Source organism: Streptomyces sp. NPDC018045 (assembly GCF_044327445.1).
GTDB lineage: Bacteria > Actinomycetota > Actinomycetes > Streptomycetales > Streptomycetaceae > Streptomyces.
The window spans coordinates 1-57,671 of sequence record NZ_JBIRFL010000016.1 but is presented as its reverse complement, the minus strand read 5'-3'; the positions used below and the strand labels follow the sequence as shown (position 1 = coordinate 57,671).

The 57,671-nt window shown below is 73.8% G+C and carries 45 protein-coding genes and 1 pseudogene; 31 read left to right on the top strand and 15 right to left on the bottom strand.

The features are described 5' to 3' along the window. The first annotated feature begins 1 nt into the window (after window position 1). Window positions 2-496 (top strand): sec-independent translocase, encoded by a 495-nt coding sequence (locus ACH4EB_RS27470; RefSeq protein WP_398350494.1) that lies wholly within the window; start codon window positions 2-4, stop codon window positions 494-496. Window positions 497-623: 127 nt separating this feature from the next. Next, window positions 624-1,340 (top strand): hypothetical protein, encoded by a 717-nt coding sequence (locus ACH4EB_RS27465; RefSeq protein ID WP_398350493.1) that lies wholly within the window; start codon window positions 624-626, stop codon window positions 1,338-1,340. A gap of 119 nt (window positions 1,341-1,459) precedes the next feature. Here the strand turns inward: ACH4EB_RS27465 and ACH4EB_RS27460 are convergent, their stop codons facing one another. From ACH4EB_RS27460 to ACH4EB_RS27450, 3 genes are all read right to left on the bottom strand, one after another. After that, window positions 1,460-2,620, bottom strand: coding sequence for an Mrp/NBP35 family ATP-binding protein (locus ACH4EB_RS27460; protein WP_398350492.1), 1,161 nt, complete (start codon window positions 2,618-2,620; stop codon window positions 1,460-1,462). Between the two features lie 166 nt (window positions 2,621-2,786). Next, entirely contained in the window at window positions 2,787-3,377 is a 591-nt protein-coding gene (locus ACH4EB_RS27455) for a DUF1003 domain-containing protein (protein ID WP_398350491.1), read from the bottom strand. Beyond that, window positions 3,367-4,665: a magnesium transporter MgtE N-terminal domain-containing protein gene (locus tag ACH4EB_RS27450; protein WP_398350489.1), complete on the bottom strand. Its 1,299-nt coding sequence runs from the start codon at window positions 4,663-4,665 to the stop codon at window positions 3,367-3,369. Before ACH4EB_RS27450 ends, ACH4EB_RS27455 begins: the two co-directional genes overlap by 11 nt. A gap of 380 nt (window positions 4,666-5,045) precedes the next feature. Between ACH4EB_RS27450 and ACH4EB_RS27445 the strand changes: the two genes are divergently transcribed. Further along, window positions 5,046-5,738 (top strand): hypothetical protein, encoded by a 693-nt coding sequence (locus ACH4EB_RS27445; protein WP_398350586.1) that lies wholly within the window; start codon window positions 5,046-5,048, stop codon window positions 5,736-5,738. Between the two features lie 57 nt (window positions 5,739-5,795). On the opposite strand, the gene ACH4EB_RS27440 is transcribed toward ACH4EB_RS27445, so the two are convergent. Further along, a complete protein-coding gene (locus ACH4EB_RS27440) occupies window positions 5,796-6,419 on the bottom strand; it encodes a hypothetical protein (protein ID WP_398350487.1) in 624 nt (207 codons plus the stop codon). Between the two features lie 47 nt (window positions 6,420-6,466). Next, window positions 6,467-7,603, bottom strand: coding sequence for a magnesium and cobalt transport protein CorA (locus ACH4EB_RS27435; RefSeq protein WP_398350486.1), 1,137 nt, complete (start codon window positions 7,601-7,603; stop codon window positions 6,467-6,469). Window positions 7,604-8,112: 509 nt separating this feature from the next. On the opposite strand from ACH4EB_RS27435, the gene ACH4EB_RS27430 reads away from it, so the two are divergent. Beyond that, complete coding sequence (locus tag ACH4EB_RS27430) at window positions 8,113-8,709, top strand: suppressor of fused domain protein (protein ID WP_398350485.1); 597 nt, start codon at window positions 8,113-8,115, stop codon at window positions 8,707-8,709. A 109-nt stretch (window positions 8,710-8,818) separates the two neighbouring features. Here ACH4EB_RS27430 and ACH4EB_RS27425 read toward each other — a convergent pair. Beyond that, window positions 8,819-9,549, bottom strand: a pseudogene (locus ACH4EB_RS27425) (MFS transporter); the annotation flags it as partial. Between the two features lie 126 nt (window positions 9,550-9,675). On the opposite strand from ACH4EB_RS27425, the gene ACH4EB_RS27420 reads away from it, so the two are divergent. The 3 genes from ACH4EB_RS27420 to ACH4EB_RS27410 all read left to right on the top strand — a co-directional run bounded on the left by ACH4EB_RS27420 (window position 9,676) and on the right by ACH4EB_RS27410 (window position 12,250). Further along, window positions 9,676-10,314: a DUF6758 family protein gene (locus ACH4EB_RS27420; RefSeq protein WP_398350483.1), complete on the top strand. Its 639-nt coding sequence runs from the start codon at window positions 9,676-9,678 to the stop codon at window positions 10,312-10,314. A gap of 226 nt (window positions 10,315-10,540) precedes the next feature. Then, entirely contained in the window at window positions 10,541-11,395 is an 855-nt protein-coding gene (locus ACH4EB_RS27415; protein ID WP_398350482.1) for a PHP domain-containing protein, read from the top strand. A 249-nt stretch (window positions 11,396-11,644) separates the two neighbouring features. Then, complete coding sequence (locus tag ACH4EB_RS27410; protein WP_073758457.1) at window positions 11,645-12,250, top strand: MarC family protein; 606 nt, start codon at window positions 11,645-11,647, stop codon at window positions 12,248-12,250. Window positions 12,251-12,371: 121 nt separating this feature from the next. On the opposite strand, the gene ACH4EB_RS27405 is transcribed toward ACH4EB_RS27410, so the two are convergent. Continuing rightward, window positions 12,372-12,524, bottom strand: coding sequence for a hypothetical protein (locus tag ACH4EB_RS27405; RefSeq protein WP_199810363.1), 153 nt, complete (start codon window positions 12,522-12,524; stop codon window positions 12,372-12,374). Window positions 12,525-12,735: 211 nt separating this feature from the next. Here ACH4EB_RS27405 and ACH4EB_RS27400 point away from each other — a divergent pair, with 211 nt between their 5' ends. Then, entirely contained in the window at window positions 12,736-13,683 is a 948-nt protein-coding gene (locus ACH4EB_RS27400) for an NYN domain-containing protein (protein ID WP_398350481.1), read from the top strand. A gap of 159 nt (window positions 13,684-13,842) precedes the next feature. Here ACH4EB_RS27400 and ACH4EB_RS27395 read toward each other — a convergent pair whose 3' ends face one another. Next, window positions 13,843-14,700 (bottom strand): alpha/beta fold hydrolase, encoded by an 858-nt coding sequence (locus tag ACH4EB_RS27395; protein ID WP_398350479.1) that lies wholly within the window; start codon window positions 14,698-14,700, stop codon window positions 13,843-13,845. A gap of 101 nt (window positions 14,701-14,801) precedes the next feature. Next, window positions 14,802-17,171, bottom strand: a complete 2,370-nt coding sequence (locus ACH4EB_RS27390) for a DEAD/DEAH box helicase (RefSeq protein ID WP_398350478.1) — start codon at window positions 17,169-17,171, stop codon at window positions 14,802-14,804. Between the two features lie 465 nt (window positions 17,172-17,636). Here ACH4EB_RS27390 and ACH4EB_RS27385 point away from each other — a divergent pair, with 465 nt between their 5' ends. Next, the gene (locus ACH4EB_RS27385; RefSeq protein ID WP_365835945.1) at window positions 17,637-18,392 is read left to right on the top strand and encodes a ferritin-like fold-containing protein; all 756 of its coding nucleotides are present in this window, start codon (window positions 17,637-17,639) and stop codon (window positions 18,390-18,392) included. Between the two features lie 202 nt (window positions 18,393-18,594). On the opposite strand, the gene ACH4EB_RS27380 is transcribed toward ACH4EB_RS27385, so the two are convergent. The 4 genes from ACH4EB_RS27380 to ACH4EB_RS27365 all read right to left on the bottom strand — a co-directional run bounded on the left by ACH4EB_RS27380 (window position 18,595) and on the right by ACH4EB_RS27365 (window position 20,561). Then, complete coding sequence (locus ACH4EB_RS27380; RefSeq protein WP_398350477.1) at window positions 18,595-18,867, bottom strand: hypothetical protein; 273 nt, start codon at window positions 18,865-18,867, stop codon at window positions 18,595-18,597. Window positions 18,868-19,070: 203 nt separating this feature from the next. Continuing rightward, window positions 19,071-19,298 carry a DUF3107 domain-containing protein gene (locus ACH4EB_RS27375; protein ID WP_385226481.1) on the bottom strand — a complete coding sequence of 76 codons (228 nt, stop codon included), beginning with the start codon at window positions 19,296-19,298 and terminating at the stop codon, window positions 19,071-19,073. 245 nt (window positions 19,299-19,543) lie between these two features. Next, window positions 19,544-20,185 carry a TetR/AcrR family transcriptional regulator gene (locus ACH4EB_RS27370; protein ID WP_365835949.1) on the bottom strand — a complete coding sequence of 214 codons (642 nt, stop codon included), beginning with the start codon at window positions 20,183-20,185 and terminating at the stop codon, window positions 19,544-19,546. Window positions 20,186-20,333: 148 nt separating this feature from the next. Next, window positions 20,334-20,561: a hypothetical protein gene (locus tag ACH4EB_RS27365; protein ID WP_398350475.1), complete on the bottom strand. Its 228-nt coding sequence runs from the start codon at window positions 20,559-20,561 to the stop codon at window positions 20,334-20,336. A 173-nt stretch (window positions 20,562-20,734) separates the two neighbouring features. On the opposite strand from ACH4EB_RS27365, the gene ACH4EB_RS27360 reads away from it, so the two are divergent. The 12 genes from ACH4EB_RS27360 (at window position 20,735) to moeZ (ending at window position 36,954) form a co-directional block, all read left to right on the top strand. Then, window positions 20,735-21,793: an alpha/beta fold hydrolase gene (locus tag ACH4EB_RS27360; protein ID WP_398350474.1), complete on the top strand. Its 1,059-nt coding sequence runs from the start codon at window positions 20,735-20,737 to the stop codon at window positions 21,791-21,793. 577 nt (window positions 21,794-22,370) lie between these two features. After that, the gene (locus ACH4EB_RS27355) at window positions 22,371-23,828 is read left to right on the top strand and encodes a DUF3152 domain-containing protein (protein WP_398350473.1); all 1,458 of its coding nucleotides are present in this window, start codon (window positions 22,371-22,373) and stop codon (window positions 23,826-23,828) included. Between the two features lie 311 nt (window positions 23,829-24,139). Beyond that, window positions 24,140-24,235, top strand: a complete 96-nt coding sequence (locus tag ACH4EB_RS27350) for an Ms4533A family Cys-rich leader peptide (RefSeq protein ID WP_398350472.1) — start codon at window positions 24,140-24,142, stop codon at window positions 24,233-24,235. Between the two features lie 206 nt (window positions 24,236-24,441). Continuing rightward, window positions 24,442-26,178 (top strand): ABC transporter substrate-binding protein, encoded by a 1,737-nt coding sequence (locus ACH4EB_RS27345; RefSeq protein ID WP_398350470.1) that lies wholly within the window; start codon window positions 24,442-24,444, stop codon window positions 26,176-26,178. 56 nt (window positions 26,179-26,234) lie between these two features. Further along, window positions 26,235-27,332, top strand: a complete 1,098-nt coding sequence (locus ACH4EB_RS27340; protein ID WP_398350469.1) for an ABC transporter permease — start codon at window positions 26,235-26,237, stop codon at window positions 27,330-27,332. Continuing rightward, window positions 27,329-28,318: an ABC transporter permease gene (locus tag ACH4EB_RS27335; protein ID WP_398350468.1), complete on the top strand. Its 990-nt coding sequence runs from the start codon at window positions 27,329-27,331 to the stop codon at window positions 28,316-28,318. The genes ACH4EB_RS27340 and ACH4EB_RS27335 overlap by 4 nt, the downstream gene beginning before the upstream one ends. Continuing rightward, window positions 28,315-30,093 carry a dipeptide ABC transporter ATP-binding protein gene (locus ACH4EB_RS27330; protein ID WP_398350467.1) on the top strand — a complete coding sequence of 593 codons (1,779 nt, stop codon included), beginning with the start codon at window positions 28,315-28,317 and terminating at the stop codon, window positions 30,091-30,093. Before ACH4EB_RS27335 ends, ACH4EB_RS27330 begins: the two co-directional genes overlap by 4 nt. Before the next feature lie 190 nt (window positions 30,094-30,283). Continuing rightward, the gene (locus ACH4EB_RS27325) at window positions 30,284-32,236 is read left to right on the top strand and encodes a glycosyltransferase (protein WP_398350466.1); all 1,953 of its coding nucleotides are present in this window, start codon (window positions 30,284-30,286) and stop codon (window positions 32,234-32,236) included. Next, on the top strand, window positions 32,233-33,582 hold the full coding sequence (locus ACH4EB_RS27320; protein WP_398350465.1) for a hypothetical protein: 1,350 nt from the start codon (window positions 32,233-32,235) through the stop codon (window positions 33,580-33,582). Before ACH4EB_RS27325 ends, ACH4EB_RS27320 begins: the two co-directional genes overlap by 4 nt. Before the next feature lie 322 nt (window positions 33,583-33,904). Next, window positions 33,905-34,882 (top strand): NAD-dependent epimerase/dehydratase family protein, encoded by a 978-nt coding sequence (locus tag ACH4EB_RS27315; RefSeq protein ID WP_398350464.1) that lies wholly within the window; start codon window positions 33,905-33,907, stop codon window positions 34,880-34,882. Beyond that, window positions 34,870-35,676: a spherulation-specific family 4 protein gene (locus tag ACH4EB_RS27310; protein WP_398350463.1), complete on the top strand. Its 807-nt coding sequence runs from the start codon at window positions 34,870-34,872 to the stop codon at window positions 35,674-35,676. The genes ACH4EB_RS27315 and ACH4EB_RS27310 overlap by 13 nt, the downstream gene beginning before the upstream one ends. Before the next feature lie 99 nt (window positions 35,677-35,775). Further along, complete coding sequence (moeZ, locus tag ACH4EB_RS27305) at window positions 35,776-36,954, top strand: adenylyltransferase/sulfurtransferase MoeZ (protein ID WP_398350461.1); 1,179 nt, start codon at window positions 35,776-35,778, stop codon at window positions 36,952-36,954. 88 nt (window positions 36,955-37,042) lie between these two features. Here the strand turns inward: moeZ and ACH4EB_RS27300 are convergent, their stop codons facing one another. Continuing rightward, a complete protein-coding gene (locus ACH4EB_RS27300; RefSeq protein ID WP_398350585.1) occupies window positions 37,043-39,574 on the bottom strand; it encodes a lysylphosphatidylglycerol synthase domain-containing protein in 2,532 nt (843 codons plus the stop codon). An 803-nt stretch (window positions 39,575-40,377) separates the two neighbouring features. Between ACH4EB_RS27300 and ACH4EB_RS27295 the strand changes: the two genes are divergently transcribed. The 6 genes from ACH4EB_RS27295 (at window position 40,378) to ACH4EB_RS27270 (ending at window position 53,453) form a co-directional block, all read left to right on the top strand. After that, the gene (locus tag ACH4EB_RS27295) at window positions 40,378-40,863 is read left to right on the top strand and encodes an MGMT family protein (RefSeq protein ID WP_398350460.1); all 486 of its coding nucleotides are present in this window, start codon (window positions 40,378-40,380) and stop codon (window positions 40,861-40,863) included. Between the two features lie 780 nt (window positions 40,864-41,643). Then, complete coding sequence (locus ACH4EB_RS27290; RefSeq protein WP_398350584.1) at window positions 41,644-45,240, top strand: UvrD-helicase domain-containing protein; 3,597 nt, start codon at window positions 41,644-41,646, stop codon at window positions 45,238-45,240. A gap of 276 nt (window positions 45,241-45,516) precedes the next feature. Continuing rightward, window positions 45,517-49,422, top strand: a complete 3,906-nt coding sequence (locus ACH4EB_RS27285) for a UvrD-helicase domain-containing protein (RefSeq protein ID WP_398350458.1) — start codon at window positions 45,517-45,519, stop codon at window positions 49,420-49,422. 78 nt (window positions 49,423-49,500) lie between these two features. Continuing rightward, window positions 49,501-50,901: a dipeptidase gene (locus tag ACH4EB_RS27280; RefSeq protein ID WP_398350456.1), complete on the top strand. Its 1,401-nt coding sequence runs from the start codon at window positions 49,501-49,503 to the stop codon at window positions 50,899-50,901. A 397-nt stretch (window positions 50,902-51,298) separates the two neighbouring features. Further along, a complete protein-coding gene (nudC, locus tag ACH4EB_RS27275) occupies window positions 51,299-52,234 on the top strand; it encodes an NAD(+) diphosphatase (RefSeq protein ID WP_398350454.1) in 936 nt (311 codons plus the stop codon). Between the two features lie 499 nt (window positions 52,235-52,733). Further along, entirely contained in the window at window positions 52,734-53,453 is a 720-nt protein-coding gene (locus tag ACH4EB_RS27270) for an XRE family transcriptional regulator (RefSeq protein WP_398350452.1), read from the top strand. A 100-nt stretch (window positions 53,454-53,553) separates the two neighbouring features. Here the strand turns inward: ACH4EB_RS27270 and ACH4EB_RS27265 are convergent, their stop codons facing one another. Next, window positions 53,554-53,796 (bottom strand): mycoredoxin, encoded by a 243-nt coding sequence (locus tag ACH4EB_RS27265; RefSeq protein ID WP_030640890.1) that lies wholly within the window; start codon window positions 53,794-53,796, stop codon window positions 53,554-53,556. A 196-nt stretch (window positions 53,797-53,992) separates the two neighbouring features. Between ACH4EB_RS27265 and ACH4EB_RS27260 the strand changes: the two genes are divergently transcribed. The 4 genes from ACH4EB_RS27260 to ACH4EB_RS27245 all read left to right on the top strand — a co-directional run bounded on the left by ACH4EB_RS27260 (window position 53,993) and on the right by ACH4EB_RS27245 (window position 57,541). Then, a complete protein-coding gene (locus ACH4EB_RS27260) occupies window positions 53,993-56,266 on the top strand; it encodes an ATP-dependent DNA helicase UvrD2 (protein ID WP_398350450.1) in 2,274 nt (757 codons plus the stop codon). Window positions 56,267-56,408: 142 nt separating this feature from the next. Further along, on the top strand, window positions 56,409-56,741 hold the full coding sequence (locus tag ACH4EB_RS27255; protein ID WP_398350449.1) for a hypothetical protein: 333 nt from the start codon (window positions 56,409-56,411) through the stop codon (window positions 56,739-56,741). Between the two features lie 120 nt (window positions 56,742-56,861). Then, a complete protein-coding gene (locus tag ACH4EB_RS27250; RefSeq protein ID WP_003984433.1) occupies window positions 56,862-57,215 on the top strand; it encodes a WhiB family transcriptional regulator in 354 nt (117 codons plus the stop codon). Further along, the gene (locus ACH4EB_RS27245; RefSeq protein ID WP_398350448.1) at window positions 57,212-57,541 is read left to right on the top strand and encodes a hypothetical protein; all 330 of its coding nucleotides are present in this window, start codon (window positions 57,212-57,214) and stop codon (window positions 57,539-57,541) included. Before ACH4EB_RS27250 ends, ACH4EB_RS27245 begins: the two co-directional genes overlap by 4 nt. Window positions 57,542-57,671: the final 130 nt, after the last annotated feature.

Here is a 57,671-nt window from a genome sequence, read left to right as displayed (position 1 = left end):
GGTGTTCTTCGACATAGGACCCCTAGAGCTGATCGCGCTCGTGATCCTTGCGGTATTGATCTTCGGGCCGGACAAGTTGCCCAAGGTGATCTCCGATGTCATGGGATTCGTGCGCAAGGTGCGGGCGTTCTCGGACAACGCCAAGGAGGACATCCGCAGCGAGCTGGGGCCGGAGTTCAAGGACTTCGAGTTCGAGGACCTCAAGCCGCGCAACTTCGTGCGCAAGCACGTGATGGAGAACGACCAGTACGGCCTCCAGGAGATCCGTAACGGCTTCGACCTGAAGAAGGAGATGGCCGAGGTCACGGACGCCGTGCACGGCGTCGACGGCGCCTCCTCCGCCGACCGGGGGTCCGCGTCCCGGGTGAGCTTCACCAAGGAGTCCCCGGACGCCGCGGCGGGCTCCGGCGGCGGTTCCGCCGCGCCGGACATGTTCACGAAGGGCGCGCGGCCGGCACCGAACGAGCGCCCGCCGTTCGATCCCGATGCCACCTGACTCGTCTTATGCAAGCCTTATGCCCGCTGGTGCCGAGCGGGTTGACTATGCTCCCCGTGTCCGGGGTGAGGTCGCCTGAGGGGGGCGGGCCGCCCACGACGCAGGGCAAATAGGAGGCTCCGCGCAGATGGAGACGACGGGTCGGGCAGGAGTTCAGGCGGTCACCGCCGGCACCGGGCGGAAGGTCGACGGGTATCTGTCGGCCGCGTTCCCGTGGTACGGACTCGACGACGCGTTCACCGGTCCCCGCTGGCTGCTGCAGGTCGGCGCGGCCGCGGACGGCACGGTCGAGCACGGCGCGACCGGCCACGGCCAGGAGCCCACCATAAAGGTGGAGAGCACACCGGACTCGGAGCGGTTCGCGGTCGTGGTGACCGTCGCCAGCCGGCCCGTGCGGCGCAGCGCGGACGGCACGGGGGTCCTGGACGCCACGTCCACGTCCACGGCGGCCTGGCTCGCCGGATCGGGCCTGCTCTCCCGCACCTGGCCGACGCAGATGGACCGCACGCTCCGCCAGGACTGGCTCGACCAGCAGACGATGCTCGCCTGGGAGCTGGCGGACGACCTCGGTGGCGAGGGCTGGAGCGCGCTGACGCTGCCGGTGGACGGCGTACCGACGCCGTTCCGCTACCGCGAGTCGGAGTACGGCTGGGTGCTGGCCGGGTCGGCGGGCGACGGCCCCGAGGGCGTGCACATCGGGGCGTACGGGCGCGGGATGAGCGCGTACGGGCTGGGCTTCGCGGTGGTCAAGGACATCGCCGTGTACGCGGGCGGCGACAGCGGCCCGCAGCCCGGCGACGGCCGGGCGGACGACGTGCCCGCGGAAGGCGTGGCGGCGGACTGAGCGGACCGGCCGCGCACCGCCCCGGCACGGCGCGCGCGGACCGTACGACGACGCGGGGGCGGACCCGACGGGCCCGCCCCGCGTGTGCTCCGGCCGCCGTTCCGGGCCGCCGGGCCGCCTCAGAACTTGTTGCGCGGGGTGATCCCCAGCGACATGCCCGACAGGCCGCGCTGGCGGCCGCCCAGCTTGCCCGCGATGGCGCGGATCGCCGCGCCGGCGGGGGACTCCGGATCGGTCAGCACCACCGGCTTGCCCTCGTCACCGCCCTCGCGCAGCCGTACGTCGATCGGGATGGCGCCCAGCACCGGCACCTGCGTACCGGTGGTCTTCGTCAGGCCCTCGGCGACCCGCTCGCCGCCGCCGGAGCCGAACACGTCCACCATCTCGTCGCAGTGCGGGCAGGGCAGCCCGGACATGTTCTCCACCACGCCGACGATCTTCTGGTGGGTCTGTACGGCGATGGAGCCGGCCCGCTCGGCGACCTCCGCCGCGGCCTGCTGCGGCGTGGTGACGACCAGGATCTCCGCGTTCGGGACGAGCTGCGCCACCGAGATGGCGATGTCGCCGGTGCCCGGGGGCAGGTCGAGCAGCAGGACGTCCAGGTCGCCCCAGTACACGTCGGCCAGGAACTGCTGGAGCGCGCGGTGCAGCATCGGCCCGCGCCACACCACCGGGGCGTTGCCCGGGGTGAACATGCCGATGGAGATCACCTTCACGCCGTTGGCCGACGGCGGCATGATCATGTTCTCGACCTGGGTGGGACGGCCGTCCGCGCCCAGCATCCGGGGCACCGAGTGGCCGTAGATGTCGGCGTCCACCACGCCGACCTTCAGACCGTCGGCCGCCATCGCCGCGGCCAGGTTGACCGTCACCGACGACTTGCCGACGCCGCCCTTGCCGGAGGCGACCGCGTAGACCCGGGTCAGCGAGCCCGGCTTGGCGAACGGCACCTCGCGCTCGGCGGTGCCGCCGCGCAGCGACGACGCCAGCTCCTTGCGCTGCTCGTCGCTCATTACGTCCAGCTCGACCGAGACGCCGGTGACGCCCTCGACACGGCCCACGGCCTCGCGCACGTTCGAGGTGATCGTCTCGCGCATCGGGCAGCCGGCGACCGTCAGGTAGACCGCCACCGCCACCGTGCCGTCCGCCGCGATCTCCACCGATTTGACCATGCCCAGTTCGGTGATGGGGCGGTGGATCTCGGGGTCGTTCACCGTGGCGAGCGCGGCGTGGACCGCGTCCTCGCTCGGCGCTGCGCCTTGGGGCGTGTCGGTAGCCATACCGAAATACTACGGCCGTGCGCGGCGCGCCCTGAAGGGGCGGTGGCCGGGCGACGGGTGGGCACCACGGCCGCGCGCAGTGCGCCCTGAAGGGGCGGCGGGCGGGGCCCGCGCGGCGCCGGTGGCCGCCTCCGGAAAGGTCGGCGGCCGGCCGCGTCCGCCGGGGCTACTCCCGGCGGCGGACCTCCTGCTCGCTCTCCGCGTCCACCATCTGACGCAGCTCCAGCTCCTTCATCATGTCCTGGAGTTCGGAGCGGATCCAGTCACGGGTGGCCACCTCGCCCAGACCCAGCCGCAGCGCCGCCACCTCCCGGGTCAGGTACTCGGTGTCGGCGATGGCGCGCTCGTTCTCCTTGCGGTCCTGCTCCCGGGTGACCCGGTCCCGGTCGTCCTGCCGGTTCTGCGCCAACAGGATCAGCGGTGCCGCGTAGGACGCCTGGAGCGAGAGCATCAGGGTCAGGAAGATGAACGGGTAGTGGTCGAAGCGCAGGTGGCCGGGTGCGGCGACGTTCCAGATGATCCACACCACGATGATCACCGTCATCCAGACGATGAACCGGCCGGTGCCCAGGAAGCGGGCGATCTTCTCCGACAGCCGCCCGAACGCCTCCGGGTCGTACTCGGGCAGCAGGCTCCGGCGGGGCGCGCGCGGCTGGTCCAGGCGCACCCGGGAGCGCCCGCCGCCCGGCCCGGACCCCGGCGCCGCGCTCAGCGCCCGCGCACGCTCCTTGACACCGTCCCGTTCCTCAGCGCCCATCGTCCGGTTCTCCCTCCCGGTCCGCCGCCGCGCCCGGCGGTCCGTGCATCTCCGCCTCACGCCAGTCGTCGGGCAGCAGGTGGTCCAGTACGTCGTCGACGGTCACCGCGCCCAGCAGGGAGCCGCTCTCGTCCACGACCGGCGCCGCCACCATGTTGTAGGTCGCCAGATAGCTGGTCACCTCGTTCAGCGGGGTGCCCGGCGGCAGCGGCGGCAGGTCGGTGTCCGCCACGGAGCTGACGAGCGTGAACGGCGGGTCGCGCAGCAGCCGCTGGAAGTGCACCAGTCCCAGGTACTTGCCGGTCGGCGTCTCGTCCGGCGGCCGGCACACGTACACCTGCGCCGCCAGCGCCGGCGACAGGTCCGGGTCGCGCACCCGGGCCAACGCGACCGCGATCGTCGCGTCCGGCCGCAGCACGATCGGCTCGGTCGTCATCAGGCCGCCCGCGGTGCGCTCCTCGTACGCCATCAGCCGCCGTACGTCCGCCGCGTCGTCCGGCCGCATCAGAGCGAGCAACCGTTCCTTCTCCTCCTCCGGCAGCTCGGAGAGCAGATCGGCGGCGTCGTCCGGGTCCATCGCCTCCAGGACGTCGGCGGCCCGCTCCTCCTGGAGCTTGCCCATGATCTCGACCCGGTCGTCCTCCGGCAGCTCCTCCAGGACGTCCGCCAGCCGGTCGTCGTCCAGCGCGGCGGCCACCTCGCCGCGCCGCTTCGGCGTCAGGTGGTGCAGCGCGCTGGCCAGATCCGCCGGGCGGAGCTGCTCGAAGGTCGCGAGCAGGTTCTCCGCGCCCTGCCCGTGCTCCTCCAGCGAGAACCCGGTCACCGCCGACCAGTCCACGGTCAGCGCCTCTCCCTTGCGGCGCAGCGCCCCGCCCTTCCCCTTCCGTACGAAGACCTTGTCGATCTCCCAGTCGCGGCGGGCCGGAAGCTGGCTGATGCCGATGTCCAGGACGGTGGCCTCCTCGCCCGTCTCGACCAGGCTCACCCGGCGGTCCAGCAGCTCGCCGAGGACCAGGGTCTCCGACGCGCGCTGCTCGAAGCGCCGCATGTTCACCACGCCGGTGGTGATGACCTGGCCGGACTCCACGCCCGTCACCCGGGTCATCGGCAGGAAGATCCGGCGGCGGCTGACGACCTCGACGACCAGGCCCAGCAGCCGCGGCGGCCGGCCGCCCACCCGCAACATCGCGACCAGGTCGCGGACCCGGCCGACCTGGTCGCCGTTGGGGTCGAAGACGGCGATGCCCGCGAGGTGGGAGACGAACACCCGAGGGGTGACCACCGCCATGCCGAGTGCCTCCGCTTCCGTTCCGCTGCGCCGTAGCGGGCCGCCGCGTCACCACGCGGCCGCGCCCCTCTTCCCTGGCGTTACGTGTTGCCGCTTCTCCGCAGGTAAAGCCCCTCGAACGGGCTTGATCCGAAATCAGGCTAACGTGCACCACCCGGTGTCGCCCCGGCGGGAAGGGCCGTACGGTGTCCACCGCGCACTCCGCCGTACGGCGTGCCCGGCCCGGGTACGCTGCCGTACTGCCGTCGAGGTCATCCGCATCAGGAGGCAGAACCGTCGTGACCGCTTTCCCCTCGGCAGGCCCCGCCGGCGCCTGCTTCCGCCGCCCGGCCGTCCCCCACCGCAGTCGCGGGGCGGCGCTGACGGCGGCGGTGTGCGCGGTGCTCGCCGGGGCGCTGGCGGGGTGCGCGTCGAAGGACCCGGACGCCGGGACCAACGGGGTCGGCAAGCTGCCCGCCGACAAGATCCAGGCCAAGGCGCAGACGGCCGCCCGCGGCGCCGGAACGGTACGGCTCTCCGGCCACCTCGTCAGCCAGGGCCGCACCTACAAGCTGGACATGCGGCTCGGGCCCGAGGGCGCCCGGGGCGAACTCGCCACCAAGGCGGCGACCTTCCAGTTGCTGCGGGTCGGCGGCGCGCTCTACCTCAAGGCGGACGCCGGTTTCTGGGCCCGCGAGAAGAGCGCCAACCCCTCGACGAACGACGAGACGGCCGTCTCCAAGCTCGTCGGCAAGTACGTGAAGGTGCCGGCCTCGGACCCCGTCTACCGGCGCTTCAGCGGCTTCACGGACAAGGGCGTGCTGCTCAGCAGCCTCCTCGGGCTGCACGGCACACTCGCCACCGGCGACCGCGGCACCCTCGACGGCACCCGCACCATCCGGATCGCCGCGGGACAGGGCGCGGGCGGCACCCTCGACGTCTCCCTGGAGGGCAAGCCCTACCCGCTCCGGCTGCGCCGCGCGGGCGGCGCGGGCGAGGTACGGCTCACCGACTGGGAAAAGCCGGTGGAGATCCAGGCACCGGCGGACAGTCAGATCATCGACTACGGCAAGCAGATCACGCTCGGCGACTAGGACGCGCCGAGCGGGGGCGTGCGGGGCGCGGGTCCACGCCCGCCCGGGACGAGGCCCCTACGCCTTCTGCTTCTTCCCCTTGCTGCCCTTGCTGCCCTTGCTGCCCTTGCTCCCGTTCTTCCCGTTCTTCCCGCGAAGGAGCTTGGGGAGGGCCGCCGGGATCGGCAGCCGTGTGGTGGCCGGGGTGGGGAGAGGACGGGCGGCCTGGGACGAGGTGTCGAAGTCCGTACGGGCCGACGCGTCCGTGACCGGCTCCAGCCGCAGGACGCGGCACTCGCGCGCCCAGCGCCGCGGCATCGTCTCCGCGTCCGGCGCGTTGAGCCGCTTGCCCTTGAGGTCCTCCACGGCCGCCTGCCATGCCTCGCCGTCCGGCGTCAGCTCGCCGACCCGGGCCTGCCAGCTCACCAGCCGGCCGCCCTTGTCCTTGCTGCGCAGGGTGACGGTCGCGGTGCCGCCGTCCACCAGGCCGAGGTCGTGCAGCGGCTGCTCGTCGGCCGGGTCGGCCGCCCGGTCCGTGCCGCGGGGGCCCGCGCCGACCACGCACGCGGCGCCGTCGTGCCAGACGTGCCACAGGGCCCGTGCCGGGCCGGTGGCGCCCCGTACCCAGATGAGGCCGGACTTCTTCGTGGCCTCTTCGATGAGCGCGCGGTCCAGCAGTTCCTGCGACACGGTCTCCGTCATGGGATCAGCCTAATGGGCGGCGGGCGGGGCGCCCGGCCCGTACGGCGTCACAGCCAGCCGTTGCGTTTGAAGCCGCGGTGGATGCCGAAGCAGATGCCGACCGTGACGAGCAGGACGAGCGGGTAGCCGTACTTCCACTTCAGTTCGGGCATGTACTCGAAGTTCATCCCGTAGATCCCGGCGATCATCGTCGGAACGGCGAAGATCGCCGCCCACGAGGTGATCTTGCGCATGTCCTCGTTCTGGGCCACCGTCGCCTGCGCCAGGTTGGCCTGGAGGATCGAGTTGAGCAGGTCGTCGAAGGAGAGCACCTGCTCGTTGACCCGCGCCAGGTGGTCGGCCACGTCCCGGAAGTACTTCTGGATGTCGGAGTCGACCAGCCGCATCGGCCGCTCGCTCAGCAGTTGCATCGGCCGCAGCAGCGGCGACACGGCCCGCTTGAACTCCAGCACCTCACGCTTGAGTTGGTAGATCCGCCCGGCGTCGCCGCCCTTCGCCGAGCCCTTGGCGGCGCTCGCGCCCGGGCCGTCCGAGCCGGAGCTGAAGACGTCGATCTCCACCTCGTCGATGTCGTCCTGCATCGCGCCGGCCACCGCGATGTAGCCGTCCACGACCTGGTCGGCGATGGCGTGCAGCACGGCGGACGGGCCCTTGCCGAGCAGCTCGGGGTCGTCCTGGAGGCGGTGGCGCAGGGCGCGCAGCGAGCCCTGGCCGCCGTGCCGCACGGTCACGATGAAGTCCCGGCCGGTGAAACACATCACCTCGCCGGTCTCGACCACCTCGCTGGTGGCGGTCAGCTCCGCGTGCTCGACGTAGTGGACCGTCTTGAAGACGGTGAACAGGGTGTCGTCGTAGCGCTCCAGCTTGGGCCGCTGGTGGGCGTGGACCGCGTCCTCGACGGCCAGCGGGTGCAGCCCGAACTCCCGCGCGATCTCCGCGAATTCCGCCTCGGTGGGCTCGTGCAGCCCGATCCAGGCGAAACCCCCGTCGCTGCGGACGCCCGCCATCGCCTGGGACGGCGTGACATGGTCGCTGGCGCGCCGACCGTCGCGGTAGACACCGCAGTCCACGATGGCGCTGTTGGTGTGGGCCGCCTTGCCGAGGTCGGTCTCGTACTTGTACGGGGAGTCCTCGCGCCGCCGGGCGGGGCGGACGGCGGCACGCAGGTCGCGGATCATCGACATGGGCAGGCTCCTTCACGGGCCGGCCGCCAGCCGCGGGCGCGCGGCGTAACGCTGCCCGGAACGTGGACGTACGCGTCGGCGCTTGTCATACGTCCGCAAAGCGGGCGGCGCTCCGTGCGCAGGTCTGACGGCAGTTCGCAGAAAACACGGAAACGAGAGTCGAAGGCGCTCTTCCGTCATCTACTTCCGGCGCGAAGGCACTTCACGGGTTTCACCGCGAGCGGCAGGGGTACGGAAGCCCCTGGATCAAGAAAGCCGCTGGGCGCGCTGGGGGATGACAGGAGAACTGTCGGTACTGCACGGTCGACTTGGATCCACCGCAGCCCCACCTCCTCCGGCCGGTCCCCGCTGGGGGACGAACGTCATTCCCTGACCAGACGGCAAGGCTATCAGCCGTCGGAACGGATCCCGCGCGCCTTTGCCCGTTCCATACGCACCGTCGCCGCATGCGGCCGGGCGGCCCGCCGGGCGACCGCGGCCGGGCCCGGGCCCGGGCCTATGCTCGCGGCATGTCTGACGTTCTTGAGCTGGTCGAAGCCCGCCTGCGCACGACCCTGGGCGAGCCGGACGCGCGCGCCGCCGTCACCTTCCTCGGGACCGACCGGATCGAGGTGCTGCGCTTCACCGGCGGCGGCCCGGACGGCGACCTGGTGCGCTACGTCACCCTCGGAATGTCGGACCGGCCGATGACCGACCCCACGGCGGTGCTGGCCGACCCGCTGCGCGGCCCGCGCGCCGAACTGGTGCTGTCGGTCAAGGCGGGCCGCGCCGATGTCGACAAGGTGCTCAGGCCGCTCGCCGTCCTCGCCGCGTCCCCGCAGGTCGAGGGCGTGGTCGTGGCGCCGGGGGCGTCGCTGGACGTGGGGGAGCCGCTGTGGCCGGGCGCGCCGTTCACCTCCGTACTGGTCGCGGAGTCCGGCGGCCTGGTGGCGGACCTGGAGCTGGACGAGCCGCTGGACCCGGTCCGCTTCCTGCCGCTGCTGCCGATGACGCCCAACGAGGCCGCCTGGAAGCGGGTGCACGGCGCCGAGGCGCTCCAGGAGCGGTGGCTGAAGGGCGGGACGGATCTGCGCGATCCGCTGCGTACGGGCGTGGCGCTGTCGTAGGGCGCGCGGCGGTACGGTACGCCGCCCGCCCCGCCGGGGCAGGTGGGCGGCGCGCCGTACCGCCGCCGGCAGGACGTCAGTTGGCGAAGGCCGAGACGGCGTCCTCGGAGAACGCGGAGGCGGCGGCGGAGGTCAGGCCGCCGTGGCCGAGGGCCTTGACCGGGTCCCGCACGGACGTCTTGCGGGCCGGCCGGGGCTGCTCCTTGAGGAACACGATGATGGCGAGGAAGCCGACGGCCATCAGGACGGCGGTGCCGAAGAAGGGGTAGCGCCACTTCAGGTCGCCGAGGACCGCGTCGAGCGGCGGCCCGCGGGCCGTGCCGAGGCCGAGCGCCGACTCGTACAGCAGGATCGCCGCGGCGCTTCCCACCCGTTGCCCGCCACCGCCCCGAGCCGAATCGCTTCGCGATGCCCCTGTCGGATGCGCCGCGCCCACGATGACGGCGAGCGAGGTGGAGACGACGGCGCGTTGCCCAGCTCCCGGCCGGCCCGGAAGCCGACCAGCTCGCCCACCGACGAGGACGTGCCGGACAGGGCCGCGAAGACCACCACGAGCGCCGGCCCGGCGAGCGGCGACCTACGGCCGCCGATCCGGCTGGAGACGAAGCCGGTGACCGGCATCGCGACCGCGGTGATCAGGAAGTACGAGGTGAACAGCAGGGAGGCCTGGCTGGTGGAGGCGTTCAGCCCGTTGGCGATCGAGGGGAGGATCGGGTCGACGAGGCCGATGCCCATGAAGACGACGACTCTGTTCCTGGCGCGGTCCGGCGCGGTGCGCCGCGGTGCGACGCGGTCCGGCGCGTCCGGCGCGTCCGCTGAAACGTTGCTGTTTACACGCAATTAGTCAGGCGCCCTAAAGAGTGCCAGATGCAACTACCTGCCCGGGGCCCCGGATGTCCCGGCCCGGGGCGCCGGATGGGTGATCGTCCTTGACGCGGCGCCCGGCCGGGAGGACCGTGGGGCTCTATGAGGGGCGAACCCAGTTGCCCGAAGTGCGGTGGCCGGGTGCGGGCGCCCGGTCTCTTTGCCGACTCCTGGCAGTGCGGCGTGCACGGCACGGTGCATCCTCTGCAACCGGTCGTCCCGCCCAGCGTCGAAGCGCTGGCCGTGGCCGTACGCCGCGCCCGGGTGCCGGTATGGATGCCGTGGCCGCTGCCCGTCGGCTGGCTGTTCACGGGCGTGGCCTGCGCGGGCGACGACCGCAGCGGCGGGCGCGCCACCGCGGTGGCCTGCTCCGGTCCCGGACCGCTCGGCGGTCCCGGCGAGCTGCTCCTGATCGCGGAGGAGCTGGGCGTCGGCCTGGGCGCGCGCTACGCGGGCATCGACGGCCCCGACCCCGGCCCGCACATGTGCGTGAACAAACCGGCCCACGTGAAGGTCCTGGCGGCCGGGCGCCCGACCCCGCTCTGGCACGTCGAAGGAGCCCCCGAGGACCGCGCGGTCTTCGCCGGGGAGGCGCGCGGACTGTGGCTGTGGGCGGTGGTCTGGCCCGCCGAGTCGGGCCTGCTGCTGTACGACGAGCTGGTGCTCACCGACCTGCGGGACGCGGGCGCCGAGGTCGACCTGCTGCCGTGCGGGGCGCTGTCGCCGCGGCTGCTGACGTGAGAGGCGGCGGCCGGGAGCCGGTCGGGTCCTGGCGGATCGTGAGGCCAGGCCGGGCCGGACGGCTCGGGAGCCGGTCGGTGCCGGATGAAGGGGCCGGTGGGCGGTCGGCTGTGGGCGGTCGGCTGTGACGGAGCCCGCGCGGGCGTGTGTTCGAGGGGGTGGCGGGCGGCCGGTATCCTTCTGACGTCCCCCTGGCCCGCCCCGCAGCAGTCTGGAGTTCAGCGTCGTGCGCATCGATCTGCACACCCACTCCACTGCTTCCGATGGTACGGACACCCCCGCTGAGCTGGTGCGCAATGCCGCTGCCTGGGGGCTGGACGTCGTCGCGCTGACCGACCACGACTCCGTGGGCGGCCATGCCGAGGCCAGGGCCGCGCTGCCCGAGGGGCTCACGCTGGTCACCGGCGCCGAGCTGTCCTGCCGTGTCGGCGGCGTGAGCATGCACATGCTGGCGTACCTCTTCGACCCCGACGAGCCCGAGCTGGCCCGCGAACGGGAACTGGTCCGCGATGACCGGGTGCCGCGGGCCCGGGGCATGGTGGCCAGGCTCCAGGAGCTGGGGGTCCCGGTCACCTGGGAGCAGGTGGCGCGGATCGCCGGGGACGGCGCGGTGGGACGGCCGCACGTCGCCGCCGCGATGGTGGAGCTGGGCGTCGTCGAGACGGTGTCCGACGCCTTCACGCCGCAGTGGCTCGCCAACGACGGCCGGGCCTACGTCGACAAGCACGAACTGGACCCGTTCGACGCGGTCCGTCTGGTCAAGGCCGCGGGCGGGGTGACCGTCTTCGCGCACCCGCTGGCGGTCAAGCGCGGGCGGACCGTCCCCGAGAGCGTCATCGCCGAGCTGGCGGCGGCGGGGCTGGACGGCGTCGAGGTGGACCACATGGACCACGACGACGCCGCGCGGGCCCGGCTGCGCGGCCTCGCCGCCGACCTCGGCCTGCTGACCACCGGCTCCAGCGACTACCACGGCAGCCGCAAGACCGTCGCGCTCGGCGAGTACACCACCGACCCGGAGATATACGGCGAGATCGTGCGCCGCGCGACCGGCGCCTTCCCTGTTCCCGGCGCGGGCGGCTGACCCGTACCGCGCTCCGGCCGGCGGGCAGGTCCCCGTTCCGGCCGGGTGGGCACGACCGTGCTCCGGCCGGCGGGCGTTCGTCCCGCCGCACCCGGCCCGGGCCACTGCCGCCCGCTCACGCGCCCGCGCGCGTACGGCTGCGCGCTCTGCCTCGCACTCCCCTCCGCCTTCTCCTCTCACGTACCACCGCTCCATCGCATCCCTTACGTCCCACCGCTCGCTCGTACCACCTCCCGCAAGGCCATCACTGTGTTCGACTTCGCTGTCTTCAGTACGCTCTTCGTCACCCTGTTCGTGATCATGGATCCGCCCGGGATCATCCCGATCTTCCTCGCCCTCAGCTCCGGCCGCCCGGCCAAGGTGCAGCGGAAGATGGCCTGGCAGGCGGCCACCGTCGCGTTCTGCGTCATCGCCGTCTTCGGTCTCTTCGGTGAGCAGATCCTCGGCCGGCTGCACATCACCCCGCCCGCGCTGATGATCGCGGGCGGGCTGCTGCTCCTGCTCGTCGCGCTCAGCCTGCTGACCGGCAAGTCGGAGCAGCCGACGCAGACCAAGGACGTCAACGTGGCGCTGGTGCCCCTGGGGATGCCGCTGCTGGCGGGGCCGGGCGCGATCGTCTCGGTGATCCTCGCGGTGCAGCACGCGGACGGGATCAGCGGCGAGCTGTCGGTGTGGGCGGCGATCGCCGCCATCCATGTGGTGCTCTACCTCGTGATGCGCTTCTCGCTGGTCATCATCCGGGTGATCAAGGACGGCGGCGTGGTGCTGGTGACCCGGCTGGCCGGAATGATGCTCTCCGCGCTCGCGGTGCAGCAGATCATCAACGGCGTCATGCAGGTGGTGCGCGGCGGCTGACGGACCGGGGCCCGTACGGGGCCCGGACGCGCGAAGCGCCCCGCGCGAGTGATTCGTGCGGGGCGCTCCGTGCGCCGGACACGCCGCGTGCGTCACGCGGGCATGAGTGACGCGGTGTGAGTCATCGGGCGGCGGTGTCGGCTGGGCGGATGTAGATGCGCTGGCCGACTGCGGCGGCCTGCTGCACGATCCGGTTGACGGAGGCGGCGTCCACGACGGTGCTGTCCACGGCGGCGCCGTCGACATCGTCCAGGCGCATGATTTCGAAGCGCATAACGGCTTCTCCCTTCGTCTGATCCTCCTGCGGAGAACTTTGCTGTTGTATGGGGACTCGCGGGGCGTCGGTGCCCGGCGTTCCCAGGGGGTACAACGACATGCTCCCTGCAATCATTCCCTACGCTAAAGAAATTTTTCGGTGGTCTAAGTACTGATGGGGAGAGGGAGCGGTTGTGCGCGCTGAGTGACCGGCCGGACAATGGGCCCGTATGAACGACGACGCCCGGCTCTCCGGCCCCTCACCCGACCTCGCCGCGGTGCTCGCGGGTATCGAGCGCACCAACGAGCTGCTCACCCGGGTGCTCGCCGAGGTCGCCACGACCCCGGCCACCCACGCGGCCTTCGTCGACGCGGGCTATGTGTACGCGGCCGCCGGCCGGCTGGTCGCCGGGACCGAGGACCGCAGGGCCTTCGAGCTGGACGCCGAGGGCCTCATCGAGGCGTTCATCGACAAGGCCCGCATGATCTTCCCGGACAGCCGGCTGCTGCGCGTCTACTGGTACGACGGCGCCCGGCGCCGCATCCACACCCTGGAGCAGCAGCGCGTCGCCGAGCTCCCGGACGTCAAGGTGCGGCTCGGCAACCTGAACGCCAACAACCAGCAGAAGGGCGTGGACTCGCTGATCCGCTCCGACCTGGAGTCGCTGGCCCGGCACCGCGCGATCAGCGACGCGGTCCTCATCGGCGGCGACGAGGACCTGGTCTCGGCGGTGGAGGCCGCGCAGGGGTACGGCGCCCGGGTCCACCTGTGGGGCATCGAGGCGGTCGACGGGCGCAACCAGGCCGAGCCGCTGTTGTGGGAGGTCGACAGCCAGCGCACCTTCGACCTGGAGTTCTGCAAGCCGTACGTGACCCGGCGGATGGTCGCTCACGACCACGGGGAGCCGGCGGCCGACGGCTCCGGCAGCGGCGGCACACCGCCCGCGCGCGACGAGGTGCGCTTCGTCGGTGCCCGGGTCGCCGCGCGCTGGCTGGGCGAGCGCGGTGCCCCCTGGGTCACCGAGCTGCTGCCCGGCCACCCGTATCTGCCGGGCGCGGTCGATCAGGAACTGCTGACGGCCGCCGAGGGACTGCTGCACCACTCGCTGCGCGGCCATGCGGACCTGCGGCGGGCGCTGCGGGACGGCTTCTGGGAGCACGTACGGGCGCATTGTTAGCGGCCGGGGCGCGCGAGGCCGGGTGGGCGCCGGGCCGGCGGTCGGGGTGTGAGTGGCCGTGTGGGTGCGGGATGGCTTTCGGGTGCGTGAATGGCCTTGCGGGCGCGCGGGTGGCTTTCCGGGCGTACGGGAAGGGGCGCGCCGGGGCGTGCGCCCCGCTCAGTGGGTGCTGTGCCAGAACTCCGCGAGGGCTGCCGCCGTCTCGGCCGGCCGCTCCGCGTTGGGCGAGTGCTCCGCGCCCTCGACGACCGTGCGCCGGGCCCTCAGCCGCTCGGCCATCGTGTCCATCTCCGGCACCGGCCAGGCGTAGTCGACGACGCCCGACACGACGTGTTTGGGCAGCGGTACGGCGGCCAGTTCCGCCACCCGGTCCGGCTCCGCCAGCATCTGCCGCCCGGTGGCGGTCAACTGCTGCGGGACGGTGTTCATCCACCGCCGGTGGAGGAACGTGCCGACCTCCGGCGGGGTGGCCGCGTCCTCGGCCTCCGGCGGGTCGAGCTCGCGCATGGCCAGCCACACCGCCTGCATGTCCAGCGTTGCGAGGGCGTCGATGAGCATCCGTACCCGGGTCTGCTGGGCCGCTCGGATGGCGGCCGGGCCCGAACTCACCACGGTCAGGGACCGGAAGGGCGCGGGGTCGCGCAGGACGGCGGCGCGGGTGAGGAGACCGCCGAGGGAGTGCCCCAGAAGGTGCACCGGACCGGCGTCCAGGGCGCGCGCCTGAGCGAGTATGTCCTGCGCCAACTCGCCCTGGGTGTACGCGGATTCGTCGTGCGGGCCGGGGGACTCGTGCTGGCCGCGGCCGTCCACGGCCAGTACGCGGAACCCCGCGGCGGCCAGCGGCTCCAGGAGGGCGATGAAGTCCTCCTTGCTGCCGGTGAAGCCCGGTACGAGCAGCGCGGTCCCGGCCGGTGTCCCGTCGGGCCGGGCGTCGTGGACGGCGAACTCGCCGCGCTCGGTGACGAGTCGGCGCGCGCGGGCGCACGAGGGCAAGGTGAGGGTCGGCGGCTTGCTCATGGGACGAGGCTATCCGGGGCGCGGGACACCGACGCGCGCGGGCGCACACGCCGACGGCCCGGCCCCGCGTGCGCGGGAACCGGGCCGTCGTGCGGTCGGGATCAGCCCTCGGCCGGGGCTTCCGCCGTGGCCTTCTTGGCGGCCGTCTTGCGGGTGCGGCGCGGCTTGGCGGCCGCCTCGTCCGCGACCGGCTCCGCGCCTTCCGCAGCGGCCTCCGGCGCCTTGGTGGCGGCGGTCTTGCGGGTGCGGCGGGGCTTGGCCGGGGCCTCGTCGGCCGCGGGCATGGTGGCCTCGGCGGTGTCGACTGCGGCTTCGGCCTTCTTGGCGGCGGTCTTGCGGGTGCGGCGGGGCTTGGCCGGGGCCTCGTCGGCCGCGGGCATGGTGCCCTCGGCGGTGTCGACTGCGGCTTCGGCCTTCTTGGCAGCCGTCTTGCGGGTGCGGCGCGGCTTGGTGGCCGCCTCGTCCGCGACGGCCTCGGCGCCCTCTGCCTCCACGGCGGCCTCCGGCGCCTTGGTGGCGGCGGTCTTGCGGGTGCGGCGGGGCTTGGCCGGGGCCTCGTCGGCCGCCGTCTCGGTGGCCTCGGCGGTGTCGACCGCGGCCTCCGCCTTCTTGGTGGCGGCGGTCTTGCGGGTACGGCGGGGCTTGGCCGGGGCCTCGTCCGCGACCGGCTCCGCGCTCTCGACCGTCTCCACGACGGCCTCCGCCGCGGGCTTGGTGCCGCGCGTACGGCGACGGGACTTCGCGGGCGCCTCGGCCTCGGTGGCCTCGGTGGCCTCGGTGACAACCGGTGCCTCCGCGGCGACCGGCGTCGCGGCGGTGGCCTGCGCCGGGACCTTGACGGTCTCGGTGGGGCCCTCGGCCGTGTCCACGGCGGTGATCGCGGCCGTCCGGGCCGTCTCCGCCTTGCCGGCGGTGCCCGAGCCACCCCGCGTACGGCGGCGGCGCGGCTTGGAGGGAGCCGCGGTGGCGTCGGCGGCCTGCGCGGCCTCGGATGCCCCGGCGGCCGGCGCCGCCTCGTCACGGGACCCGTCACGGGCCGGTGTCACGGCGGCCGGCGCGTTGCCGGAGCCGCCGCGCGTACGGCGACGGCGGCGCGGCTGGCGCGGCCCGTCCGTGGTGGCGTCGCCGCCCTCGGACGTACCCGACGCCTCGGGGGCGCCCGCATCGTCCACCGGCGCGCCGTTCCGCGTGCGCCGGCGCTGGCGCGGCGTACGGCTGCGGGCCGGGCGCTCCTCCTCGACGGCGGGCGCGCCCCGGCGCGGACCGCGGCCGCGGCCGCCCGTCTCGCCCAGGTCCTCGACCTCTTCCGCCGCCAGCCCGGCACGCTTGCGCTCCGCGCGCGGCAGGACACCGGTCGTGCCCTTGGGGATCTCCAGCAGCTCGTAGAGGTGCGCGGAGGTGGAGTACGTCTCCTCCGGCTCGTCGAACGGCAGGTCCAGCGCCTTGTTGATCAGCTTCCAGCGCGGGATGTCGTCCCAGTCGACCAGCGTGATCGCGATGCCCTTGGCGCCCGCGCGGCCGGTCCGGCCGATCCGGTGCAGGTAGGTCTTCTCGTCCTCGGGGGACTGGTAGTTGATGACATGCGTCACACCCTCGACGTCGATGCCGCGGGCGGCGACGTCGGTGCAGACCAGCACGTCGACCTTGCCGTTGCGGAACGCGCGCAGCGCCTGCTCGCGCGCGCCCTGGCCGAGGTCGCCGTGGACCGCGCCGGAGGCGAAGCCGCGGCGCGCGAGCTGGTCGGCGATGTCGGCCGCGGTCCGCTTCGTACGGCAGAAGACCATCGCCAGGCCGCGGCCGTTCGCCTGGAGGATGCGGGCGACCATCTCCGGCTTGTCCATCGAGTGGGCGCGGAAGATGTGCTGCGTGGTGTTGGCGACGGTCTGGCCCTCGTCGTCCGGCGCGGCGGCGCGGATGTGCGTGGGCTGCGACATGTAGCGGCGGGCCAGGCCGATGACCGCGCCCGGCATGGTCGCGGAGAACAGCATGGTCTGGCGGCGGGCCGGCAGCATGTTGATGATGCGCTCGACGTCGGGCAGGAAGCCGAGGTCCAGCATCTCGTCGGCCTCGTCCAGGACGAGCGCCTTGACGTGCGAGAGGTTCAGCTTCTTCTGGCCCGCCAGGTCCAGCAGGCGGCCCGGGGTGCCGACGATCACGTCGACGCCCTTCTTGAGGGCCTCGACCTGCGGCTCGTACGCACGGCCGCCGTAGATCGACAGCACCCGCACGTTACGGACCTTGCCGGCGGTCAGCAGGTCGTTGGTGACCTGCTGGCACAGCTCGCGGGTGGGAACCACCACGAGGGCCTGCGGGGCCTCCGTCAACTGCTCGGGCTTGGCCCGGCCCGCCTCGACGTCCGCGGGGACGGTGACGCGCTCCAGCAGGGGGAGACCGAAACCCAGGGTCTTGCCGGTGCCGGTCTTGGCCTGGCCGATGACGTCGGAGCCCGACAGGGCCACCGGGAGCGTCATCTCCTGGATGGGGAAGGGGGACGTGATGCCGACGGCCTCAAGGGCTTCGGCGGTCTCGGGGAGGATCCCGAGGTCTCGGAACGTAGACAGAATCTTGCCTCTTCTGTGAGACGCGGTACGAGGCGGCCAAGGGGGTCGTACCGCGCCCTTGTACGGTTTCGTACGGGCCGACCTGAAGATCGGCCGGACGGGCGCGGGACCACTGCCTTCGCTCAAGCACTCGAACCGCGAGCGGTATCCCTCCCGCCGTGCGTACGTCTCGTACGCGCCGCGAAAGAGGGCGGTCGGGTTGGAGCCGATCGGGCCACCGACCGGGCATCCGCATGCGTGGAACAACCCACCGATACTCGGCGGGCGCATTACCACCATACCCCGGATGGCCACACGTGTGTCCGGGCAATCGTTCGGTCGGGTGGGACGGGAGTGGCTGACCAGCCACTTCCCCCGGTTGCGCAGCGGGCTATTGTGCGCTTCATGGAGACGCCTGACAACGCAGCGCACACCGCCGACGACGATCGAGAACACACCGGGATCGCCGCCCAGGACTGGGCCGCGGCCTCCGCGGAACCGCAGTACCGGGCCGCGGTGATCGACCTGCTGGGCGCCCTCGCCTACGGCGAGCTGTCCGCCTTCGAGCGCCTCGCGGAGGACGCGAAGCTGGCGCCGACGATGGACGACAAGGCGGAGCTGGCCAAGATGGCGTCGGCCGAATTCCATCACTTCGAGCGGCTTCGCGACCGGCTCGCGCAGATCGAGGCCGAGCCGAACGAGGCGATGGAGCCGTTCGCTGCGGCACTGGACGAGTTCCACCGGCAGACCGCGCCGTCGGACTGGCTGGAGGGCCTGGTCAAGGCGTACGTCGGCGACTCGATCGCCAGTGACTTCTACCGTGAGGTGGCGGCCCGGCTGGACTCCGACACCCGGGGCCTGGTCCTCGGGGTCCTCGACGACACCGGGCACGCGACGTTCGCCGTCGAGAAGGTACGGGCCGCGATCGAGGCCGATCCCCGGGTCGGCGGACGGCTCGCGCTGTGGGCGCGGCGGCTGATGGGCGAGGCGCTGTCCCAGGCGCAGCGGGTGGTGGCCGACCGGGACTCGCTGTCCACGATGCTGGTGGGCGGCGTCGCCGACGGGTTCGACCTCGCGGAGGTCGGGCGGATGTTCTCGCGGATCACCGAGGCGCACACGAAGCGGATGGCCGCGCTGGGCCTGGCCGCTTGACGGCCACGGGGTGGCCGCCGGGCGGGCGGGGGTTCGCGCCTGCTCGCCCGGCTCATCCGGCCGCTGCCGTCCATCCGGCCGGTGCGGCCCACTGCGGTTCCGTCGCTACGCCGCCCACTGCGGCTCCGCCCTCCGCCGGCCACCCCGGCTCCGTCGCTCCACAGGCCGCCGCCGGGAGGCGCCCCCGGGCGGGCTCGGCCTCCTACCGCGCCACGCCCCGCGCCGGCACCAGACGGCGGCCCGGCCGGACCAGCAGCGACAGCATCGCCGCGCTGAGGCCGACCGCCGCCAGCAGTGTCTGGACGGGGTGCCCCGGGCCCAGGATGGAGTGGGCGAGGAAGGCACCGAGGAGGGCCGCCGCGGGGCCCGTCGCCAGGGTCAGGGAGCGTGAGGAGAACCGGTCCGGCAGCCGGTGCGTGGCGGCCAGCGCGATGGCGAGCCCGACGATCACGGAGCCGAGAGCTTCCCAGACCATGGTTTATCCCTCCCGCGGTTACGACCGGTTGGACGACACAAATCGGTCGTAGGCGGTCGTACCCAGGGGCAATGCGCGGCAACCCTCGTCGGCGCCCGGAGTCGGCGAGGCGGCGGATCACACGAGCGGCGGCCCGGAGACATCGTCTCCGGGCCGCCGCTTCCTGACGGGTGCGCACGGGCCCGCCGAGGGCCCGCGGCCGGCTACAGCGTGCCGAAACCGACCTTGCGAGCGGTCTGCTCGCCGATCTCGACATAGGCCAGCCGGTCCGCCGGGACCAGGACCTTGCGGCCGTGATCGTCCACGAGGCTCAGCAATTGCGACTTGCCGCCCAGTGCGTCCGCCACCGCTCGCTCGACGTCCTCGGCGGTCTGCCCGCTCTCCAGAACGATCTCGCGGGGCGCGTGCTGCACGCCGATCTTGACCTCCACGGCTTTGTCCCTCCGACGGTCTCGGTGCCCCCCGGCGAGGCCACGGGGCAGGTGCGCGGCAATCCGCGCCGTACGCAGCACACATTAGCCCGGTGAGCGGACGGACAGGACGCCGCGGAGCACGCCCGCAGCGAACAGCGGTGGGACGCGGGTGCACGGGAGCGCCGGGCGGGGGCCCGGCGGGCGCACCGCCGCGCGGCCCGCCCGACCGGCTCCCGGTCCGGCGCACCGCCCGGCCGTACGGGTCACTGACCCTCGGCGCCGTGCAGCGGGAAGCCCGCGATGCCCTTCCAGGCCAGCGAGGTCAGCAGTTGTACGGCCGTCTCGCGCGGCACCGTGCTCTCCGAGGAGAGCCAGTAGCGCGCCACGACCTGCGAGACGCCGCCCAGCCCGACGGCCAGCAGCATCGACTCGTCCTTGGACAGGCCGGTGTCCTCCGCGATCACCTCACTGATCGCCTCGGCGCACTCCAGGGAGACCTTGTCCACCCGCTCGCGCACGGCGGGCTCGTTGGTCAGGTCGGACTCGAAGACCAGCCGGAAGGCGCCGCCCGGGTCCTCGACGTACGCGAAGTAGGCGTCCATCGTCGCGGCGACGCGCTGCTTGTTGTCGGTCGTCGAGGCGAGCGCGGTGCGCACCGACTGGAGCAGGGCCTCGCAGTGCTGGTCCAGCAGGGCGAGGTAGAGGTCGAGCTTGCCCGGGAAGTGCTGGTAGAGCACGGGCTTGCTGACGCCGGCGCGCTCGGCGATGTCGTCCATCGCGGCCGCGTGGTAGCCCTGCGCGACGAAGACCTCCTGGGCCGCGCCCAGGAGCTGGTTGCGCCGGGCTCGGCGTGGCAGGCGCGTGCCCCTCGGGCGTGCCGCCTCGGTCTGCTCGATGGCGCTCACGCTGCCTCCCAGGTGTCGTTCCGTCCGCGGCGTACGCACAGCGGTGCGCCGCGCCCGCCATCGTACTTTTGGGTAACCCGGCTGTGCGTGGTCGCGGGCGAGAAAATCTGCCGCCGAACGCTGTGGGAAGCCGACATATGGCCCCAGGTCATCGGTAATCGTCTTCGTCGAGATCCACGACGCGGGCCTGTTCGGCGACGTCCGCCTCGTTCGCGGCGGACGGATCGATGCCGGTCAGCGGCTGGTCGTGGTGCGGCGCGACGTCCGCGTGCTGCTCCGCGGCATCGGCCTCGGGCGCCTCGACGTCGAATTCGGAGGCGTCCGCCGCTTCCTCGAAGTCCTCGAAGGTGTCCGGGTCGGTCGGGTCGACGGGCATGGTGGCTCCCTTTCTCTCACGTACTTCGGAGGCCAGGGCGAGCGTCCGCACGCGAGCGCTCATCACACGGGTGCCCTTCCTGCCCGAGCCTAAGAGAGCGGGTTCCGAAATGCGATGTGGTGTGTGAGCGCGAACACACGATCGGCGGCGTGATCGTCTCGTAACATCGACGCATGTCTTCGAGGGATTCGACGGATTCGACGGAGTCGACCGGGACGCCGGACGCCCGCGCCGTTCTTCCGGTGCCCCCGGCGGGCCGTCCCTCGCGGGTCGGCCCGGGGGAGACGGTGCGTTCGGTGAGCCTGCCGGGCCTGACGCTGAGCGTGCGGGGGGTGCCGGGCACCCGGGCCGGGCTGCCGCCCGCGCTGTACGTCCACGGCCTCGGCGGCTCGTCCCAGAACTGGTCCGCGTTGATGCCGCTGCTCGCCGACCGGGTCGAGGGCGAGGCGCTGGACCTTCCCGGATTCGGTGATTCCCCGCCGCCCGACGACGGCGACTACTCGGTCTCCGCGCAGGCGCGGGCGGTCATCCGCCACCTGGACGCGAGCGGCCGCGGCCCCGCGCACCTGTTCGGGAACTCGATGGGCGGCGCGGTGGCCACGCGGGTGGCGGCGGCGCGCCCGGACCTGGTGCGGACGCTGACGCTGATCTCGCCCGCGCTGCCGGAGCTGCGGCCGCAGCTCTCCGCGGTGCCGACCGGGCTGCTGGCCGTGCCGGGCGTGACCCGGCTGTTCAGCAGGCTGACGCGGGACTGGACGCCGGAGCGGCGCACCCGCGAGGTGCTGGCCCTGTGTTACGGCGATCCCGCCCTGGTGACCCCGGACGGCTTCACCGCCGCGGCGGAGGAGTACGCGCGGCGCCTCGAACTCCCGTACTTCTGGGAGGTCATGACCCGCTCGGCGCGCGGCATCGTCAACGCGTACACCCTCGGCGGGCAGCACAACCTGTGGCGGCAGGCGCAGCGGGTGCTCGCGCCCACGCTTCTCGTCTACGGTGGGCGCGACCGCCTGGTCTCCTTCCGTATGGCACGCCGGGCGGCCGCCGCCTTCCGCGGCTCCCGGCTGCTGACGCTGCCGGAGGCGGGGCACGTGGCGATGATGGAGTATCCGGAAACGGTGGCGCGGGCCTTCCGCGAACTGTGGGACGACGAGGCGGCCGCGCGGGACGCGGCCGGTGCGGGCGGGAGCGCCGGCGCGGGAGAGCCCGCCGTCGGTGACGCGTCCTGGACGTGAGTAGGAGCTGACAGGCCGAGTGGGACGTCACAGCCGCCGGAGCCCGGCCGCAACCGCCGGTGACACCTCCGGAATAGGTGAGGTGGGTGAGGCGAACGGGCTCGGCGCGGCAGGTGGCGCCGGACCGGACCCCCGGCCGGGCACGGGCCGCAGGCGCCGCCGTACGGAACCCGCGCCGCCGGACGGCGGGGAGGCCGCCGGGCCGGGCGGCACGGACGCGGGCAGCCCGGATTCGGGTGACTCCGAGGCGGGCGGCGCCGAGGGAGCGCCCCGGAACGCGACCGCGTACGGGACGCTCCGGCAGCGCACGCCGGGGCACGAACAGCGGCACACGCCCGGATACGAGCCCGCGCAGGGCGCAGTCAGGTACGGCACCGGCCGCCGTACGCCCGAGCGCGGACCGGCGCAGGGCGCACCGTGGCAGACACCCGCGCAACGCGCGCCGCAGAACGCATCAGCCCGCCCCACGCCCACGCGAGACTCCCCCCAGGGCCCACCCCCTCAGAACTCGCCTGCCCAGGGCCCGTCTCCTCAGGGTCCGCCCGCCCAGAGCCCGCCCGCTCAGGGCCCGCCCCGGGTGCCGCGCCCGCGCGACGGCAGCCCGGCCGACCGGCGTCCGGACGGTGGCCCATCCACCGAGCATCCCGACGGCAGCCCGGCCGACGGACGTCCTGACGGCCACCCGGCCGACAGGCGCCCCGACGGCGGCCCGGTCACCGGCCGCCCGGATGACGGACCGACCCCCGGGCGCCCCCACGGCCGCCCGCAGCCGGCGCCGTCCACTCCGGCGCACGGGTTCACCCCGTTCGCGGAGGACGGCGAAGGCGCGAGCAGGCCCGCCCCCGGGGCGGACGCCCCCGACCGGAGCGGTCCGGGCCGGGCGGACGGCGGCCCGCCCGGGGCCGCGAGCGGGCCCGTCCGGGCCCCGACCTCCACCGGTACGGGATCGGCCGCGTCGCCGTTCCTCCCGCAGGGCAGCGTTCCGACGCCACGTCAGGAGTACATCGACGCCTTCCGGGCGCCCGCCGGAGAGGACCGCCCCGGCGGACCCGAGGGCGCGGACGACGACGTCTTCGCGGCCGGGGCCCCGGAACGCGGGCCGCACGGGCCGGGGCGCGACACCGGCCGGTCGGTGGTCTTCCCCAGGGAGGGCGACGGCGCGGCCGACGAGTCGGCAAACGCTCCGGAAAACAGCGAACTCGGCGCCCAGGGGCCCCAGTTCAGCTCCCGCGGGAAGGGCGGCAAGGGTCGTACGTTCACCGGCGTGGCCGCGGCGGCCGTGACGACCGTACTCGCGGTCGTGGTGGCCGGGCAGGTCGCCGAGCAGCAGGACGACGGCAAGGCGCGGGCGCTGGGCGGGAAGGAGCGGGTGGCCGGTTCCGACGCCGCCTCGCGCTCGAACGCACGCCCGACGCAGCAGGCGGCCCCCGCCACGTACGACGAGAAGATGGCGAAGGCCTATCCGCTGGACGAGAAGCTGGCGGCCTCGGGGCGGTTCAAGCCGGCCGGCGGGGACGCCAAGGCGCCCGGCCACGGCAGGGTGTGGCGCTACCGGGTCGACGTGGAGGAGGGCATGGGCCTCGACGGCGAGCTGTTCGCCGACGCGGTGCACAAGACCCTCAACGACGGGCGGAGCTGGGCGCACGGCGGGCGGCGCACCTTCGAGCGGGTGGGCTCCGGCGACGCCGACTTCGTGATCACACTGGCGAGCCCCGGGACGACGGCCAAGTGGTGTGCCAGGTCCGGGCTCGACACGACCGAGGACAATGTGTCGTGCGACTCGGCGGCGACCGAGCGGGTCATGATCAACGCGTACCGGTGGGCGCAGGGCGCCGAGACCTACGGGCCGGACAAGATGCACGCGTACCGGCAGATGCTCATCAACCACGAGGTGGGCCACCGGCTCGGGCACAACCACGAGAGCTGCGGGCGGCAGGGCGCCCTGGCGCCGGTGATGATGCAGCAGACCAAGTTCCTGACGACGGACGGCGCGACCTGCCGGCCCAACGCCTGGCCGTTCCCGGAAGGGCACTGAGGCCGGCGCCCGGAGGGCCTTGGCCCGGGGTGCCGGGGGCTTGACCCGCGAGCTCGGCCTGGGGCCTTGGCCCGGAGGCCCGGAGGATACCGGCCCGGGGCCCGGGCCCCGGGCCCGGGGCTCTTCCGAGGGGCCGACCCGGGGACGGCTGAAGGGGAGTGGCCGAAGGGCGCTGCCCCAGTGTGCCGAGCCCGGCGCGCCGCGCCGGGCGGGTCCGCCCCCCCAGTCCGTATGTCCGGTATACGGGACGGCGCATCTCCCATCGCGGGACGCCTTTGCCACCGGACGGACATTCGGGAAATCTTCCTCCCATGCCGCGCCCTGCCAACGCCTTCGAACACGCCGCTTTCGAGCTGGCGCTGATCGGCGTGTCCGTGCAGTCCGTGGCCGACATCCACTGTCGCTGAGGTCCGTCCCCGGCCGCGCGGAAGCGCGCCGCGACGGCCCGCGTGCCCGGGGCCGTGAGACGCGGCTACGTGACCCGGGCCGGGGTGTCCCCCGCGTCACCACGTACCTCACCCGAACGTGTCCGCAGGGGCGGCCCCGCGCCTCACGCGCCCCTGCTGCCGCCGCCTTCCGCGGGTACGTCCCCCTGTGAAAGGCACCCACCGACATGGCCGAGCCGTCCCGCCCCCGTTCCCTTCCGCCCGCCCGCCGCGCGGCCGCCGTCGCGGTGGCCGTCGCGCTGGCCGCCGGGGCCACCGCCTGCGGCCCCAAGGACACCGCGGCGGGTGACGGCGCGGGCGCCGCGCCCGCCAAGGGCGGCACGCTCACCGTCCTGAACTCCCAGCCGCAGACCAACTTCGACCCGGCACGCCTGTACACCTCCGGCGGCGGCAAGGTACCGACCCTGGTCTTCCGTACGCTGACCACCCGCAACCGGGAGAACGGCGCGGCCGGCGCGAAGGCCGTACCGGATCTCGCCACCGACACCGGACGCCCCAGCGAGAACGCCACGGTGTGGACGTACACGCTCAAGGACGGTCTGAAGTTCGAGGACGGTTCGCCGATCACCAGCGCCGACGTCAAGTACGGCATCGAGCGGTCCTTCGCCGCCGAACTCTCCGGTGGGGCACCGCATCTGCGGGACTGGCTGGTGGGCGGCGAAAGCTACCAGGGGCCGTACAAGGACAAGAGCAAGGACGGTCTCACGTCCATCGAGACCCCGGACGAGAAGACCATCGTCTTCCACCTGAAGAAGCCCGAGGGCGAATTCCCGCTGCTCGCCACGCAGACACAGTTCGCCCCGGTGCCGAAGGCCAAGGACACCGGCACGAAATACGAGGAGCACCCGGTCTCCTCGGGTCCGTACAAGGTCGTCAAGAACACCGGTGACGGCGAACACCTCGTCCTGGAACGCAATCCGCACTGGTCCGAGAAGACCGATTCCGAACGGCACGCCTATCCCGACACCATCGATGTGAAATCCGGCCTGGATTCCGCGGTCATCAACCAGCGGCTGGCCACCGGCGCCGGTCCGGACGCCGCCGCGGTGACCACCGACACCAACCTCGGCCCGGCCGAACTCGCGCGGATCAGCGGCGACCAGGAACTCGGGAAGCGGGTCGGCACCGGCCACTTCGGCTACACCAATTACCTCGCCTTCAACCCGAAGGTGAAGCCTTTCGACGACCCGAAGGTGCGCCAGGCCATCGCCTACGCCGTCAACCGGCAGAGCGTCGTGAACGCCGCGGGCGGCTCCGCGCTCGCCGAACCGGCCACCACGTTCCTCCCGAACGGCGAGACCTTCGGTCACACCCCGTACGACCACTTCCCGGCGGGCCGCACCGGAAATCCGGCCAAGGCGAGGGAACTGCTCAAGGAAGCCGGTCACGAGAACGGGCTGACCATCACCCTCACGCACTCCACCGCCAAGAACTTCGCGACCAGCCCGGACATCGCCGCCGCCGTGCAGGAAGCCCTGAAGAAGGCCGGGATAACCGTCAAGCTCCAGGGCCTGGAGAACAACGACTACGAGGAGAAGGTGCACAGCGTCGACGACGCCCCCGGCCTGTTCATCGGCGGCTGGGGGGCGGACTGGCCGTCCGGCGGCCCGTTCCTCGCGCCCGTCTTCGACGGCCGGCAGACCGTCCGGGACGCCTCCAACTTCAACCACGCGCAGCTCGACGACCCGGCGGTCAACCACGAGATCGACGAGATCAACAAGCTGACCGACCTGAAGGCGGCGGCGGAACGGTGGGGCGCGCTGGACAAGAAGATCGGCGAGCGGGCCCTGTCCGTGCCGCTCTTCCACCCCGTCTACAAGCACCTGTACGGCAAGGACGTCAAGAACGTCGTCATCAGCGACTGGGACGGCGTGCTGGACATCTCCCAGGTGGCGGTCAAGTGACGCCCACCGACGTGACTTCCCGTCAGGCCGGAGCCGGGGCCTCGGAAGCCGAGTTGGTGCCCCTTCGGAAAGGCGCGGTCCGGCGGCGGCTGCGGCAGCGGCCCGCCGCCGTGACATCCGCGGTCGTCCTGCTCGCCCTCGTCCTGCTTGCCCTCGGCGCACCGCTGCTGGCGGCGCTGGAGGGCCAGGACCCGACCACGTACCACGACGACCTGATCGACTCCGCGCGCGGCGGCGTACCGCTCGGCTCGTACGGCGGGATCAGCGCCGACCACTGGCTGGGCGTCGAACCCGGCACCGGCCGGGACATGTTCGCCCGGCTGCTGTACGGGGCCCGGGTCTCCCTGCTGATCGCGCTCGGTGCCACGGCCGTACAGGTGCTCATCGGTGTGGTGGCCGGCCTCGCGGCCGGGCTGGGCAACCGGCTCGCGGACCAGGTGCTCTCCCGGTTCACCGAGGTGCTGACCGCGCTGCCGATGCTCGTCATCGCGATCTCGCTGACCGCGATCGTGCCCGCCGACTTCCCCCGCCCGCTGCTGCTGGTGCTGGTCATCGGCCTGCTCGGCTGGTTCGGCACCTCGCGGATCGTGCGCGCACGGACGCTGGCCCTGAAAAAGCTGGACCATGTCGCGGCGGCCCGGCTCGGTGGTGCGGGGCCGCTGCGCGTGGCTCGGCGCGAGCTGCTGCCGTCGCTCGCCGCGCCGGTGATCACGTACGCGGCGGTCCTGGTGCCCGGCAACATCGTCGCCGAGGCGTCGCTGTCCTTCCTCGGCATCGGCGTCCGGCCGCCCACCGCGTCCTGGGGGCAGATGCTGTCGACCGCGACCACGTGGTTCCGGGCCGACCCGGTGTACGTCCTGCTCCCGGCGGGCTTCCTGCTGGTCACCGTGCTCGCGTTCACCGTGCTGGGCGACGCGGTCCGTACGGCGCTGGACCCGCGCGAGCGGTCCCGGCTGCGGGTCGGCACCCGGGCGGGCCGTAAGCGTCGCAAGGGCAGTACGGACCGGTCGGCGGGCGCCACCCGCGAAAAACCCGAGAAGCGACAGGAAGACGAGAAGCGCGAGAAGCGCGAGAAGCGCGAGAAGCGCGAGAACCGCGAGAACCGCGAGAACCGCGAGAACCGCGAGAACCGCGAGAAGGAGGCCGTCGTATGACCGGCTACGCACTGCGCCGGCTCGGCGGTGCGCTCCTCGTCCTCTTCCTGCTGACCGTCGCCGTCTACGCGCTCTTCTACGTCGCTCCGGGCGACCCCGCCAAACTGGCCTGCGGGCCGCGCTGCAACCCCGGACAGATCCAGCAGGTACGCGAACGGCTGGAGCTGGACGCGCCGGTCCTGACGCAGTACCTGCACTTCCTCCAAGGGCTGGTGGCCGGCCGTGACTTCTCCTCCGGCACCGGAGTACTGCACTGCGACGCGCCCTGCCTCGGCCTCTCGTACCAGAACGGCTCGCTCGTCACGGAGCTGCTCGCCGACCGGCTGCCGGTCACCGCGTCGCTCGCCCTCGGCTCGATGGTGCTGTGGCTGCTGCTCGGGGTCGGCACCGGTCTGCTGTCCGCGCTGCGCCGCGGCGGCACGACGGAACGCGTCCTGACCGGCCTGACCCTCGCCGGCACGGCCACCCCGGTCTTCATCACCGGACTGCTGCTGCTGGTGGTGTTCTGCGCGTACCTCCAGTGGCTGCCTTTCCCCTCCTACGTCCCGCTGTCCGAGGACCCGGAACAGTGGGCCTGGAACCTGCTGCTGCCCTGGACGGCGCTGGCGCTGCTGGAATCCGCCAAGTACGCCCGGCTGACCCGCTCCTCGACGCTGGAGACGCTGGCCGAGGACCACATCCGCACCTTCCGCGCGTACGGCGTGCGGGAACGTTCCGTCGTGACGCGGCACGCGCTGCGCGGCGCGCTGCCGCCGGTCATCGCGCTCACCGCGCTCGACCTCGGGACGATGTTCGGCGGCGCGATGCTCACCGAGGCGCTCTTCGGGCTGCCCGGCATCGGCCAGCTCCTGGTCCACTCGGTGCGCGTCGTCGACCTGCCCGTGGTCGTCGGTGTCGTGCTGGGCACCGGCGCCGCCGTCATCGTCGCCAACGTCGTGGCGGACGTCCTCTACGCACTTGCCGACCGAAGGGTGGCCCTGACATGACCTCCGAGGAAGTCGAGGACACGACCGGAGCGGCACCCGGCGTTCCGGAGCCGGACCAGCCGCGGCCGGGCCGTCCGGAGCCGGGCCGTCCGGAGCCGGACCTGCTGGTGGACGTCCGCGACCTGTCGGTCGCCTTTCCCGCCGGGGGAGACGCCGACGGGGAAGGCGTACGAGGGGGAGGCCCGGCCGCCGTGCAGGCCGTGGACCGCCTCTCCTTCTCGCTGGCCGCCGGCCGGGCCCTGGGCATCGTCGGCGAGTCCGGATCCGGCAAGTCCACCGTCGCGGCGGCCCTGCTGGACCTGCACCGGGGGACCGGGGCACAGGTGAGCGGCACGGTACGGGTCGCCGGTACGGACGTACGGGCGGCGGACGAGCGGGAACTGCGGCGGCTGCGCGGCGGCCGGGCCGCCATGGTGTTCCAGGACCCACTGTCCTCGCTCGACCCGTACTACGCGATCGGCGACCAGATCGCCGAGGTGTACCGGGTGCACCGGCCGGACGTCTCCCGGCGCGCCGCCCGCGCCCGCGCCGTCGAGGTGCTGGAGCGCGTGGGCATCGCGGACGCCCCCCGGCGCGCCCGCTCGCGGCCCCACGAGTTCAGCGGGGGCATGCGCCAGCGCGCGTTGCTCGCGATGGCGCTCGCCTGCGAACCGCGCCTGCTGATCGCCGACGAGCCCACCACCGCGCTGGACGTCACGGTTCAGGCGCAGATCCTCGACCTGCTGCACGGGCTGCGGACGGAGACCGGCATGGGGCTGCTCCTGGTCACCCATGACCTGGGGGTGGTCGCGGGCAGTGTGGACGACGTGCTCGTGATGCGCGGGGGCCGGGCGGTGGAGCACGGCACGGTCGGCGAGGTCCTGCTCGCGCCGCGCGAGCCGTACACGAGGGAGCTGCTGGCGGCGGTGCCACGGGTGGACGCGAAGCCGGCCGCGCGTACCCGGCGCGGCCCCCGTGCCGAGGACGACGGCGCGCTGCTCGAAGCGGTCGGGCTGCGCCGGGAGTTCGGCGGGCGCCGGCACCGTACGGTCGCGGTCGACGAGGTCTCGCTGACCGTACGGGAAGGCGAGACCGTCGGCCTCGTGGGGGAGTCGGGCAGCGGCAAGACGACCCTCGGGCGGATGCTCGTACGCCTGCTGGACCCGACCGCGGGAACGCTGCGCTACCGGGGGCGCGACATCGGCACCCTCGGCGACCGGCAGCTCCGCCCCTTCCGCAGCGAATTGCAGATGGTCTTCCAGGACCCGGTCTCCTCGCTCAACCCGCGGCGCAGCATCGGCGAATCGGTCGCCGATCCGCTGCGCGCGGCCGGCGACCGGGACGACGCCCGCGTGGTGCGCCGGGCGTGCGAACTGCTGGAGCGGGTCGGCCTGGACCCGGCGTGGTACCACCGGTACCCGCACGAGTTCAGCGGCGGGCAGCGGCAGCGCGTCGGCATCGCGCGGGCGCTCGCCCCCAACCCCCGGCTGCTGGTCTGCGACGAACCGGTCTCGGCGCTGGACGTCACCACGCAGGCGCAGGTCGTCGAACTCCTCGGCGAACTGCGGCGGGAGCTGGGCCTCGCGCTGGTCTTCATCGCGCACGACCTGGCGGTGGTAAGGGCGGTCAGCGACCGGGTCGCGGTGCTGCGCGGCGGGCGGATCGTGGAGGAGGGCACCACCGACGAGGTGTACGAATGCCCCCGGCATCCGTACACGAGGGGCCTGCTGGCGGCGGTGCCCGTGCTCGACCCGGAGGGAGCGGCCGGGCGGCGGGCGCTACGTGCCATGGCGTGACGGTCACATAGCGCGTCAGAACGCCTACCGGGGTGGAAAGTTACGCCTCTTCACCCCTTCCGGTGGCGCGACGGACAACCGTCCGTCGTGTCACCGGGATCTCTGCGTAGCTTCTTCCTGCAGGTAGCGGCGGGCCTCCCGGGGCGGCCGCCGTCGTTGGACGCCGATCAGGAAGAAGGGGGGTGCGCTCGTGCGCATTGGTCTGCTCACCGAGGGTGGCGACCCGGACGCGTCCGGTGAGACGCGTTCGTGGCGCGACCGGCTCGTGCGCGGCCTCTCCGGCCTCCCCGGCCACGAGTTCGCGGTCTACACCCTCGACCGCGGCTCCGAGGGCGGCGCGCGGGACGGTGCCGGGCGGCCGGACGCCGGCCCGGAGACGTACGCGGCAGGCGGCCGCGAGGGCGCGCCGGGCCGCGCCCCGGTGGTGCGGTCCGCGCCGTTGTACGGGGAGCTTCCCGGCGCACTGCGGTGGCGGCCCCAGGGGCGGCGCGGCGGGGCGGGCGGGCGGCGTGCGCGGCGCCGGTTCGCGGAGTGCTTCGGCGATCTCGCGGCGGGGTTCACCGCGGCGGAGCCGTCCGGCGCACGGGCCCCCGCCGCCGCGTCGGCAGCGGCCGGTGACGGGGGGCGCGACGGCTTGGCGGACCGTTTCGCCGCCGGGCTCTACGGCCTTGCGCAACTGGCCCGCGAGCATGGCGGCCTGCCCGAACTCCTCCGCTCCGAACCGGCCGTACGGATCCTGGAGAGCGTCTGCCGCGCGCCCGGCGCGCCGCGCGCCGCGCACGGAGCCCGTGTGGGCGACCTGCTCGCCGTGACCGAGGAACTGGAGCGCGCCCTGCGCCCCCTCTCCCTGGACTGGTACGGCGGCACCGCGCGCCCCACCGGACGGGGGCTCGCCGCGGTCGACCTCTGTCACGCCACGGCCGGCGGCACCGTCGCCCTCCCCGGCCTGCTGGCCAAACGCTTCTTCGGTACCCCTCTCCTCCTGACCGAGTATGGTGCGCGCCTGCGCGAGCAGTACCTCGCGCGCTCCGCGGCAGGGTCGAGCGCTCCCGTACGCGCCCTGCTGGGCGCCTTCGAGACCGCGCTGGCCACCGAGACGTACACCCGGGCCGCGCTCGTCACCCCGGGCGATGTCCACACCCGGCGCTGGCAGGAGCGCTGCGGCGCGGACCGGGGGCGCCTGCGCACGGTGTACGCGGGCCTGGACGCGACCGGCTTCACCGCCGTCCCGGACGTGGCGGCCGCCCACTCCGCGACGCTGGTGTGGACCGGCACCGTGGAACCTGCCAAGGACCTCGTCTCGCTGCTGCACGCCTTCGCCCGCGTACACCGGGCCGAACCGGACGCCACCCTCCGCGTCGTCGGCGCCCCGGGCCCCCGCCCGGAGGATGCCGTCTACCTGGCGCAGTGCCGGGCGATGGCCGCCCAGCTCTTCCCCGACGAGGCCGCGGACGCGCTGAGCGCCGGTGACAACCCGGTCTCCTTCGAGGAGTCCGGCGGACCCGGCATGCCGTGTCCGAGGGACGTCTACGCGGCCGGTTCGGTGGTGGTCCTCTCCAGTGCGTCGGAGGGTTTCCCGCGCTCCCTCGTGGAGGCGATGCTCAGCGGCCGCGCCACGGTCTCCACCGACACCGGCGCGGTCTGCGAGGTCATCGGTGGTACGGGCCTGGTCGTGCCGCCGCGCAACCCGCGCGCGCTGGCCGACGCGTGCCTGGCGCTGCTGCGCGACCCCGGCAGGCGCGCCCGGCTGGGCGCCGCCGCGCGCGCCCGCGCACTCGAACTGTTCACGGTGGAGCAGAACATCGCGGCATTTCGTGGCATCTACCTGGAGCTGATGTCCCGTACACCGGCTCGCCCGGCCGCCGGCACCGGGCCGGACGGCGGCGCGCCCCGCCTGTTCACCCGGCCCGCGGAGTCCCACGTACCGGGCCGCTGGGCCGTGGTGCGCGGCGCCGCACAGGCCGCACCGCCGACGGGCCGAGCGCCGAGCTGGGCGGAACCGGCCCCGAGCGGGGACGGCGCACGGCGCACGCCTCCACCGGCCGCCGGACCCGCACGCCCCCCGGCCGCGCACAGCGCGCACCCCCCGGCTGCCGCTCGGGCGGGAGCCGGTGCCGACCGCCGGAGAGGAGCGCGAGCGTGACGACAGCCGACATCGACACCGGCACGGGCACCGGCCCCGGCGCGGACACCGGCCCCGGCACCCGCCCCGGCGCGGAACCGAAAGCGGGACCGGCCCCGCAGCCCACCACCGGCCCTGCCCCCACCGCCCCGTTTCCCACCACCCCACCCCCCCTCCCCGCACGCGACACGACCGCCCGGCCGTCCTCCCGGCGCGGCCCCGCCGACCCTGTGAAGTCGCTGATGCACCAGCACCGGACGCTGTGCGAACGGGCCGTCGACCCGATGGAGATCGCCGCCGGGCTGGAGGCGCACGGCGTCACCGACCGTACGGCCGCCCGCTTCCGGCACCGCGACGTCTTCTCCCTGGCCGAGGAGCTGTACGCCCGGGTGCCCCGCGCCGACGCCCCGCCGCCCACCCCACCCGCGACCAGCCCTGCCCGGCAGGGGAGGGGTGTCCGTGCGCTGCTGCACCTGCTGCCCGGCGCGGTGTGTGCCGCGACCGTGGCCGCCGTCCTCACTGCCGGTCACGTACCTACACCGCTGCCGGGAACGGTGGTTGATGACCCGTCACCCGCCGTCGCCCAGGCGGCTGTGGCGGCGGCCGGGACGGGGCTGTCCCTCCTCGCCCTGCGCCTGTGCGTCCGCCACGGCCCGCTGCGCGCGCGGTACCCGTCCGCACGCGTCACCGGGCTGTGGACGTGCTGGCTGGCCGGGTACGCGCTGTGCGGTGACTGGCTGCTGCGCCAGTCCCTGGCGGGCGGGCCCGATGTCCCGTACGAGGGGCCGCGGTTGGCCGGCGCCGCCGCCCTGGCCTTGACGTGTGCCGTCCTGCCCGCCGCCTGGTGTGCGCACTGGTTCGCGGGCCGCGCGCGTCGCCGACTGGAGGCCAGCCGGACCTTGACCGAATTCTCCTCCGGCGTACGGCCGTTGCTGCTGACCGCCACGGCCATACAGGTCGCGGCGCTGCTCGCTCTGTCGGCCACCGCGAACACGGTCGGCGGCGACGGGGGAGCGGGACCGGTGGCCGCCACCACGGCCCTCGGTACCCTGCTCTTCCTGGCGCGGCTGGCCGCCCGGCACGGCTTCCCGTCCGCTGCCGCGGTGGGCCCGGCCGCCGCCGTCACCCTGGAAGCCGCGGCCCTGGCCTGTGTAACGGCCGCCCGGCTGCCGGGCCTGGAAGCGCTGGGCAGGCCGGTCGAGGCCGCCGTCACCCACCTCGGCCCGTCCGTCGTACCGGCCGTGGCCTGCGCGCTGCCCGCCCTCGGCCTGCTGCTGTACGCGCTGCGCGTCCTCACCGGCGCGTCGGCACACCCCTCCGCCCCCGCCGCGGCTCCCGCCGCCGTACCGGAGGCGGACCGGCCGTGACCCCGCACACGTCGCCACCCGCGATACGTACGCCGCTTCTTCCGGCACGCACGCCATCACTCCCGGCGCGCTCCCTCGCCCGCGCACACGCCCGCACCCCCGGCTGCCGCGCGGGCCTGCGCAGTGCCGGCGCCCCCGCGGCGCCGGCCGTCCGCTTCCGGTCGTCCGCCACCATCCGCGCGGCGTACACCGCCACCGCCCGGCCCCCGCGGCGGTGGCCGTCGCCGCCGGCGCCGGACCACGTCCCCAACCCACCGCAAGAGGAGAACGACATCATGAACGTCCACCCCACCGAAGCACACCGGGACCGGGGGGGCGCGCGATGAGGGTGCTGCTCATCGGTGCCAACGGGTACCTCGGCCGTTACGTCGCCGACCGGCTGCTCGCCGACCCGGCCGTCCAACTCACCGCCCTCGGGCGGGGCGACGACGCGGACGTCCGCTTCGACCTGGCGTCCGGCAGTCCGGGCGCGCTCACCCGCTTCCTGGACGCCGTCCACCCCGGCGTGGTGGTCAACTGCTCGGGCACGACCCGCGGCGGCGCCCGCGACCTGACCCGGCACAACACCGTCGCGGTCGCCACGGTCTGCGAGTCGCTGCGGCGCAGCAGTTGTGGCGCCCGGCTCGTGCACCTGGGCTGCGCGTCCGAGTACGGGCCGTCGCAGCCCGGCTCCTCGACCGCCGAGGACGCCGTGCCGCGGCCCGGCGGTCCGTACGGCGTCAGCAAGCTGGCCGCCACCGAACTCGTCCTCGGCTCCGGCCTGGACGCCGTCGTCCTGCGGGTCTTCTCCCCGGTCGGTCCGGGCACCCCGGCCGGCTCACCGCTCGGTCGGCTCGCCGAGGCGATGCGGCGCGCGATGCAGTCCGGGGACAACGAGCTGAAGCTGGGCGGCCTGGGCGTGCAGCGTGACTTCGTGGACGTACGGGACGTGGCGCGGGCCGTGCACGCCGCCTCGCTCTCCGCCGCGCAGGGCGTGGTCAACATCGGCACGGGGCACGCCGTACGGCTGCGTGAGGCGGCCGCCCTGCTCGCCCGGGTCGCCGGGTTCGGCGGCTCGCTCCACGAACTGGACACCGCGCCCGGCTACTCCGCCGGTGGCCCCGCCGCCGCCCGGCTCGCCATTCCGGGGCCGACCTCTGAACACGGGGCCGTCCCTCCCGCGTACCCCTATCCGGACGGGTGCGGGAGCTGGCAGCAGGCGGACGTGCGCACCGCCCGCGACCGCCTGGGGTGGCGGCCGCGGATCGGGCTGGAGGAGTCCCTCGCCGACATCTGGATGGAGGCCGCATGTCGTATCTGACGACGCCCCTGGATTCCGGGCCCGCCGTGACGGGTGCCGCGCCGCTCGGTGTCGGTGTTCCGGGCTTCGCCCATCCGCTGCTGGCACCCGCCGAGTGGGCCGAGCTGCTGCGTCTGTCCCGGGGGCTGGCCTGCACCGGAGCCGCGCGGCGGGCGCCGGGGCCACGCGGCGGCGCGGCGGCGCTGCACTGGGTGGTGCTCAACGTCGCGCGGGGGCCCGGGGTGCGCCCCGACCCGTACTGCCTGCCGACCGCCGCCCAGTTGCGTGACGCGGGGGCCCGGCTGCTGGGCCATCTCGACCTGGGGCACGGTGCGCGTCCGTTCGGCGAGCTGGTCTCCGACGCGCACCGCTTCCTGGACTGGTACAAGGTCGACGGCTTCTATCTGGACCGCTGTCCCACGGACCGGACACTGCTGTCCGAGACCCGGCGGCTGACCACCACCCTGCGGGCCCTCCAGGACCGCGCGCACCTCGTCACCGGGCACGGCCGCCATCCGTACCCCGGCTTCGCGGAGGTCGCCGACCAGCTCGTCACCTTCGCCGGACGCTGGTCCGACTACCGCTGGTCACAAGCGGCGGAGTGGACCGCCGAGTACCCGGCGCACCGCTTCTGCCACCTCGTGCACGGCGTCCCCCGCACCCACCTGGAAGAAGCCCTGCGGATCGCCCGCTGGCAGGGCGCCGGAACCGTCTATTTCACCGACCGCGCCGACCACGGAGGGGACGCCTGGGAGGCGCTGCCCGGCTACTGGGACACCTTCGTCTCGCGTATCGGACCTGGTGTCTCGGAATGAAGAAGGGCGTGGCAGTGTTACGGGGAGACCACCGTCCCTTGCTCCGGGCCCGCCCGGGGCGGGGGGTCGCCCATCGAGATACCGACAAACGGAGTCCCCGTGTCGCTGCCACCCCTGGTCGAGCCCGCATCGGAGCTCACCGTCGACGAGGTCCGCAGGTACTCCCGCCACCTGATCATCCCGGATGTCGGGATGGACGGGCAGAAGCGGCTGAAGAACGCCAAGGTGCTGTGCGTCGGCGCCGGCGGTCTGGGCTCGCCCGCGCTGATGTACCTGGCCGCGGCGGGCGTCGGCACCCTCGGCATCGTGGAGTTCGACGAGGTCGACGAGTCCAACCTCCAGCGCCAGATCATCCACAGTCAGGCGGACATCGGGCGCTCCAAGGCCGCGTCCGCCAAGGACACGGTGCTGGGCATCAACCCGTACGTCACGGTCAACCTGCACGAAGAGCGCCTCGACTCCACCAACGTCATGGACCTCTTCGCGCAGTACGACCTGATCGTCGACGGCACGGACAACTTCGCCACCCGCTATCTGGTCAACGACGCCTGCGTACTGCTGAACAAGCCGTACGTCTGGGGCTCGATCTACCGCTTCGACGGGCAGGCGTCGGTCTTCTGGAGCGAGCACGGCCCCTGCTACCGCTGCCTGTACCCGGAGCCCCCGCCGCCCGGCATGGTCCCCTCCTGCGCCGAGGGCGGCGTGCTGGGCGTGCTGTGCGCGTCCATCGGCTCGATCCAGGTCAACGAGGCGATCAAGCTGCTGGCCGGCATCGGTGACCCGCTGGTCGGCCGCCTGATGATCTACGACGCGCTGGAGATGACGTACCGCCAGGTCAAGGTCCGCAAGGACCCCGACTGCGCGGTCTGCGGCGAGAACCCGACGGTCACCGAACTCATCGACTACGAGGCCTTCTGCGGCGTCGTCTCCGAGGAGGCCCAGGAGGCGGCGGCCGGCTCCACGATCACTCCGCAGCAGCTCAAGGAGTGGATCGACACGGACGAGAAGATCGAGATCATCGACGTCCGCGAGCCGAACGAGTACGAGATCGTCTCGATCCCCGGCGCCAAGCTGATCCCCAAGAACGAGTTCCTGATGGGCGGCGCCCTCCAGGACCTCCCGCAGGACCGGAAGATCGTCCTGCACTGCAAGACGGGCGTCCGCTCCGCCGAGGTCCTCGCCGTCCTGAAGTCCGCCGGCTTCGCGGACGCGGTACACGTCGGCGGCGGCGTCATCGGCTGGGTCAACACGGTCGAGCCGGAGAAGCCGGTCTACTGACCGCCTGCCCGTCGGCACGCCGCACGGAGCACGAGGGCCCGCACACCGGGAAGTGTGCGGGCCCTCGGCCGTACCACGGGCGGCCCGGTCAGATCCGGCCCTTGCGGGTCAGGTGCGTGAACGAGAGCCAGCCCGGCAGTACCGGCAGCCAGAACGTCATCAGCCGGAAGAGCAGCACCGAAGGGAACGCGATGTCCGCGGTGAGCCCGGCCAGCGTCAGGGTGGCGGTCAGCGCGCTCTCGATGGCGGCCACACCGCCGGGGGTCGGCGCCGCGGAGCCCACCGCGTTGCCCGCGAGGAAGACCACCGCGATGGCCGCGTAACTCAGTTGCCCGCCACCGCCGAACGCGCGGATCGAGGCGTCCAGGCACAGCACGTTCGCCGCCGTGAGCAGCAGCGTGCCGCTGATGCCGACCGCCAGCTTCTTCGGGCGCTGGAGTACGTCCAGCATGCGCGGCACCACGCCCGCGAACAGCGACCGTACGCGCGTACCGATGAACTTGCGCAGGACCGGGACCGCGGTGACCACCAGCACCAGCACGGCCGCCGTCAGCAGGCCCGCGATGACCGCGCGGGACGGGGACAGCGACGGCGTGCGCTCGGTGCCGGTCAGATAGCCGAAGGTCAGCAGCAGCACGATGTGACAGCCCAGACCGAAGAGCTGGGACGCGCCCACGCTCGCCACCGCGAGACCGGACCGGAGGCCCGAGCGCTGCAGGAAGCGGGTGTTGAGCGCCACGCCGCCCACCGCGGCCGGCGCGACCAGCTTGACGAAGTTGCCCGCCACCTGCGCGACAACCGTCCGCAGGAAGGACACCTTCTCCGGTACGAAGCCGAGCAGGCTCATCGCCGCGGCCGGGTAGGTCAGCGCCGAGAAGGCCATCGCCGCCACCACCCACAGCCACTGCGCCTCGACCACCTGGCCGAGGTTGGCGTGAGTGATCTGCGAGAGCAGGAAGTACGCGGCGAAGACACCGGCGATCCAGCTCACGAGGGTACGCGGCCGGATCCGTTCCAGACGGGCCGGCTCGACCGGTGCCGTCGGCCGGATCAGCAGCACCTGCTGGCGGATCTGCGAGAGCAGGTCCTCCTCGCGGGCCTCCTCCAGCGCCTCGTCGACCGCCCGCTTCTCGGCGTGTTTCTCGGCGCGCAGCTCCTTGCGGTTGCTCGGGCCCTCGTGGGTGTGCGCGCCGCCCCGCCCGGCCGCCTCGGCGGCCTTGCGCTCCTTTGCGGCGCGCGACGCCTCCAGGACCGCCTCGCGCTCCCGCGCCGAGCGCTCGCGGGCGAGCTGGCGCAGCGTGGCCCGGGTGGTACGGCTGAGCGCGATCGGCTGGAGCAGCGGCAGGCTGTCGGCGACCGCGTCCGGGCCGAGCACGTCGACGGCGCCGGCCACCGCCCGCTCGGCGCCGACCCGCAGCGCGAACGTGGTCAGGAGCTGCGCGGCGTCCATCCGCAGGACGAGGTCGCCCGCCGCGATCTCACCCCCGCGCAGATCGGTCAGGAAAATCCTGCCGGAACGATCCACCAGAAGGGCGTCACCCACCAGGCGCCGGTGCGCGATGCGCCGCGACTGGAGCGCCGCCACCTGCCGCCAGGCGTTGCGCATCAGCTCATCGGTGATCTCCTCGTCCGGCAGCGCGTCCAGCGGCCGGCCGTCGATGTGCTCGTACACCAGCATCACCGCGTCCGGGCCCAGCTCGGAGGTGGCGATCAGCTTCGGCGCGTTGGCACCGGCCGCGATGGCCGCGTACGCCAGCAGCGCCTCCTGCTCCAGCGCCTGGCGCAGCGACTGCAGGCTGCGGCGCTGGTTGATGCCGCGCAGCGACAGCCGCCGCCAGACCCGGTAGAAGAAGCCCTGTGCCTGCCGCTCGCGGTCCACGACGGTCACGTCGATGGGCGGGCCGTCCTCCAGGGTGACGATGTAGCGGCGGCCGCGGTCGGCGTGCTCCGGGTGTTCGGGGTTGCCGATGTCCTCGGCGCGCACCGCGCTGACCGGATGGAAACCGACCCGGCGCAGCCCGGCGAGGAGGTTCTGGCCGGTGGGGCGCACATTGGGCGAGCCGACCGCGTACAGCGTCCCGAAGGCCACCGTCCAGCCGATGAGGATGGTGGTGACGATCGCGAACGGTGTCGTGTAGCGGCCCACGAGCACGGCGAACGCGTCGAGGAGCAGCACGCACCACATCGCCACCCGCCAGCGCGGGCGCCGCGACATTCCCACCGCCGTCATGTACGCGATGACCGGTGCGAGGTAGCTGTGCACCGGCGCGGTCAGTCCGCCGTTGGCCAGCGGCTGGGTCAGCGCGACCTGGATGGACTCCGGGGCGGCCTCGGCGACCCACAGATCGGTGGCGAGCGAGACACCGTGCGCCAGGACCGCGGCCAGCACCCCGTCCGCGATCCGCAGCCCGTCCCGTTTGATCAGCCGCTCGACGGCGAAGGCCACCGGCACGATCAGGACGGCCACACTCGATGCCAGCCCGGCGAAGTTGATCAACAGCCGCGGTGCCAGCCCGGCGCCCTCGCCGATGTCGTTCTGCAGGCCCTGGGTCGTGCCGTGGGCGAAGGTCGCCAGCAGCAGCACCAGCGCGATGCCGACGATGCCGAGCAGCAGGCGCATCAGGTCGGACGGGCGGTGCACCCGGGCCGGGAGCAGCGGCTCGTCACCGGAGACCTGGTCGACGTGGAACTCGCTGCCCACGTGGTCGCGGGGCGGGGCGGGGCGTTCGGACTTGTCGGGTTTGTTGCTCTTGCTGCCTCTGGCGGCTTTATCGACTTTATCGGTTTTATCTGCTTTGTCGGCAGTTTTGGCAGGTTGGGGGGCGCTGTCGCCTCCCGGTGCCTGGTGCGAGCCGGCGCCTTCGGGCGTCCCGTGCGAACTGTCGCCTCCGGGTGCGGACGACGCGCCCGTACGGGCGGCGCCACCCGGCCGGTCCGGCCCGGCCGTCCCGCCGACGGTGCCTTCCTCTTCTGCCGCGCCCCGCGCTGCCGCGCCCTCCGCTCCGGTGGAGGCGGTCGCCGTATCGGCCCGGCAGGGCTGGTCCGGCCCCTCCGGACGCGCGGACTCGTCGGCTCTTCCGGCCTTCTCGATCGTGCTCGCCTTTTCGGTCTCGGAAGCCTGTGACGGCTTCCCCCGTGGTTTTCCGTCCCCCCGGGCGGGGGTGGCGGAGGACAGCGCCTCAGGGGTGCCGGCCTCCCGTGGAGGCACCGCACCCTGCTGTTCGGCCGTCTCTTCTTGATCTCGTATCACCAGTCACCGCCCGGAAGATGGTGGCATGGCCGGGAGGAGGTGGGGGGCATCAGGGTGCATTTCGAAGGGCCGGGAAACGGAACATACGCCGCCGTGCCGGTCCCCGCACGCCGTCGGCGGGGCACCGCGCGGACGGGACGGGACTGTCGGTGGCGTGGTGCAGGATGGGCCGAATGAGTGGGACGACGGGAGACTTTCCGCAGGGTGGCGCCGAGCGCGGCGAAGACGGGACCGAGTCCGAGGGGAGCCCGCCCGGCCCCGGCGCCGGGGAGATCCCCGAGTACGCGGAACGGGTCCTCGGGGTCGCCGAGCTGATTCCGCCCGGGCGGGTGATGACGTACGGCGATGTCGCCGAGTGGCTCGCGGGGGAGGAGCCGCCCGGCGCCGAAGGGGCCGCGGACACCGGCGGCGGGCGGCGCGTGGGCGGGCCGCGCCAGGTGGGCCGGGTGATGTCCCTGTACGGGGGCGCCGTGCCGTGGTGGCGCGTCGTGCGCGCGGACGGCCGGTTGCTGCCCGGCAGCGAACTGCGCGCGCTGGCGCACTACCGGGACGAAGGCACACCACTGCGCGAGGCGCCCCGGTCCGCCGAGGGCCACGTCCCGCGCCTCGACCTGCGGCGGGCGCGCTGGGACGGGCGCGATCCGGGGGTGTGCGGCTGAGAGGGTGCGCGGGAGGCGGGAGTGACCGGAGCGTGCACGTCCGTACGGGATCGGAGCGGGGCGCGTCCGTGGGCGTGGCCTCGGGGCGGGGTGTGACCGCAGGCGTGCCCTCGGGGCGGCGTCTGTCCGTGCGCGGGGATTCTGGGCGGAGTGCGTCCGTCCGGGTGATGCGGGGACCTGGGGCGGGGGGCCGGATCGGGGGGTTCTTGCCGGCGGGAGTGTGGGTTTCTTGCTGGTCGGAGCGGTGGGAGCGTCCGGAACACCCGGAGCGTTCGGGCCGTCCGGAGCGTCCGGCGTTCTCAGACCGTTGGCCGCGCTCGGCCCCTTTGCCGCGCTCGGCCCCTTTGGTGCGCTCGGTCGCTTCGGTGTGCTCGGCCTCTTCCACGCCCACGGCCTCATCACCGTCCACGGCTTCTCCGCCGCTCTCGGATGCTTCGCCGCGGGGGGTCCCTTCGCCGCGCCGGGCCGGTCCGGTGGCGCGCCGGTCCCGTCCAGCCCACCGGTCGCACGCGGCGCTCTCGCTCCGTGCGCGGCGTGTGGCACGGACGTACGCATCCGTCGTGGGGACGTCCGTATCCGGCGTACCGTCGTGGGACGGACTGCGGCTCGTGCGCCACCTGGCGTAGCGTCGGGCACGGCCCGCACCACCGCCCCGCCGCCCGGCGTCCGGCGCGGTGGCCGCACGAGCCCGCCCCGCACCGCGGTGCGCACCACGACCAGCACCTCCTCCCAGGACCGGCGATCCACGTGAGTTCCTCCTTCTCGGCCTCGGCCTCGGCCATGCCGTCCGCGCAGCCGCGCCGGCGGCCGGCGCGGCGGGATGCCGCCGGCGCGTACCGACTGGTGCGTACCCGGCCGGGACCGGCGGACCCTCCTGCTTTGGACGCACGCCAGCGCGCTGTGGTTGACCATGACGCCGGGCCGCTGCTGGTCCTCGCCGGTCCCGGTACGGGCAAGACCACGACGCTCGTGGAGGCGGTCGCCCGGCGCGTACGGGACGGCGCCGACCCCGAGCGGCTGCTCGTGCTGACCTTCAGCCGCAAGGCCGCCGTCGAGCTGCGGGACCGGATCGCCTCGCGTCTGGGCAGTGCCGCCGCCCCGCAGGCGACCACCTTCCACTCGTACTGTTACGCGCTCGTACGGGCCCACCAGGACGCCGACCTGTTCGCCGACCCGCTGCGGCTGCTGTCCGGCCCCGAGCAGGACCTCGTCGTACGTGAGCTTCTCGAAGGGCAGGCCGGGCTGGCGGCGGCCGGGCGGGCCCGGGTGCGCTGGCCGGACGAACTGCGCGCGTGCCTGACGACGCGCGGCTTCGCCGACGAGGTCCGCGCGGTGCTCGCCCGCAGCCGCGAGCTGGGGCTGGGCCCGGACGCGCTCGCCGACTTCGCGCGCCGTACGGGGCGGCCCGACTGGGGCGCGGCGGCCGGGTTCCTGGCCGAGTACCTGGACGTGCTGGACGCCCAGGGCATGCTGGACTACGCCGAACTCGTACACCGCGCGGTGCTGCTCGCGGAGCGCGACGAGGTCGCGACGGAGCTGGCGGCGCGCTACGACACGGTGTTCGTCGACGAATACCAGGACACCGACGCCGCGCAGGTACGGCTGCTGCGCGCGCTGGCCGGCGGCGGCCGTACGCTCGTCGCCTTCGGCGACCCGGACCAGTCGATCTACGCCTTCCGCGGCGCCGACGTCAACGGCATCCTCGACTTCCCGGCGATGTTCCCGCGTACGGACGGCACCCCGGCGCCGGTCGAGGTGCTCGGCACCTCGCGCCGCTCGGGCGCGGACCTTCTGGCGGCCACCCGGCGGCTCACCGCCCGTATGCCGCTGACCCGGCTGCCGGCCCGGGCGGTACGGGCGCACCGCGACCTGACGGCGGTACGGGACGGTGGCCGCGTCGAGGTCTACACGTATCCGACGCCGGGCGCCGAGCTGGACAACATCGCGGACATCCTGCGGCGCGCGCACCTGGAGGACGGCGTGCCGTGGCGCGACATGGCCGTCCTCGTGCGCGCCGGCGGCCGCTCCATCCCCGGTGTGCGGCGGGCCCTGACCTCGGCCGGCGTGCCCCTGGAGATCGACGGCGACGAGCTGCCGCTGCGGCAGGAACCGGCGGTGGCGCCGCTGCTGACGGCCCTGCGGGTGGCGGCTTCGGGAGCGGTTGCCGGGACGGATTCCGGGACGGGTTCCGGGGCGGGGGAGATCGGCGTCGTGGGGGGTGCGGGCTCGGAGTACGGCACGGCGGACGCGGAGGGCGGCGCGGGGACGGAGGAACCGGCCGGCGCGTCGGGGACGGGTCCGGAGGACGAGCCGGTGCCGGGCCCGTACAAGCCGGTGCCGGGTCCGGACGACGAGCCCGTGCCGGACCAGGGCGGGCCCGTGCCGGACCCGGACGACGAGCCGGTCGACGCATGGGGGGCGGCCCCCGAGGACGCCCCGCCGTCCTCTCCGGAGGAGGCGGCGCCCCTCGACGGCGGGCACCCCGCCGCCCACGGCCGGCTTTCCCCCGAGACGGCCATAGAGCTGCTGACCTCCCCCCTCGGCGGTATGGACGCCGCTGACCTGCGCCGGCTCGGGCGGGCGCTGCGCGAGGAGGAGCGGGCCGCCGGGCAGGACGTGCCGCGGCCCTCGGACGAACTGATCGCGCGGGCGCTCGCCGAACCGGAGCGCCTGGTCGCACACGATCCGGCGTACGCGCGGGGCGCGCGGCAGCTCGGCGAGCTGCTGCGCACCACCCGCGACCTGCTGGCCCGCGGCGGCACCGCCGAAGAGGCCCTGTGGACGCTGTGGAACGGCACGCCCACCTGGTCGCAACGGCTGGAGCGGACCGCCCGGCGCGGCGGCGCGGCGGCCCGGAACGCCGACCGCGACCTGGACGCCGTCGTGGCGCTGTTCGAGACCGCCGCGCGCGCGGAGGCCCGTACCGGCGGCCGGGGCGCCCTGAACTTCCTGGAGGAACTGGACGCCCAGGACATCGCGGCCGACACCCTGACCCGCCGGACCGTCCGCCCCGACGCGGTGCGCCTGATGACCGCGCACCGTTCCAAGGGCCTGGAGTGGCGGCTCGTCGTCGTGGCCGGCGTACAGGAAGGGCTCTGGCCCGACCTGCGCCGCCGCGGCTCGCTCCTGGAGGCGGACCGGATCGGCCGGGACGGGCTGGCCGAACCGCTGCCTCCGGGCGCGCTGCTCACCGAGGAGCGCCGGCTGTTCTACGTGGCGGCGACCCGGGCCCGCGAGCGCCTGGTGGTCACCGCCGTCAAGGCCGCGTCCGACGACGGCGACCAGCCGTCCCGCTTCCTGACCGAGCTGGGTGTGGAGCCGCAGGACGTCACCGGGCGCCCCCGCCGTCCGCTGTCGGTCGCCGCGCTCGTCGCGGAGCTGCGGGCCACCACCGTCGACCCGGCCGCCACCCCGGCGCTCCGGGAGGCCGCCGCGCGACGGCTGGCGAAGCTGGCGGCGCTGCGGGACGACGACGGGCAGCCGCTGGTGTCGGCCGCCCACCCCGATCAGTGGTGGGGGCTGTACGAGCCGACGCACAGCACCGTGCCGCTGCGCGACCGCGACCGCCCCGTGGCCCTCTCCGGCAGCGCGCTCGACCAGCTCGCCAACACCTGCGCGCTGCAGTGGTTCCTGGGGCGCGAGGTGAAGGCGGACACGCCCGCGACCGCCGCCCAGGGTTTCGGCAACGTCGTGCACGTCCTCGCCGACGAGGTCGCCTCCGGCCGTACGCCTGCCGACCTGTCCGTCCTGATGGAGCGCCTGGACTCCGTATGGGACGCGCTCGCGTTCGACGCGCCCTGGAAGTCACGGCAGGAGAAGGAGAACGCGCGCGCCGCCCTGGAGCGCTTCCTGCGCTGGCACGTGATGGAGCGCGGCACGCTGGGCCGCGAGACCGTCGCGACCGAGCACGCCTTCGACGTCACCCTCGAAGCGGGCGAGTACGCCGTCCGCATCCGGGGGAGCATGGACCGCGTCGAGCGGGACGCGGAGGGCCGGGCGTACGTCGTCGACTTCAAGACCGGCAAGCAGAAGCCGACCGGTCCGGAGGTCGCCCGCCACCCGCAGCTCGCCGTGTACCAGTTGGCGGTGCGCACCGGCGCGGTGGACGCCGCCTTCGAGGGGCAGCGGCCCGAGCCGGGCGGTGCGGAACTCGTCCACCTGCGGCTCGGCGCCCCCCAGAAGGAGGGCGGGGACGCGCTCCCCGCCGTCCAGGCGCAGGGGCCGCTGGACGGTGAGTGGGTGGGCGAGCTGCTCGCCACCGCCGCCGGCCGCGTCCTGGAGGAGCGCTTCACGCCCACCACGGGGCAGCACTGCACCCACTGCACGTTCCGCAGCGCCTGCTCGGCCCTGCCCGAGGGGCAGCACGTGGTGGAGTGACGGGGCGAGCGGGGCGCGGCGACCGGAGCCGACACCCGGGGCCCGGAGCCCGGCACCCGGGGCGCGGCGGCCGGGGCGCGGCAGCCGGGGTGCGGCAGCCGTGCCGGCTCCGGGCGGTGATCACCCGCTCCGCGTACGGCGGGCGTCCGCTCCGCTACCGGTGATCACCGGCCCAGGGCGCTCCGCTCCCGGGGATCACCGGCTCCAGGGCGCCGCGCGGGCCCGCTCAGCAGGCGTTTGCCGCGATTGTCAGTGGGGGCCGATACGGTCTCGGATGTGTCAGCTCGCATCACCGACCCCGAGCAGCTCAAGCAGCTCCTCGGCATCCCGTTCACCCCGGAGCAGACGGCCTGCATCACCGCACCGCCCGCCCCGCAGGTCGTCGTGGCCGGCGCCGGTTCCGGCAAGACCACGGTCATGGCCGCGCGCGTGGTGTGGCTGGTCGGCACGGGCCAGGTCGCCCCGGAGCAGGTGCTCGGGCTGACGTTCACGAACAAGGCGGCGGGCGAGCTGGCCGAGCGCGTCCGCAAGGCCCTGGCCGCGGCCGGGGTGACGGAGCCGGCCGATCCGTTCGGCGCGGGCGTTCCGGGGGGCGGCGGTACGGGGCATGGCGCCCCGGGGTCCGGTGGTCCGGGGCCCGGGGGCCCGCCCGGCGCGGACGGCGTCCCGGGCGAGCCCCGGATCTCGACGTACCACTCCTTCGCGGGCCAACTCCTCAAGGACCACGGCCTGCGCATCGGCCTGGAGCCCAGCGCCCGCCTGCTCGCCGACGCCACCCGCTTCCAGCTCGCCGCCCGGGTGCTGCGCACCGCCCCCGGCCCGTATCCGGCGCTCACGAAGTCGCTGCCCTCCCTGGTGGAGGACCTGCTCGCGCTCGACGGCGAGCTGGCCGAGCACCTGGTGGAGCCGGACCGGCTGCGGGCGTACGACACCGAGCTGCTCGCCGCCCTCGACCGGGTCAAGCTCTCCAACGCCGACCTGCGCAAGGTGCCCGAGACGGCCCGCGGACGCCTGGAGCTGCTGGAGCTGGTCCGGGCATACCGCGCCGAGAAGCGCCGGCGCGAGCTGCTGGACTTCGGCGACCAGATCGCCCTGTCGGCGACCCTCGCGACCACCCGCCCCGAGGTGGGCGCGCTGCTCCGGGAGGATTTCAGGGTCGTCCTCCTGGACGAGTACCAGGACACCTCCGTGGCCCAGCGGATCATGCTGTCCGGCCTGTTCGGCGGGGGTACGGGCCATGCGGTGACCGCCGTCGGCGACCCCTGCCAGGCCATCTACGGATGGCGCGGCGCCTCCGTCGCCAACCTGGACGACTTCCCTGACCACTTCCCCTTCGAGGACGGCAGCCCGGCCGGGCGCTCCGCCCTCAGCCAGAACCGCCGCAGCGGCGGCCGGCTGCTCGACCTGGCCAACGGCCTCGCCGCGCCGCTCCGCGCCCGGCACGCGGGCGTCGAGGCGCTGCGCCCGGCGCCGGGCGCGGAGCGCGACGGCATGGTGCGCTGTGCGCTGCTGCCCACCCACGCGGAGGAGATGACCTGGCTCGCCGGGAGCATCGCCCATCTGGTGCGGACGGGCACCCCGCCCGGTGAGATCGCGGTGCTGTGCCGGACCGCCGGCGACTTCGCCCGTATCCAGGGCGAGCTGGTCGCGCGAGACGTCCCGGTCGAGGTCGTCGGCCTGTCCGGGCTGCTGCACCTGCCGGAGATCGCCGATCTGGTGGCGGTGTGCGAGGTCCTCCAGGACCCCACGGCCAACGCCGCCCTGGTACGGCTGCTGATCGGCCCGCGCTGGCGCATCGGCCCCCGCGACCTGGCCCTCCTGGGCCGCCGGGCGCGGCTGCTGGTCCACCGGGCCGGTCAGTCCGAGGACCCCGAACGGCGGCTGGCCGAGGCCGTGGAGGGCGTCGACCCGGCCGAGACGATCTCGCTCGCCGACGCGCTCGACACGTTCCTGGAGTCGGACGGCCGCCCCGACGACGGCCTGCCGTTCTCCCCGGAGGCGCGCGTCCGCTTCGCCTACGTGGCGCGCGAACTGCGCGAGCTGCGACGTTCGCTGGGCGACCCCCTGATGGACGTACTGCACCGGGTGCTGTCCGTCACCGGCCTGGAGGTCGAACTCTCCGCGTCCCCGCGCGCCCTGGCGGCCCGCCGCCGGGAGACCCTGGGCACCTTCCTGGACATCGCCGCCGGCTTCGCCGCCAAGCAGGGCGGCGCGGCCCTGGACGGCGACGCGACGCTCCTCGCCTTCCTGGGCTTCCTGCGCACGGCCGTGCAGCACGAGAAGGGCCTGGACAGCTCCCTCCCGGGCGGTGAGAACACGGTCAAGGTGCTGACCGCCCACAAGTCCAAGGGCCTGGAGTGGGACGTGGTCGCCGTTCCCGGCCTGGTCGGCAAGCAGTTCCCCAGCGAGCAGTCCCGCGATTCCTGGCTCACCCAGCCCAAGGTGCTGCCGCACGCCCTGCGCGGCGACGCCGCGACGCTGCCGGACGTGGCCGACTGGAGCAGCCGCGGCCTGAAGTCCTTCAAGGAGGAGATGAAGGACCACCAGTCCGTGGAGGAGCTGCGCCTCGGGTATGTGACCTTCACCCGCCCGCGTTCCCTGCTGCTCGGCTCCGGCCACTGGTGGGGCCCCGACCAGAAGCGCCCGCGCGGCCCGTCCGCCTTCCTGGAGGCACTGCGCGCGCACTGCGAGGCGGGCCACGGCGAGATCGAGGAGTGGGCCGAGGCACCGGAGGAGGGCGCGGAGAATCCGTCGCTGAAGGAGGCGGAGGCCGAGCTGGAGTGGCCACTGCCGCTGGACGCGGTGGCGAAGGAGCGCCGGCGCGCGGCCGCGGCGACGGTCCGGGCGTATCTGGACGGGACGTCGGCGGTGTCGGCGGACGCCCCAGGTGGCGGCGCGGTGCCGCCACACGCCACCGCGGCCGATGCCCCGGAGGCCGCCGCCGCCCATGACGCCCCGCACCCGGCGGCGGGTGCCGGAGCCGCGGCGGTGCCCGGTCCGGCCCTGCCGCCCGGCCCGGTCCGGCCCGTCCACGACCCGGAGTGGCCGCCGCCACCCGACGATGATCCGTACGAGGACATGTACGCCGACGGGGACGCCTTCGAGGCCCCCCAGCGGCCCGCCGCCGAGCCCGTCTCCGAGCACGGCCTCGCCGACTGGGACGCCTGGAGCGCCGAACGGCCCGCGCACCCGCAGGACGAGGACCGGGCGGGCGAAGCCGTGGGCACCGGAGGCGGGCGTCCTCACGTACCGGCCCAAGCCCAGCCCCCCGAGCCCACCTCGGCCCCCCGGACAGCCCGGACCCCCGAAGCGGCCCCGGCTCTCGAAGCCGCCACCGGCCCCGCCCCCGACTCCGCTCCCACTCCCCTCCTCCCCGAGGAGCGCCGCACCGTCGCCTCCTGGGACCGCGATCTCGACGCGCTCGCCGACGAGCTGCGCCGCGCCCGCGCGACCGTCCGGGACGTCCCCCTGCCGTCCTCGCTCAGCGCCTCGCAGTTGCTGTGGCTCGCGTCCGACCCGGACGGCTTCACCCGGGAGCTGGCCCGCCCCATGCCGCACCCGCCCCGGCCCGCCGCCCGCCGCGGTACGCGCTTCCACGCCTGGGTGGAGTCGCGCTTCGAGGAGCTGACGCTGCCCCTGCTCGGCCCCGACGAGCTGCCGGGTGGCGCGTACGGCCACGAGGCCCGCGCGCAGGAAGCGGCCGGGGAGGCGGACCCCATCAGGGACGAGGACGACCTGGAGGCCCTCAAGGAGGCCTTCGCCCGCAGCCCGTACGCCCGGCGCACCCCGTACCGCATCGAGGTCCCGGTGCAGGTCACCCTCGCGGGTCGGGTGATCCGCGGCCGTATCGACGCCGTCTACCGCAGCCGCGGACCCCAGGGGGACACCTACGAGATCATCGACTGGAAGACCCACCACGCCCAGACCGCCGACCCGCTCCAATTGGCCCTCTACCGCGTGGCCTGGGCCGAGCAGCACGGCCTGCCCCTGTCCGCGGTCGACGCCGCGTTCCTGTACGTACGCAGCGGCGAGACCGTACGGCCGCAGCGGCTGCCCGACCGGGCCGGACTGGAGCGCATCCTCCTCGGCGAGCACGACCGGACCGCCGACGCCACCGACGCCGCCCCCCGTGCCGCCACCGGCCCCGCCACCGGCCATGACGGCGACAGCGACGGCAGGTGACGGACGATGACGGCAGAGGTGACAAGATCGTCGGGACCGGCGGCGGACCGTGCCCGTGAGCCGGATAGGCTCGGACGTATGAGCACCACCTCGGACAGCGCCGTCCGCGCGTACATCAACGTCCACCGCGAAGAGTTCCTCGACGACCTGGCCGCCTGGCTGCGCATCCCCTCGGTGTCCGCCGACCCGGAGCGCGCCGCCGACGTGCGCCGCAGCGCCGAGTGGCTCGCCGGACGGCTCACCGCGACCGGCTTCCCCACCGCCGAGATCTGGGAGACGGACGGCGCGCCCGCGGTCTTCGCCGAGTGGCCCTCCGGGGACCCGTCGGCCCCCACCGTCCTCGTCTACGGCCACCACGACGTGCAGCCCGCCGCCCGCGAGGACGGCTGGCGCACTGACCCCTTCGAGCCGCAGACCGTCGACGGGAAGCTGTACGCGCGTGGTGCCGCCGACGACAAGGGCCAGGTGTTCTTCCACACCCTCGGCGTACGCGCCCACCTCGCCGCGACCGGCCGCACCGCCCCGGCCGTCAACCTCAAATTCCTCATCGAGGGCGAGGAGGAGTCCGGCTCCCCGAACTTCCCGGCGCTGATCACCAAGCACGCCGACCGGCTGGCCTGCGACACGGTGATCGTCTCCGACACCGGCATGTGGTCCAAGGACACCCCGACCGTCTGCACGGGCATGCGCGGCCTCACCGACTGCCAGATCGACCTGTACGGCCCCGACCAGGACATCCACTCCGGGTCCTTCGGCGGCGCGGTGCCCAACCCGGCCACCGAGGCCGCCCGGCTGGCCGCCGCGCTGCACGACGAGGACCGCCGGGTGGCCGTCCCCGGCTTCTACGACGGCGTCGTCGAGCTGACCGACCGCGAGCGCGAACTCTTCGCCGAGCTGCCCTTCGACGAGCCCGAGTGGCTGCGTACGGCCCACTCGCACGCCGCGCTCGGCGAAGCCGGCCACAGCACCCTGGAGCGGATCTGGGCCCGCCCCACCGCCGAGGTCAACGGCATCAGCGGCGGCTACCAAGGCCCCGGCGGCAAGACCATCGTGCCGTCCGCGGCGCAGCTCAAGCTGTCCTTCCGCCTGGTGGCGGGCCAGGACGCGGCCGGCGTCCAGCAGGCCGTACGGGACTGGGTCGCCGCCCGCCTGCCCGACGGCATCCGCCACGACATCACCTTCTGGGGCGCCACCCGCCCCTGCCTGACCCCGCTCGACCACCCCGCCCTGCAATCCGTCGTACGGGCCATGGGCCGTGCCTTCGGCCAGAAGATCCGCTTCACCCGCGAGGGCGGCTCGGGCCCGGCCGCCGACCTCCAGGACGTCCTCGGCGTACCGGTCCTCTTCCTCGGCATATCCATCCCCTCGGACGGCTGGCACGCCCCGAACGAGAAGGTCGAACTGGACCTGCTGATGAAGGGCGTCGAGACCGCCGCGCACCTGTGGGGCGACCTGGCGGAGAACTGGCGCGTGGCTTGAGGGGTGACCGCGCCGTACCGGCCTCCGCGCCCGTGACCGGGCCGGCGGCCTGCATGCCGGACACCGGCGCGGGCCGCCCCCACGGCCTGCCCGTCTCCCACGGCCTGCCCGTCTCCCGCCGTCCGGCGACGACGGGCGGCGCGGGGGCTCCCGCGTCCGCCGCCGCCCAGCGCGTCGTCAGCACCGGCCACCACCCGCCCACGCCACGCACACCACCCACGTCATCCGCACCGCCCGTGTTCCCCGCGTCCGGTGAGGCGGCCCGCGTACCGCCGCCGTGGCCGCCGCCCGCCCCGCGCACCCGCCGTCCCACCCACACCGCCCGTACCGCCAACCGCCCGGCGGCCGCGCCCCCGGGCAGCAATCACCCACGCCATAGGGGGAGTTGGAAACCGCAGTGACCACCTGGACCGACCACAGCGCCGACCGGCCGATCACCTTCAGCGCACCGAGCGGCATCGACCGGGCCGCCCACCACCGCCTCGACGAGGCCTGGCTCGCGGCCGCCTGGAGCCACCCGACGACGCGCGTCTTCGTGGTCTCCGGAGGCCAGGCGCTGGTCGACGACACCCCCGACGGCCGCACCGAACTCGTCATGACGCCGTCCTTCGAGGCGCCGCTCACCGAGACGCACCGCTACTTCCTCGGTACCGACGAGGACGGCGTGCGCTACTTCGCGCTCCAGAAGGACTCGCTGCCGGGGCGCATGGACCAGTCCGCGCGCCCGGCCGGCCTGCGTGAGGCGGGCCTGCTGCTCTCCCCGCGCGACGCGGGGCTGCTCGTGCACGCCGTCGCCCTGGAGAACTGGCAGCGCCTGCACCGCTTCTGCTCCCGCTGCGGCGAACGCACCGTCATCGCGGCGGCGGGCCACATCCGCCGCTGCCCCGCCTGCGGCGCCGAACACTACCCGCGCACCGACCCGGCCGTGATCATGCTCGTCACGGACGAGGAGGACCGCGCGCTGCTCGGCCGCCAGGTGCACTGGCCGGAGGGCCGTTTCTCCACCCTCGCCGGTTTCGTCGAGCCCGGCGAATCCATCGAGCAGTCGGTGGCCCGCGAGGTCTTCGAGGAGGCGGGCGTGGTCGTCGGCGAGGTCGAGTACGTCGCGAGCCAGCCGTGGCCCTTCCCCTCCAGCCTGATGCTCGGCTTCATGGCCCGCGCCACGTCCTCCGAGATCCAGGTCGACGGCGAGGAGATCGAAGAGGCCCGCTGGTTCTCCCGCGAGGACCTGAAGGCCGCCTTCGAGTCCGGCGAGGTCCTCCCCGCGTACGGCATCTCCATCGCCGCCCGCCTGATCGAACTGTGGTACGGCAAGCCGCTGCCGAAGCCGTAACGGCAACCGGCCGGGGCCCCACCAGGCCCCGGCCGCCTGCCCAGCGGGGGGAAGGGCTGCCCTACTGCCTGCCCTTGGCCACACAGAGGGCGCAGGCGAACGGACACGGCGGAACCACGCCCTCCACCACCCTCACAACGGCAGCGGAACCTCCCGCCGGTGCGCCTCCCTCACATGCCGCCGATACCGCACCCGGGCGTCCACCTCCATCGACTGATCCCGGCTCGCCCGCCCTTCGGCTTCGAGGGCCTTCAGCAGCTCGCATGTTTCGCATACCTCGCACCTGTCCGTCGGGTTCTCGCTCATGGCGCTCATGCTTCCGGGCGGCCGCACGCCACCGCGACGGCGTCAGGACGTCCGTCCAGTGTCCGAACGGCGTCACAGGCAAGACGTCAAATCGGTGTCACTTCGCCGGAGTTGGGTCTAGCTTGGATCTATGACGACGGCGCCGGACCTCACAGCGAACGAAGCCCTACGGGCGGCTCGCCTCTCCCTTCGCATGAGCCAGGACGACATGGCCCGTGCGCTGCGGAAGGCGGGCGACGAGGCCGGCGAACCCAACGACGCCAACAAACGGCTCGTGCAGCGCTGGGAAGGCGGCACCACACGCGTACCCCGGCCCGTCTACGTACGTGCCCTGGAAAAGGTCACCGGGCTGCCCATCGAGTCGCTCGGCTTCGCCCTGTCGGTCATGGCCCGCGTCCGGGACGACGGTGCTGGAGGGCATGATGTGACCCCTGGGGCGGACGGTGTGGCCGCCGCGTCCGGCGACGCCGAGTCGGCCGCCCGGACGACGGGGCGCGCGCACTACGCGGGCGTGTGGCTCAGCCGGTACGAGTTCTACTCGTCCGGCAGGGGGCAGACCCACACCGGCGCCCACTACGTCGTGCTGGTGCAGCACGGCGACCGTCTCACCGGCCGGTCACTGCCCGGAGCGTCGTCCCACCCCGACTCGCCCCTGTCCCTCGACCTCACCGTGGACGGGAACGTGGTCACCGGCACCTGGGTGGAGCAGACCGCGACAGGCGACTACTACGCGGGCGCCCGCTACCACGGCGCCCTCCAGCTACTGGCCGAGCCGACCGGCAGGCGCATGGCCGGGAAGTGGGTCGGCTTCGGCAAGGACTTCGACGTGAACACCGGACCGTGGGAGCTGATCTTCAAGGACGCCTCCACGTCGAAGGAGACGGTGGGGCGGTACAGCCGCCGTCCGGAGTGATCGGGAGTGACACGGGCGTGACGCCCCCCCCGGCCGCGACGAACGCGCACGACGAACCCCCGGCCGCAACGGCCGGGGGTTCGCGCGTGTGAACCGGGTCTCAGGCGCCGAGAGCCTGCTTGACCTGGGCCAGGGACGGGTTGGTCAGGGTGGAGCCGTCGGGGAAGAGGACCGTGGGCACGGTCTGGTTGCCGCCGTTGGCCTTTTCGACGAAGGCCGCCGACTCGGGGTCCTGCTCGATGTTGATCTCGGTGTACGCGATTCCCTCGCGGTCCATCTGGCCCTTCAGCCGACGGCAGTATCCGCACCACGTGGTGCTGTACATCGTCACAGTGCCCGCCATGGGTCCTCGCGCTCCTTCAAGCTCGGCGTGTTTGCAGTGGAAGAACGCCGGTCCGGCCCGGACCATTCCCGCCCGTGCCGGACCGCTCCCATACGCGTACGGGAGCCCACCCGTAGGCCCGCGTATTCGTACGACCGGGGGTGGCGGCTGTGGACAACTTTCCCGGCTGCCCCGGTCGACCTGGCAGCATGGCGGGGTGACAGCAGCATCGGACTCCACTCTCTTCCCGCAGGTTGCGGCCGCGACCCAGTTCCCGGCCGCGCCCGAGGGTGCCGACGCGGTGCTCGACGGCCTGGACCCCGAGCAACGCGAGGTCGCCACGGCCCTGCACGGCCCCGTGTGCGTCCTGGCGGGCGCCGGGACGGGCAAGACCCGCGCGATCACCCACCGCATCGCGTACGGCGTGCGTGCGGGCATCCTGCAGCCCTCCACGGTGCTCGCCGTCACCTTCACCGCCCGCGCGGCGGGGGAGATGCGCGGACGGCTGCGCCAGCTCGGGGCGGCCGGGGTGCAGGCGAGGACGTTCCACTCCGCCGCGCTGCGCCAGCTCCAGTACTTCTGGCCCAAGGCGGTCGGCGGTGAGGTGCCGCGGCTGCTGGAGCGCAAGATCCAGTTGGTCTCCGAGGCCGCCGCCCGCTGCCGCGTCCGCCTGGACCGCAACGAGCTGCGCGATGTCACGGGCGAGATCGAGTGGTCCAAGGTCACCCAGACCGTGCCCGCCGACTATCCGGCCGCCGTCCGCAAGGCCGGCCGCGAGGCCCCTCGCGACCCGGCCGAGATCGGGCAGATCTACGGGACGTACGAGCAGCTCAAGCGCGACCGGGGGACCATCGATTTCGAGGACGTGCTGCTGCTGACCGTCGGCGTCCTCCAGGACCGGCACGACATCGCCGAGCAGGTCCGCGCCCAGTACCAGCACTTCGTCGTGGACGAGTACCAGGACGTCAGCCCGCTCCAGCAGCGGCTGCTCGACCTGTGGCTCGGCGACCGCGACAACCTCTGCGTCGTCGGCGACGCCAGCCAGACGATCTACAGCTTCACCGGCGCCACCCCCGACCACCTGCTGAACTTCCGCACCCGCCATCCGAACGCCACGGTCGTCAAGCTGGTCCGCGACTACCGCTCCACCCCCCAGGTCGTGCACCTCGCCAACGGCCTCCTGTCCCAGGCGCGCGGCCGCGCCGCCGAGCACCGCCTGGAGCTGGTCTCCCAGCGGGACACCGGCCCCGAGCCGGTGTACGTCGAGTACGGGGACGAGCCCGCCGAGGCGGAAGGCACCGCCCGCCGGATCCGCGATCTGATCGCCTCCGGCGTACCGGCGAGCGAGATAGCGGTCCTCTACCGCATCAATGCCCAGTCCGAGGTCTACGAGCAGGCGCTCGCCGACCTCGGCGTGCCCTACCAGCTCCGGGGTGCCGAGCGGTTCTTCGAGCGGCCCGAGGTGCGGGAGGCGGGCGTCAAGCTGCGCGGCGCCGCCCGCTTCGGCGCCAACGACGCCCTCCTGGACGACGCCGTGGACCTCCCGTCCGAGGTGCGGGCCGTGCTGAGCGACATGGGGTGGACGAGCGTGCCCCCGGCCGGGTCCGGCGCGGTGCGGGACCGCTGGGAGTCGCTGGCCGCGCTGGTCCGCCTCGCCGAGGACTTCGCCAAGGCCCGGTCGGCGGCCACCCTCGCCGATCTGGTCGCCGAGCTGGACGAGCGGGCCAACGCCCAGCACGCGCCGACCGTCGAAGGTGTGACGCTCGCCTCGTTCCACGCGGCCAAGGGCCTGGAGTGGGACGCCGTCTTCCTGGTCGGCCTCACCGAGGGCATGATGCCGATCACCTACGCCAAGACGGACGAGCAGACGGAGGAGGAGCGCCGCCTGCTGTATGTCGGCGTGACCCGGGCCCGCCTGCACCTGGGCCTGTCGTGGTCCCTGTCGCGCTCGCCGGGCGGCCGCGCCGTCCGGCGTCCCAGCCGCTTCCTGGACGGGCTGCGGCCCGGATCGGGAGGCGCCGGGCGCCGTGCGGCGGCAGCCGTCGCGGGCGGCATCGAGCGCGGCGCCGCGGCCAGGGGCGCGAGCAAGCGTCGGAGCCGGTCACCCGCCCGCTGCCGGGTCTGCGGCAAGACGCTCACCGATGCGGGTGAAATGAAGCTCATGCGCTGCGACGACTGCCCCTGTGAGGTCGACGAGGCGTTGTACGAGCGGCTGCGCGACTGGCGGGCCGAGCGGGCCCGGCAGTTGGGCCAGCCGGCGTACTGCGTCTTCACGGACAAGACCCTGATGGCGATCGCCGAGTCCGCGCCGGGAACCGAGGGCGAGCTGGCGGGCATCCCCGGAGTGGGGGGACGCAAGCTGGGCCGATTCGGCGCCGATGTCCTCGCGCTGTGCGCAGGTGAGGAGCTCGTTGCGGCAGCGGACGAGCCGTCGCCGGACGATCTTCCGGAGGGTGGTGCAAGAACCTCCGGAAAGTCGTCAGAAAAATAGTTTGCGCGCGTGGAGCGCATCCCCATAGCCTTCACGGGCACGGAGACAACGGGCCTTCCGGGATCCGCTGGATTCGTGTTGTACTGAACAAGCCCGGACCGGATTTTCCGGTCCGCCGAGACGCCGAGAGGAGGCGAGACCAGTGATCAGCTTCATCGAGACCCAGAAAATGACCGATCGTTCGGTCGTCGCCACCTGCATGCTCGGCGCCTCGCTCCCGGGCACCGGTCTGTCCGGCTCCGGCCGACTGTCCGGTCTTGAGGTCTCCCGTGCCGCTTCCCTGGTGTTCCTGCCCCAGGGCGAGTGCGACGAGCGACCGGCCCAGGCACCCGCAGTAGCGGCAGCGGCACAGGCAGCGAATGCGCATGCCTTCATCCGCGCGGCGGCCAACGGTGCCGAATCCCGGAAGCAGTACGAGACGCAGCAGGACACGTGGGCCCACCGCGGGCACGAACCCTGGAGAGATCCAGCCTGATCGGCATGATCAGGTCGGCACCTTCCAGGGCCGCGGAACCCACACCGGGATCCGCGGCCCTTTTGCTTTGCCCATGAGCCCGGCCACCAGCCGGGCCGAACAGACGAGGAACACACCACCGTGCAACTCCAGACGCACACCCCGTCCGTCGCCACCGACCTGATTCCCCCGCCCGACTCCCAGGAGACCCCCTTGCTGCCCCTCACCGAGCTCGACGACGAGATCGACCGACTCGGCGCCGCCGTGCCATGCCGTACCTACGACCCGGAGGTCTTCTTCGCCGAGACCCCGGCCGACGTGGAGTACGCCAAGTCCCTGTGCCAGACCTGCCCGGTGCGCGAGGCGTGTCTCGCCGGCGCCAAGGACCGGCGTGAGCCGTGGGGCGTCTGGGGCGGCGAACTGTTCGTCCAGGGCGTCGTGGTGCCCCGCAAGCGTCCGCGTGGCCGCCCGCGCAAGAACCCGGTCGCGGCATGAACCTCAGCGGCGCGTACACCAGCGGCACAGGAACGATCGACCGTCCCGCCCAACGGGACCCCCAGAAGCAGGACCCGATGAACCCCACCCTCACCGACACCACCGCACCCACGAACTCCGGCGTGATCGAGTCGCGCCAGAACAGGACCCGCGAGATGCAACTCATCCCAGAAGCCCTGGCTCGCGCACATATGCAAGAGCGCCTGCGGGAGGCCGAGTCCGAACGCAGGGCCCAGCGCCTCGCCGCGGCCCGGCGCATGCAGCGCCGCGCCGAGCGGGCGTCGCTGCGCGCCCGGCGCGCTCTGGCCATGGCCGTCATGCAGTGACCCACCGGCGGGCCCGCCCCCCGACGGGGGCGGGGCGCCCCGCGGGGGCGCCCCCCCCGCCGGCGGCCACCCCCACACCCCCCACCCCAGGGGGGGTCCCACGGGGCGAGCTCGGGCGAGCGGCGGGGTG

What these genes read in the sequence shown, in the direction of transcription:
- ACH4EB_RS27345 (WP_398350470.1), top strand. Translation starts at nt 24,442, where the DNA reads ATGGCCGAGCCGTCCCGCCCCCGTTCCCTTCCGCCCGCCCGCCGCGCG.
- ACH4EB_RS27265 (WP_030640890.1), bottom strand. Translation starts at nt 53,796, where the DNA reads ATGGCGGGCACTGTGACGATGTACAGCACCACGTGGTGCGGATACTGC.
- ACH4EB_RS27360 (WP_398350474.1), top strand. Translation starts at nt 20,735, where the DNA reads ATGTCTTCGAGGGATTCGACGGATTCGACGGAGTCGACCGGGACGCCG.
- ACH4EB_RS27280 (WP_398350456.1), top strand. Translation starts at nt 49,501, where the DNA reads ATGAGCACCACCTCGGACAGCGCCGTCCGCGCGTACATCAACGTCCAC.
- ACH4EB_RS27400 (WP_398350481.1), top strand. Translation starts at nt 12,736, where the DNA reads ATGAACGACGACGCCCGGCTCTCCGGCCCCTCACCCGACCTCGCCGCG.
- ACH4EB_RS27330 (WP_398350467.1), top strand. Translation starts at nt 28,315, where the DNA reads ATGACCTCCGAGGAAGTCGAGGACACGACCGGAGCGGCACCCGGCGTT.
- ACH4EB_RS27380 (WP_398350477.1), bottom strand. Translation starts at nt 18,867, where the DNA reads ATGGTCTGGGAAGCTCTCGGCTCCGTGATCGTCGGGCTCGCCATCGCG.
- ACH4EB_RS27270 (WP_398350452.1), top strand. Translation starts at nt 52,734, where the DNA reads ATGAGCCAGGACGACATGGCCCGTGCGCTGCGGAAGGCGGGCGACGAG.
- ACH4EB_RS27350 (WP_398350472.1), top strand. Translation starts at nt 24,140, where the DNA reads ATGCCGCGCCCTGCCAACGCCTTCGAACACGCCGCTTTCGAGCTGGCG.
- ACH4EB_RS27420 (WP_398350483.1), top strand. Translation starts at nt 9,676, where the DNA reads ATGAGGGGCGAACCCAGTTGCCCGAAGTGCGGTGGCCGGGTGCGGGCG.
- ACH4EB_RS27335 (WP_398350468.1), top strand. Translation starts at nt 27,329, where the DNA reads ATGACCGGCTACGCACTGCGCCGGCTCGGCGGTGCGCTCCTCGTCCTC.
- ACH4EB_RS27395 (WP_398350479.1), bottom strand. Translation starts at nt 14,700, where the DNA reads ATGAGCAAGCCGCCGACCCTCACCTTGCCCTCGTGCGCCCGCGCGCGC.
- ACH4EB_RS27300 (WP_398350585.1), bottom strand. Translation starts at nt 39,574, where the DNA reads ATGCGCCTGCTGCTCGGCATCGTCGGCATCGCGCTGGTGCTGCTGCTG.
- ACH4EB_RS27315 (WP_398350464.1), top strand. Translation starts at nt 33,905, where the DNA reads ATGAGGGTGCTGCTCATCGGTGCCAACGGGTACCTCGGCCGTTACGTC.
- ACH4EB_RS27295 (WP_398350460.1), top strand. Translation starts at nt 40,378, where the DNA reads ATGAGTGGGACGACGGGAGACTTTCCGCAGGGTGGCGCCGAGCGCGGC.
- ACH4EB_RS27435 (WP_398350486.1), bottom strand. Translation starts at nt 7,603, where the DNA reads ATGTCGATGATCCGCGACCTGCGTGCCGCCGTCCGCCCCGCCCGGCGG.
- ACH4EB_RS27450 (WP_398350489.1), bottom strand. Translation starts at nt 4,665, where the DNA reads ATGGCGGTGGTCACCCCTCGGGTGTTCGTCTCCCACCTCGCGGGCATC.
- ACH4EB_RS27430 (WP_398350485.1), top strand. Translation starts at nt 8,113, where the DNA reads ATGTCTGACGTTCTTGAGCTGGTCGAAGCCCGCCTGCGCACGACCCTG.
- ACH4EB_RS27460 (WP_398350492.1), bottom strand. Translation starts at nt 2,620, where the DNA reads ATGGCTACCGACACGCCCCAAGGCGCAGCGCCGAGCGAGGACGCGGTC.
- ACH4EB_RS27390 (WP_398350478.1), bottom strand. Translation starts at nt 17,171, where the DNA reads ATGACGCTCCCGGTGGCCCTGTCGGGCTCCGACGTCATCGGCCAGGCC.
- ACH4EB_RS27290 (WP_398350584.1), top strand. Translation starts at nt 41,644, where the DNA reads ATGCCGTCCGCGCAGCCGCGCCGGCGGCCGGCGCGGCGGGATGCCGCC.
- ACH4EB_RS27365 (WP_398350475.1), bottom strand. Translation starts at nt 20,561, where the DNA reads ATGCCCGTCGACCCGACCGACCCGGACACCTTCGAGGACTTCGAGGAA.
- ACH4EB_RS27465 (WP_398350493.1), top strand. Translation starts at nt 624, where the DNA reads ATGGAGACGACGGGTCGGGCAGGAGTTCAGGCGGTCACCGCCGGCACC.
- ACH4EB_RS27405 (WP_199810363.1), bottom strand. Translation starts at nt 12,524, where the DNA reads ATGCGCTTCGAAATCATGCGCCTGGACGATGTCGACGGCGCCGCCGTG.
- ACH4EB_RS27245 (WP_398350448.1), top strand. Translation starts at nt 57,212, where the DNA reads ATGAACCTCAGCGGCGCGTACACCAGCGGCACAGGAACGATCGACCGT.
- ACH4EB_RS27455 (WP_398350491.1), bottom strand. Translation starts at nt 3,377, where the DNA reads ATGGGCGCTGAGGAACGGGACGGTGTCAAGGAGCGTGCGCGGGCGCTG.
- ACH4EB_RS27440 (WP_398350487.1), bottom strand. Translation starts at nt 6,419, where the DNA reads ATGACGGAGACCGTGTCGCAGGAACTGCTGGACCGCGCGCTCATCGAA.
- ACH4EB_RS27310 (WP_398350463.1), top strand. Translation starts at nt 34,870, where the DNA reads ATGTCGTATCTGACGACGCCCCTGGATTCCGGGCCCGCCGTGACGGGT.